This window comes from Paenibacillus sp. FSL M8-0334, assembly GCF_038000405.1.
GTDB lineage: Bacteria > Bacillota > Bacilli > Paenibacillales > Paenibacillaceae > Paenibacillus_AQ > Paenibacillus_AQ campinasensis.
In genome coordinates, this window is the sequence record NZ_JBBOCH010000001.1 from 2,247,790 (window position 1) to 2,305,460 (window position 57,671).

At 53.4% G+C, this 57,671-nt stretch carries 49 protein-coding genes and 3 rRNA genes (2 of these 52 only partly in view); all 52 read right to left on the reverse strand.

What is annotated here, in order from left to right:
* A protein-coding gene (serS, locus tag MKX64_RS09810) for a serine--tRNA ligase (RefSeq protein ID WP_095399353.1) crosses the window boundary here: on the reverse strand, positions 1-891 show its 5' portion. It extends 396 nt beyond the left edge of the window; only the first 891 of its 1,287 coding nucleotides appear in the window; it begins with the start codon at positions 889-891; its stop codon lies off the left edge, out of view.
* Between the two features lie 93 nt (positions 892-984).
* Entirely contained in the window at positions 985-1,569 is a 585-nt protein-coding gene (gene pdxT, locus MKX64_RS09815) for a pyridoxal 5'-phosphate synthase glutaminase subunit PdxT (protein ID WP_095268168.1), read from the reverse strand.
* 17 nt (positions 1,570-1,586) lie between these two features.
* On the reverse strand, positions 1,587-2,468 hold the full coding sequence (gene pdxS / locus MKX64_RS09820) for a pyridoxal 5'-phosphate synthase lyase subunit PdxS (protein ID WP_095268167.1): 882 nt from the start codon (positions 2,466-2,468) through the stop codon (positions 1,587-1,589).
* A gap of 167 nt (positions 2,469-2,635) precedes the next feature.
* Positions 2,636-4,039 carry a D-alanyl-D-alanine carboxypeptidase family protein gene (locus MKX64_RS09825; protein ID WP_341035713.1) on the reverse strand — a complete coding sequence of 468 codons (1,404 nt, stop codon included), beginning with the start codon at positions 4,037-4,039 and terminating at the stop codon, positions 2,636-2,638.
* A gap of 185 nt (positions 4,040-4,224) precedes the next feature.
* A complete protein-coding gene (guaB, locus tag MKX64_RS09830; protein WP_095399356.1) occupies positions 4,225-5,682 on the reverse strand; it encodes an IMP dehydrogenase in 1,458 nt (485 codons plus the stop codon).
* A 476-nt stretch (positions 5,683-6,158) separates the two neighbouring features.
* Positions 6,159-6,275, reverse strand: a 5S ribosomal RNA gene (gene rrf, locus MKX64_RS09835).
* A gap of 203 nt (positions 6,276-6,478) precedes the next feature.
* Positions 6,479-9,528, reverse strand: a 23S ribosomal RNA gene (locus MKX64_RS09840).
* A gap of 308 nt (positions 9,529-9,836) precedes the next feature.
* Positions 9,837-11,389 (reverse strand): 16S ribosomal RNA (locus MKX64_RS09845).
* The 16S, 23S and 5S rRNA genes sit together here, the layout of an rRNA operon.
* Positions 11,390-12,007: 618 nt before the next feature.
* Positions 12,008-13,522, reverse strand: coding sequence for a lysine--tRNA ligase (gene lysS, locus MKX64_RS09850; protein ID WP_341035714.1), 1,515 nt, complete (start codon positions 13,520-13,522; stop codon positions 12,008-12,010).
* A 201-nt stretch (positions 13,523-13,723) separates the two neighbouring features.
* Positions 13,724-14,200: a transcription elongation factor GreA gene (gene greA, locus MKX64_RS09855; protein WP_095267713.1), complete on the reverse strand. Its 477-nt coding sequence runs from the start codon at positions 14,198-14,200 to the stop codon at positions 13,724-13,726.
* Between the two features lie 207 nt (positions 14,201-14,407).
* Entirely contained in the window at positions 14,408-15,433 is a 1,026-nt protein-coding gene (gene dusB, locus MKX64_RS09860; protein WP_155619083.1) for a tRNA dihydrouridine synthase DusB, read from the reverse strand.
* 109 nt (positions 15,434-15,542) lie between these two features.
* Complete coding sequence (locus MKX64_RS09865) at positions 15,543-15,746, reverse strand: helix-turn-helix domain-containing protein (RefSeq protein WP_095267711.1); 204 nt, start codon at positions 15,744-15,746, stop codon at positions 15,543-15,545.
* Positions 15,698-16,246 carry a 2-amino-4-hydroxy-6-hydroxymethyldihydropteridine diphosphokinase gene (folK, locus tag MKX64_RS09870; protein WP_095267710.1) on the reverse strand — a complete coding sequence of 183 codons (549 nt, stop codon included), beginning with the start codon at positions 16,244-16,246 and terminating at the stop codon, positions 15,698-15,700. The genes MKX64_RS09865 and folK overlap by 49 nt, the downstream gene beginning before the upstream one ends.
* Positions 16,247-16,253: 7 nt before the next feature.
* On the reverse strand, positions 16,254-16,616 hold the full coding sequence (gene folB / locus MKX64_RS09875) for a dihydroneopterin aldolase (protein ID WP_095267709.1): 363 nt from the start codon (positions 16,614-16,616) through the stop codon (positions 16,254-16,256).
* A gap of 35 nt (positions 16,617-16,651) precedes the next feature.
* Complete coding sequence (folP, locus tag MKX64_RS09880) at positions 16,652-17,512, reverse strand: dihydropteroate synthase (RefSeq protein ID WP_341035715.1); 861 nt, start codon at positions 17,510-17,512, stop codon at positions 16,652-16,654.
* Complete coding sequence (locus MKX64_RS09885) at positions 17,493-18,398, reverse strand: aminotransferase class IV (RefSeq protein ID WP_341035716.1); 906 nt, start codon at positions 18,396-18,398, stop codon at positions 17,493-17,495. Before MKX64_RS09885 ends, folP begins: the two co-directional genes overlap by 20 nt.
* Positions 18,395-18,976, reverse strand: coding sequence for an aminodeoxychorismate/anthranilate synthase component II (pabA, locus tag MKX64_RS09890; protein WP_095267706.1), 582 nt, complete (start codon positions 18,974-18,976; stop codon positions 18,395-18,397). Before pabA ends, MKX64_RS09885 begins: the two co-directional genes overlap by 4 nt.
* Before the next feature lies 1 nt (position 18,977).
* Positions 18,978-20,609, reverse strand: coding sequence for an anthranilate synthase component I family protein (locus MKX64_RS09895; RefSeq protein ID WP_341035717.1), 1,632 nt, complete (start codon positions 20,607-20,609; stop codon positions 18,978-18,980).
* A gap of 347 nt (positions 20,610-20,956) precedes the next feature.
* Positions 20,957-21,895, reverse strand: a complete 939-nt coding sequence (gene cysK / locus MKX64_RS09900) for a cysteine synthase A (RefSeq protein WP_095267704.1) — start codon at positions 21,893-21,895, stop codon at positions 20,957-20,959.
* 362 nt (positions 21,896-22,257) lie between these two features.
* A complete protein-coding gene (locus tag MKX64_RS09905; RefSeq protein WP_095399177.1) occupies positions 22,258-23,190 on the reverse strand; it encodes a peptidyl-prolyl cis-trans isomerase in 933 nt (310 codons plus the stop codon).
* Between the two features lie 21 nt (positions 23,191-23,211).
* A complete protein-coding gene (hslO, locus tag MKX64_RS09910; RefSeq protein WP_095267702.1) occupies positions 23,212-24,096 on the reverse strand; it encodes an Hsp33 family molecular chaperone HslO in 885 nt (294 codons plus the stop codon).
* Between the two features lie 67 nt (positions 24,097-24,163).
* Entirely contained in the window at positions 24,164-24,931 is a 768-nt protein-coding gene (locus MKX64_RS09915) for a type III pantothenate kinase (protein WP_095267701.1), read from the reverse strand.
* Positions 24,928-25,803 carry a carboxylating nicotinate-nucleotide diphosphorylase gene (gene nadC, locus MKX64_RS09920; RefSeq protein WP_095267700.1) on the reverse strand — a complete coding sequence of 292 codons (876 nt, stop codon included), beginning with the start codon at positions 25,801-25,803 and terminating at the stop codon, positions 24,928-24,930. The genes MKX64_RS09915 and nadC overlap by 4 nt, the downstream gene beginning before the upstream one ends.
* Positions 25,793-27,409 carry an L-aspartate oxidase gene (gene nadB / locus MKX64_RS09925; RefSeq protein ID WP_095267699.1) on the reverse strand — a complete coding sequence of 539 codons (1,617 nt, stop codon included), beginning with the start codon at positions 27,407-27,409 and terminating at the stop codon, positions 25,793-25,795. The genes nadC and nadB overlap by 11 nt, the downstream gene beginning before the upstream one ends.
* Positions 27,410-27,447: 38 nt before the next feature.
* Positions 27,448-28,386 carry a quinolinate synthase NadA gene (nadA, locus tag MKX64_RS09930; RefSeq protein WP_095267698.1) on the reverse strand — a complete coding sequence of 313 codons (939 nt, stop codon included), beginning with the start codon at positions 28,384-28,386 and terminating at the stop codon, positions 27,448-27,450.
* Between the two features lie 230 nt (positions 28,387-28,616).
* Complete coding sequence (ftsH, locus tag MKX64_RS09935; protein WP_095267697.1) at positions 28,617-30,683, reverse strand: ATP-dependent zinc metalloprotease FtsH; 2,067 nt, start codon at positions 30,681-30,683, stop codon at positions 28,617-28,619.
* Between the two features lie 97 nt (positions 30,684-30,780).
* Positions 30,781-31,320: a hypoxanthine phosphoribosyltransferase gene (gene hpt / locus MKX64_RS09940; protein ID WP_095267696.1), complete on the reverse strand. Its 540-nt coding sequence runs from the start codon at positions 31,318-31,320 to the stop codon at positions 30,781-30,783.
* A 57-nt stretch (positions 31,321-31,377) separates the two neighbouring features.
* Positions 31,378-32,802, reverse strand: a complete 1,425-nt coding sequence (tilS, locus tag MKX64_RS09945) for a tRNA lysidine(34) synthetase TilS (RefSeq protein ID WP_095399175.1) — start codon at positions 32,800-32,802, stop codon at positions 31,378-31,380.
* 88 nt (positions 32,803-32,890) lie between these two features.
* Positions 32,891-33,808: a protein kinase domain-containing protein gene (locus MKX64_RS09950; RefSeq protein WP_095267720.1), complete on the reverse strand. Its 918-nt coding sequence runs from the start codon at positions 33,806-33,808 to the stop codon at positions 32,891-32,893.
* Complete coding sequence (locus tag MKX64_RS09955; protein WP_095399174.1) at positions 33,792-34,532, reverse strand: vWA domain-containing protein; 741 nt, start codon at positions 34,530-34,532, stop codon at positions 33,792-33,794. Before MKX64_RS09955 ends, MKX64_RS09950 begins: the two co-directional genes overlap by 17 nt.
* 168 nt (positions 34,533-34,700) lie before the next feature.
* Positions 34,701-37,214 carry a stage II sporulation protein E gene (gene spoIIE, locus MKX64_RS09960; RefSeq protein WP_196426472.1) on the reverse strand — a complete coding sequence of 838 codons (2,514 nt, stop codon included), beginning with the start codon at positions 37,212-37,214 and terminating at the stop codon, positions 34,701-34,703.
* Positions 37,215-37,558: 344 nt separating this feature from the next.
* The gene (locus tag MKX64_RS09965) at positions 37,559-38,038 is read right to left on the reverse strand and encodes a S1 domain-containing RNA-binding protein (protein WP_095267693.1); all 480 of its coding nucleotides are present in this window, start codon (positions 38,036-38,038) and stop codon (positions 37,559-37,561) included.
* A gap of 115 nt (positions 38,039-38,153) precedes the next feature.
* The gene (locus tag MKX64_RS09970; protein ID WP_095267692.1) at positions 38,154-38,501 is read right to left on the reverse strand and encodes an FtsB family cell division protein; all 348 of its coding nucleotides are present in this window, start codon (positions 38,499-38,501) and stop codon (positions 38,154-38,156) included.
* 14 nt (positions 38,502-38,515) lie between these two features.
* Positions 38,516-39,085 carry a spore cortex biosynthesis protein YabQ gene (gene yabQ / locus MKX64_RS09975; RefSeq protein WP_095267691.1) on the reverse strand — a complete coding sequence of 190 codons (570 nt, stop codon included), beginning with the start codon at positions 39,083-39,085 and terminating at the stop codon, positions 38,516-38,518.
* Positions 39,082-39,363 (reverse strand): sporulation protein YabP, encoded by a 282-nt coding sequence (yabP, locus tag MKX64_RS09980; RefSeq protein ID WP_095267690.1) that lies wholly within the window; start codon positions 39,361-39,363, stop codon positions 39,082-39,084. The genes yabQ and yabP overlap by 4 nt, the downstream gene beginning before the upstream one ends.
* 247 nt (positions 39,364-39,610) lie before the next feature.
* Positions 39,611-39,889, reverse strand: coding sequence for an RNA-binding S4 domain-containing protein (locus tag MKX64_RS09985; protein WP_095267689.1), 279 nt, complete (start codon positions 39,887-39,889; stop codon positions 39,611-39,613).
* Entirely contained in the window at positions 39,889-40,161 is a 273-nt protein-coding gene (locus MKX64_RS09990) for an HU family DNA-binding protein (RefSeq protein WP_095267688.1), read from the reverse strand. The genes MKX64_RS09985 and MKX64_RS09990 overlap by 1 nt, the downstream gene beginning before the upstream one ends.
* 157 nt (positions 40,162-40,318) lie before the next feature.
* The gene (gene mazG, locus MKX64_RS09995) at positions 40,319-41,842 is read right to left on the reverse strand and encodes a nucleoside triphosphate pyrophosphohydrolase (protein ID WP_095267687.1); all 1,524 of its coding nucleotides are present in this window, start codon (positions 41,840-41,842) and stop codon (positions 40,319-40,321) included.
* 383 nt (positions 41,843-42,225) lie between these two features.
* Positions 42,226-43,908: a putative polysaccharide biosynthesis protein gene (locus tag MKX64_RS10000; RefSeq protein WP_341036284.1), complete on the reverse strand. Its 1,683-nt coding sequence runs from the start codon at positions 43,906-43,908 to the stop codon at positions 42,226-42,228.
* 221 nt (positions 43,909-44,129) lie between these two features.
* On the reverse strand, positions 44,130-44,672 hold the full coding sequence (spoVT, locus tag MKX64_RS10005; protein WP_095267686.1) for a stage V sporulation protein T: 543 nt from the start codon (positions 44,670-44,672) through the stop codon (positions 44,130-44,132).
* A gap of 246 nt (positions 44,673-44,918) precedes the next feature.
* Positions 44,919-46,010, reverse strand: coding sequence for a peptidylprolyl isomerase (locus MKX64_RS10010; protein WP_095267685.1), 1,092 nt, complete (start codon positions 46,008-46,010; stop codon positions 44,919-44,921).
* Positions 45,994-49,521, reverse strand: coding sequence for a transcription-repair coupling factor (mfd, locus tag MKX64_RS10015; protein ID WP_095267684.1), 3,528 nt, complete (start codon positions 49,519-49,521; stop codon positions 45,994-45,996). The genes MKX64_RS10010 and mfd overlap by 17 nt, the downstream gene beginning before the upstream one ends.
* A 182-nt stretch (positions 49,522-49,703) precedes the next feature.
* The gene (locus tag MKX64_RS10020) at positions 49,704-49,934 is read right to left on the reverse strand and encodes an anti-sigma-F factor Fin family protein (protein WP_095267683.1); all 231 of its coding nucleotides are present in this window, start codon (positions 49,932-49,934) and stop codon (positions 49,704-49,706) included.
* Between the two features lie 108 nt (positions 49,935-50,042).
* Positions 50,043-50,606, reverse strand: a complete 564-nt coding sequence (gene pth, locus MKX64_RS10025) for an aminoacyl-tRNA hydrolase (RefSeq protein WP_095399185.1) — start codon at positions 50,604-50,606, stop codon at positions 50,043-50,045.
* Positions 50,607-51,093: 487 nt separating this feature from the next.
* Positions 51,094-52,047: a ribose-phosphate diphosphokinase gene (locus MKX64_RS10030; protein ID WP_095267681.1), complete on the reverse strand. Its 954-nt coding sequence runs from the start codon at positions 52,045-52,047 to the stop codon at positions 51,094-51,096.
* A 77-nt stretch (positions 52,048-52,124) separates the two neighbouring features.
* The gene (glmU, locus tag MKX64_RS10035; protein ID WP_095267680.1) at positions 52,125-53,522 is read right to left on the reverse strand and encodes a bifunctional UDP-N-acetylglucosamine diphosphorylase/glucosamine-1-phosphate N-acetyltransferase GlmU; all 1,398 of its coding nucleotides are present in this window, start codon (positions 53,520-53,522) and stop codon (positions 52,125-52,127) included.
* 110 nt (positions 53,523-53,632) lie between these two features.
* Positions 53,633-53,917, reverse strand: coding sequence for a septation regulator SpoVG (spoVG, locus tag MKX64_RS10040; protein WP_006207419.1), 285 nt, complete (start codon positions 53,915-53,917; stop codon positions 53,633-53,635).
* Between the two features lie 185 nt (positions 53,918-54,102).
* On the reverse strand, positions 54,103-54,930 hold the full coding sequence (gene purR, locus MKX64_RS10045; protein ID WP_095267679.1) for a pur operon repressor: 828 nt from the start codon (positions 54,928-54,930) through the stop codon (positions 54,103-54,105).
* A 124-nt stretch (positions 54,931-55,054) separates the two neighbouring features.
* On the reverse strand, positions 55,055-55,909 hold the full coding sequence (gene ispE / locus MKX64_RS10050) for a 4-(cytidine 5'-diphospho)-2-C-methyl-D-erythritol kinase (protein WP_095267716.1): 855 nt from the start codon (positions 55,907-55,909) through the stop codon (positions 55,055-55,057).
* Between the two features lie 233 nt (positions 55,910-56,142).
* Positions 56,143-56,319: a small, acid-soluble spore protein, alpha/beta type gene (locus tag MKX64_RS10055; RefSeq protein WP_095267677.1), complete on the reverse strand. Its 177-nt coding sequence runs from the start codon at positions 56,317-56,319 to the stop codon at positions 56,143-56,145.
* A 221-nt stretch (positions 56,320-56,540) separates the two neighbouring features.
* Positions 56,541-56,816 (reverse strand): biofilm formation stimulator Veg, encoded by a 276-nt coding sequence (veg, locus tag MKX64_RS10060; protein ID WP_095267676.1) that lies wholly within the window; start codon positions 56,814-56,816, stop codon positions 56,541-56,543.
* 297 nt (positions 56,817-57,113) lie between these two features.
* Positions 57,114-57,671, reverse strand: the 3' portion of a protein-coding gene (gene yabG / locus MKX64_RS10065) for a sporulation peptidase YabG (RefSeq protein ID WP_095267675.1). 339 nt of this gene lie beyond the right edge of the window; only the last 558 of its 897 coding nucleotides appear in the window; its start codon lies off the right edge, out of view; its stop codon occupies positions 57,114-57,116.

A 57,671-nucleotide genomic window follows, 5' to 3' on the forward strand; every position in this document is an offset into this window, starting at 1 on the left:
TTCAAAAGATTGATCCGGATGTACTATCTTCACCATTTCAACCTTGTTAAATTGATGCTGGCGAATCAGGCCTCGCGTATCACGTCCGGCTGCACCCGCCTCGGAACGGAAGCAGGAGCTGTAAGCCACATAATACTTTGGCAATTCTTGAGCGCTCAAAATTTCCTCGCGGTGATAGTTCGTAACAGGCACTTCCGCCGTCGGGATAAGATAGTAATCCGTGTCGCTCAGCTTGAACAGATCCTCTTCAAATTTAGGAAGTTGGCCTGTTCCGTACAGGCTGTCCCGGTTGACGATATAGGGAGGAAGCATTTCTTCATAACCGTGTTTATCGCTGTGCAGGTCCATCATGAAGTTAATCAGCGCGCGTTCAAGTCGAGCTCCGAGTCCTTTATAGAACGTGAATCGAGAGCCTGTGACCTTGCCTGCTGCTTCAAAATCAAGGATGTCCGTACTTTGGGCAATTTCCCAGTGAGCCTTCGGCTGAAAATCGAACGTCCGCGGCTCGGACCAGCGGCGAACCTCTACATTCTCCTCTTCGGAAGCCCCGACCGGCACACTTTCATGAGGAATATTCGGAATGGCCAGCGTCAGCTCGGAAATCTGGTTCTCAAGCTCACGAACCTCTTCATCCAAACTTTTGATACGGTCGGACACCTCACGCATTTCTACAATGAGATCGTCTGCATTTTCACGGTTCTTCTTCAATCTCGCCACTTCAGCTGATACCGTATTCCGCCGGTTCTTCAAGTTCTCGCTTTCCTGGAGAAGCTCACGCCGCCGTGCATCCAGCTCGGGGAAATCCGAGATCAAATCAAGCGATTTGCCGCGGTTCTTCAATGCTTCCTCTACGCGGTGATAGTCGTTGCGCAATATTTTTACGTCTAACACGGGAAACCCTCCTAAATAACATCCAAATTCCACTTGTTTAAGAAAAACAAACTTGACTCTTGCAACAAGAGTCAAGATGTTTTCTCTATTCTTTTATTGTACACCAGTTCGACTTGCTTCCACCATCTCAATAAAATACTGATGCAATCGGAAATCATCCGTCAGCTCCGGATGGAAGGATGCAGCCAGAAGATGCCCCTGACGCGCGGTCACAATCTCATCCTTATAGGTCGACAGCACCTCGACGTCCGATCCTACCTCCATAATCAGGGGAGCACGGATAAATACCGCGCGTATAGGCTCGTCAATGCCCTTCACAACCAAATCGGTCTCAAAGCTTTCACGCTGCCGGCCAAAAGCGTTGCGGGCCACGGTCATATTCATCAGCTTCAGATGAGCTTCCTCATGGCCGTCAATCCGTTCAGCCAGCACGATCAGTCCTGCGCATGTTCCGAAAATTGGCTTGCCCTGCTCTGAAAACTGCCGGATGGCTTCCATAAATCCGTATTTGCGCATCAGCTTGCCGATGGTAGTGCTTTCTCCTCCGGGAATGATCAGCCCGTCCAAATCCTCCAGCTGCTCCACCCGTTTGACTGGAACGCCATCGGCACCAGCAAGCGATATGCTGCGAATATGCTCTGTGACGGCACCCTGCAGTGCCAGTACGCCGATCTTCATGTTACCCCTTCTCTCTCTTACCAACCGCGATCCTGCATCCGCTCAGCAGGCGACAGCTTGGAAATCTCGATGCCTTTCATCGGGGTGCCCAGGTTTTTAGATACCTCGGCAATCAATTTATAATCTTCATAATGTGTGGTAGCTTCAACGATAGCACGAGCGAACTTCTCCGGATTGTCGGACTTGAAAATACCGGAGCCTACGAATACGCCGTCTGCCCCGAGATGCATCATCAAAGCCGCATCCGCAGGCGTTGCAATTCCACCAGCAGCGAAGTTCACGACAGGCAGCTTGCCCGATTCATGTACACTTTTCAGCAGATCATAGGATACACCCAAATTCTTCGCTTCGGCATATAGCTCGTCCTTCGACATGTTCTGCACTTTACGAATTTGGCTGTTGATCAGACGCATATGACGAACAGCTTCCACGATGTTCCCTGTTCCCGGCTCACCCTTCGTACGGATCATGGATGCACCTTCACCGATCCGTCTGAGCGCTTCACCGATGTCCTTGGCGCCGCATACGAAAGGAACGGTAAAATCCCATTTATCGATATGGAAAACTTCATCAGCCGGCGTCAGGACCTCGCTCTCGTCCAAGTAATCGACACCGAGAGACTCAAGAACCTTCGCCTCGACATAGTGACCGATACGAGCTTTAGCCATTACCGGAATGGATACGACCTTCATGACTTCCTCCACAATGGTAGGGTCCGCCATGCGAGCCACGCCGCCTGCCGCACGAATGTCAGAAGGGACTCTTTCCAGTGCCATAACGGCAGTTGCGCCAGCAGCCTCGGCAATCTTCGCTTGCTCTGCGTTCATGACGTCCATGATGACGCCGCCTTTTTGCATTTCTGCCATGCCTCTTTTTACAGTAGCTGTTCCTGTTTCCATATGCCCTAGCCTCCCGAATAATACGATATATCTGAATCGCCACAAGCGATGCCAGTGGTATGTTAATTCATCACGCTGTCCGTAACTTTGTCCATGAATCTAACTTGATATTTTACCCCAATCAACTCAAATATACAACCCATTTACTCGGGATTTATACGTTTCGGTTAAAAAAGATTTTTGATCGATTCGAACAGATCTGCGAAGAACTGTGAGATTGCACGCATCAACAGCTTGAACCATCCCGCCTTCTCAACCTCGTCAGCTGTAATCAAATTAACCGTTACCGTCTGCTCACTGTCCATACCTTCTACTGTATAAGAGTATGTCACGGTGCCTACTTTTGTATCCTTCGCAACTGGCGCCGTCAGATTGTTGCTGTCGATGGTCGCTTCAAAGTTGATGTTAGCACCACTCGATCCTTTAGGAAGCATGAAGCTTACCGGCTTGTCCGTTACAATGGCAGCTTCTGTAGCCTTGCCCTTGCTGACCTGGATATTCTCAAAACCTTCTACCGTCGATTGTGCCGGTACAACCTCTTTGATTTCAAAATTGTCGAAGCCGTAATCCAGCACCTTGCGTGTTTCCTGGAAACGAGCGCCTTCCGATTTAGTCCCCATCACCACACTGATCAGACGCATGCCATCCCGTTCAGCCGTCCCTGCAAAGCAGTATCCTGCTGCCGACGTATGTCCGGTCTTCATGCCATCAAGGCCTTCATAGGCATAAGCTTTAAAGTTGGTAATATCCTTGTTGGACTCCAGCATCCAGTTGTAGTTAATGATTGGATCCTTATCCCGTTCACGGAACTTATAGGACGGAATCGCCGTAAACTCGGCAAAATCCGGATGGTCCATGACGATGTGTTTAACAAGAAGCGCGGCGTCCATGGCGGACATCACCGTTTCGCGATCTTCTTGTGGACGGAATTTCTCTGGCATATCGGCCCGGCTCAAACCTGTTGAGTTAATAAAAAAGGCCGTTTCCATTCCCATTTGCTTCGCGGTTTCGTTCATCATGGTGACAAACTCTGCCTCGGAGCCTGCCACATACTCCGCCAGGGCAACCGTCGCATCGTTCGCCGAGCCTACCGCCATCGCGATGTACAGCTCTCTTACCGTATGCTGATCGCCCTCAGCAAGGAAGATGCGGGAGCCTACACTCTTGGCTGCATTCTCCCGCACCGTGACGACATCATCCCAAGAGATGATGCCTTGCTTCACCTGCTCAGCCACAATATACTCTGTCATCATCTTCGTCATACTGGCGGGTGGCAACGCCACGTCAGCGTCGATGTTCAACAGTATCTGACCTGTGGTTGGCTCCAGCAGCACAGCGGATTTCACTTCGAGCCCGAGCTGATCTATGGATGGTACCTTGTCTGGCTTCGAATTGGTCGTAGTCGTCGCTTCCGTTTCATCGGTGCTTGTCGTCTCCGCCGTCGCTACCAGGTGGGACGCGGCGAAAGATACGGCCGGGACGGTGGAAAAGCCCAATATATTAACGAGCATCAAGGATGCTATAGTTCGTTGTACGATTTTACGTTTCTTTCTTGCAGACTTCTCTATCAATGGAATTACTCCCCTCTAATTCTCAATAAGTCAATTGCTTGTTCTATTCTATCATAGGGGGGGTATCAAAAAAAGACAAGCCAACCGAAATCCGGCAGGCTTGTCCGAGGAAATAAATTACATATATTCGCAGTTGATGTATAATCTGCTGTTAACCCGAGAGTAAAACATCAAAAGGCTCCTTCTTACAAGGAATAGTTAGGCGCTTCCTTCGTAATTTGAATGTTATGCGGATGGCTCTCGCGAAGACCCGCACCCGTGATGCGAACGAATTGGGTATCGTTACGAAGCTCTTCCAGATCCTTCGTTCCGCAATAACCCATACCAGAGCGCAGACCGCCGATCAGCTGATGGATTGTATCCGCAAGCGGCCCCTTATAAGCTACGCGACCTTCGATCCCCTCAGGAACCAGCTTCTTGTCATCCTCCTGGAAGTAGCGGTCCTTGCTGCCTTGCTTCATAGCAGCCATGGAGCCCATACCACGATAAGCTTTGAAGCGACGGCCTTGGTAAATTTCGAATTCACCAGGGCTTTCCTCCGTGCCGGCAAACATGCTGCCCAGCATGACGGCGTGTGCGCCTGCGGCGATTGCTTTCGTAATCTCACCGGAATATTTGATACCGCCGTCAGCAATAATCGGAATACCGTATTCCTTCGCTACGGTAGCACAGTCATAGATGGCTGTAATTTGCGGCACACCGATACCAGCAATAACCCGGGTTGTACAGATGGAGCCTGGTCCAATGCCGACTTTTACTACAGATGCTCCGGCTTCGATCAGCTCGCGAGTTCCTTCACCTGTCGCCACGTTACCAGCAATGATCGTAAGATCCGGATAACGCTCACGCAGCTTGCGCACAGCCTCGATAATGTTAATATGATGGCCGTGAGCCGAATCCACCGTGATCACGTCTACGCCTGCCTGAACAAGCGCCTCTGCACGGTCAAAGGTGTCTTTGGAGATACCGATGGCAGCGCCCACCAACAGACGACCTTGCGCATCCTTGGCGGCGTTCGGGAACTGGATTGCTTTCTCGATGTCCTTGATCGTAATAAGGCCTTTCAGGACGTTGCTCTCATCCACGAGAGGAAGCTTCTCGATTTTATGCTTTTGCAGAATCGACTCCGCATCCTGCAGCGTTGTGCCAACCGGAGCAGTGACCAGATTCTCGCTGGTCATTACATCGCGGATCACGGTGTTGTAGTCGTGGACGAAACGGAGGTCACGATTCGTCAAAATCCCGATCAGCTTATTATGCTCATCAACAATTGGCACACCGGAAATCCGGAATTTGCCCATCAGTTTCTCAGCATCAGCTACCAGGTTGTCAGCCCGAAGGGAAAATGGATTCGTAATGACGCCGCTCTCTGAGCGCTTCACCCGATCGACTTCCTCCGCTTGCTGTTCGATTGTCATATTTTTATGAATGATACCGATTCCACCTTCTCTAGCAATGGCAATCGCCAGAGGCGCCTCTGTAACGGTGTCCATTCCGGCACTGATCAATGGAATGTTCAACTTCACATGTTCACTTAATCTTGTGGTCACATCCACTTCCTTAGGGAGTACCTCGGATTTTCTAGGAACCAATAATACATCGTCAAAAGTAAAGCCTTCCTTGCTAAACTTATCTTCCCACACCTGGGTTATTCCTCCTTTGTTTGTCGTCTTCCGGCGGACTTTAAATATAGTTTCAAGGCTGGATGGGACGGCGTTTTCTGTATTTTCAGAAATATATTATTGCAATCTTAGCAAAGGCCCTATAGGCTGTCAAGGCATTGGAACAGACCTTTTTCTGCATAGCTGCACCATCCATTCAGGACAATATCCGTGTCTACCGTGAACGGACAAAGTCCGTCCATATCCTTACATAACAACTAATTAAATGCTGTACATATACAAAACACCATCCGGTGAGGAATGTTGGGACCACTCGGTAAAGCTGCTTTAGTATGCCCAGCGTGCAATGCATTAAAACGGTCCGGATGACCTGCAGAAGCAGGCAAGATAGACTTCATCACAGCAAACATGAGATTCACGAATAGCTTTATGCCAAAAGAAAAGACAAAAAACAAGCTCGCTATCGACGAATCGATAACGAGCTTGTTCGGTTGTTCGCCTGGCAACGTCCTACTCTCCCGGGACCCTTCGGTCCAAGTACCATCGGCGCTGGAGGGCTTAACGGTCGTGTTCGGTATGGGTACGCGTGGAACCCCTCCGCTATCGCCACCAGACATGATTTTTCGAAGCTTCCGCTTCTCAAAATCGCTGCGAGAAAATATCAATCCTTATAAAGGACATGCAGCTTGATTTCAGATGTTTTGATCACCTGAAAACTAGATACGAAACGATTTGCGTTATATTATCCGTAGCATACCCCAATGTTGTATCGGGGTTAGCATATGCTTCCGTAGCGAGCTTTACTTCGTAAAGCTTTTAGGATAAGCCCTCGACCGATTAGTATTGGTCAGCTCCATGCATTGCTGCACTTCCACCTCCAACCTATCTACCTCGTCGTCTTCAAGGGGTCTTACGAATTGGGAAATCTCATCTTGAGGGGGGCTTCACGCTTAGATGCTTTCAGCGCTTATCCCTTCCGTACGTAGCTACCCAGCCGTGCTCCTGGCGGAACAACTGGTGCACCAGCGGTACGTCCATCCCGGTCCTCTCGTACTAAGGACAGCTCCTCTCAAATTTCCTACGCCCACGACAGATAGGGACCGAACTGTCTCACGACGTTCTGAACCCAGCTCGCGTACCGCTTTAATGGGCGAACAGCCCAACCCTTGGGACCTACTTCAGCCCCAGGATGCGATGAGCCGACATCGAGGTGCCAAACCTCCCCGTCGATGTGGACTCTTGGGGGAGATAAGCCTGTTATCCCCAGGGTAGCTTTTATCCGTTGAGCGATGGCCCTTCCATGCGGTACCACCGGATCACTAAGCCCGACTTTCGTCCCTGCTCGACTTGTGGGTCTCGCAGTCAAGCTCCCTTATGCCTTTGCACTCTTCGAATGATTTCCAACCATTCTGAGGGAACCTTGGGGCGCCTCCGTTACTCTTTAGGAGGCGACCGCCCCAGTCAAACTGCCCACCTGACACGGTCCCTGTACCCGATAAGGGCACCAGGTTAGAACCTAGATACGATCAGGGTGGTATCCCAACGGCGCCTCCACCCAAGCTGGCGCTCAGGTTTCCTAGGCTCCCACCTATCCTGTACAGATCGTACCCAAATTCAATATCAAGCTGCAGTAAAGCTCCATGGGGTCTTTCCGTCTTGTCGCGGGTAACCTGCATCTTCACAGGTATTAAAATTTCACCGGATCTCTCGTTGAGACAGCGCCCAAGTCGTTACGCCATTCGTGCGGGTCAGAATTTACCTGACAAGGAATTTCGCTACCTTAGGACCGTTATAGTTACGGCCGCCGTTTACTGGGGCTTCGGTTCACAGCTTCGGGTTACCCCTAACCGCTCCCCTTAACCTTCCAGCACCGGGCAGGCGTCAGCCCGTATACTTCGCCTTACGGCTTCGCACAGACCTGTGTTTTTGCTAAACAGTCGCTTGGGCCTTTTCACTGCGGCCCCCTCGGGCTATTCACCCTACCGAGGCACCCCTTCTCCCGAAGTTACGGGGTCATTTTGCCGAGTTCCTTAACGAGAGTTCTTCCGCGCGCCTTAGAATTCTCTTCTCGCCTACCTGTGTCGGTTTGCGGTACGGGCACCTTCACCTGACTAGAGGCTTTTCTTGGCAGTGTGAGATCATGACCTTCGCTACTGTAATTTTCACTCCCCATCACAGCCCAGCCTTAACGATGTGCGGATTTGCCTACACATCAGCCTCACTGCTTGGACGGACATCCATCAGTCCGCGTCACTACCCTCCTGCGTCCCCCCATCGTTCATAACGGTTTATGGTGGTACAGGAATTTCAACCTGTTGTCCTTCGACTACGCCTTTCGGCCTCGCCTTAGGTCCCGACTTACCCTGAGCGGACGAGCCTTCCTCAGGAAACCTTGGGCTTTCGGCGGATCAGATTCTCACTGATCTTTTCGTTACTCATACCGGCATTCTCACTTGTATACGCTCCAGCGCTCCTTACGGTACACCTTCGACGCCTATACAACGCTCCCCTACCCCTGAATCGACTTCACTCCGCCTTCGAAGTGATGTGTTTATCCCCGAGAAGCATTTGGTCATCCTTGATTTCATCGCAAGTCTGACAAAAATGTTCATCCTGGGTCTTCACAGCCTCAAAGAAGCAGTGAAGTCGATTCAAGCCATAGCTTCGGTGGTGTGTTTAGCCCCGTTACATTTTCGGCGCAGAGTCACTCGACCAGTGAGCTATTACGCACTCTTTAAATGGTGGCTGCTTCTAAGCCAACATCCTGGTTGTCTGTGCAACTCCACATCCTTTCCCACTTAACACACACTTGGGGACCTTAGCTGATGGTCTGGGCTGTTTCCCTTTTGACAATGGATCTTAGCACTCACTGTCTGACTCCCGGACATAAGTCGATGGCATTCGGAGTTTGACTGAGCTTGGTAACCCTTGCGGGCCCCGCACCCAATCAGTGCTCTACCTCCATGACTCTTCATTCCGAGGCTAGCCCTAAAGCTATTTCGGGGAGAACCAGCTATCTCCGAGTTCGATTGGAATTTCTCCGCTACCCCCACCTCATCCCCGCACTTTTCAACGTACGTGGGTTCGGGCCTCCAGTGCGTGTTACCGCACCTTCACCCTGGACAGGGGTAGATCACACGGTTTCGGGTCTACGCCCACATACTCATTCGCCCTATTCAGACTCGCTTTCGCTGCGGCTACGGCTTCTCGCCTTAACCTTGCATGGGAACGTAACTCGCCGGTTCATTCTACAAAAGGCACGCCATCACCCATTTAACGGGCTCTGACTTCTTGTAAGCACACGGTTTCAGGTTCTATTTCACTCCCCTCCCGGGGTGCTTTTCACCTTTCCCTCACGGTACTGCTTCACTATCGGTCGCTAGGGAGTATTTAGCCTTACCAGATGGTCCTGGCAGATTCATACGGGGTTTCACGTGCCCCGCACTACTCGGGATCCGTCTCGGAGGGTTCACATTTTCGACTACAGGGCTTTTACCTTCTATGGCCGGCCTTTCCAGACCTGTTCAACTAATCTAAACCTTTGTAACTCCATGTGAGACGTCCCACAACCCCGAAGAGCAAGCTCTTCGGTTTAGGCTGTTCCGCGTTCGCTCGCCGCTACTGACGGAATCACTCTTGTTTTCTCTTCCTCCAGGTACTTAGATGTTTCAGTTCCCTGGGTATGCCTCTTCACAGCCTATGTATTCAGCTGTGAGTGACTGGTTATTACACCAGCCGGGTTTCCCCATTCGGACATCCCCGGATCAAAGCTTGCTTACAGCTCCCCGAGGCCATTTCGTCGTTCGCCACGTCCTTCATCGGCTCCTAGCGCCTAGGCATCCTCCGTGTGCTCTTAGTAGCTTAACCTTCACTTCATGTTTGCCTGATTCTCTTCCCTTGTTGCCAAAAGTCGTTCATCATGCAAACATTCCGTTCTACTACTTTAGTAACTTGTTGTGACACAAGTTCAGCTAAAAGGATATTTCTAAAACGCAAATTCGTTTCGTTATCTAGTTTTCAAGGATCAACGCAGTTACAATGCAACTGCTGTTTGAGAGTTGAACTCTCAAAACTGATCAACGAGTGGGTGGTGACTTTACGATGTAAAGTCGATCCGGCAGCTTGCGCTGACCGTGTGTTTGAATGCTCTCGTTGCAGAGAGCGATTCTCCATAGAAAGGAGGTGATCCAGCCGCACCTTCCGATACGGCTACCTTGTTACGACTTCACCCCAATCATCTACCCCACCTTCGGCGGCTGGCTCCTTGCGGTTACCCCACCGACTTCGGGTGTTGTAAACTCTCGTGGTGTGACGGGCGGTGTGTACAAGACCCGGGAACGTATTCACCGCGGCATGCTGATCCGCGATTACTAGCAATTCCGACTTCATGCAGGCGAGTTGCAGCCTGCAATCCGAACTGAGACTGGCTTTTTAGGATTGGCTCCACCTCGCGGCTTCGCTTCCCGTTGTACCAGCCATTGTAGTACGTGTGTAGCCCAGGTCATAAGGGGCATGATGATTTGACGTCATCCCCACCTTCCTCCGGTTTGTCACCGGCAGTCACCTTAGAGTGCCCACCATTACGTGCTGGCAACTAAGATCAAGGGTTGCGCTCGTTGCGGGACTTAACCCAACATCTCACGACACGAGCTGACGACAACCATGCACCACCTGTCTCCTCTGTCCCGAAGGAAACCTCTATCTCTAGAGGGGTCAAAGGGATGTCAAGACCTGGTAAGGTTCTTCGCGTTGCTTCGAATTAAACCACATACTCCACTGCTTGTGCGGGTCCCCGTCAATTCCTTTGAGTTTCAGTCTTGCGACCGTACTCCCCAGGCGGAATGCTTAATGTGTTAACTTCGGCACCAAGGGTATCGAAACCCCTAACACCTAGCATTCATCGTTTACGGCGTGGACTACCAGGGTATCTAATCCTGTTTGCTCCCCACGCTTTCGCGCCTCAGCGTCAGTTACAGCCCAGAGAGTCGCCTTCGCCACTGGTGTTCCTCCACATATCTACGCATTTCACCGCTACACGTGGAATTCCACTCTCCTCTTCTGCACTCAAGTTCCCCAGTTTCCAGTGCGTCCCGAAGTTAAGCTCCGGGTTTAAACACCAGACTTAAAGAACCGCCTGCGCGCGCTTTACGCCCAATAATTCCGGACAACGCTTGCCCCCTACGTATTACCGCGGCTGCTGGCACGTAGTTAGCCGGGGCTTTCTTCTCAGGTACCGTCACCCAAAGAGCAGTTACTCTCTCTGGCGTTCTTCCCTGGCAACAGAGCTTTACGATCCGAAAACCTTCATCACTCACGCGGCGTTGCTCCGTCAGACTTTCGTCCATTGCGGAAGATTCCCTACTGCTGCCTCCCGTAGGAGTCTGGGCCGTGTCTCAGTCCCAGTGTGGCCGTTCACCCTCTCAGGTCGGCTACGCATCGTCGCCTTGGTAGGCCATTACCCCACCAACTAGCTAATGCGCCGCAGGCCCATCCTCAAGTGACAGATTGCTCCGCCTTTCCATATTCAGCCATGCAGCCAAATATCCTATCTGGTATTAGCTACCGTTTCCGGTAGTTATCCCAGTCTTGAGGGCAGGTTGCCTACGTGTTACTCACCCGTCCGCCGCTAAATCTCAGGAGTGCAAGCACTCCATCGATTCCGCTCGACTTGCATGTATTAGGCACGCCGCCAGCGTTCGTCCTGAGCCAGGATCAAACTCTCCAATAAAGATCGAACATCTCTGGATTGCTCCAAGAAATCATCCAACCGATGAGTTTGTAGCTCATTTCAAAACTGACGAGAATTTGTTCAATTCTCTATTCATAACTCCCCGCCGAAGCGGTTCGTTTTACCCACTCGTTGTTCAGTTTTCAAAGATCAACTGCTTCGTTACCGGCGAATCTCGTTCGCATCAGCAACTTTTATATTGTAGCACATCCGAGATAAGTTTGCAAGCCTTTTTTTGAATGTTTATTTGATTCAAAATTCAGCTGCTCACTTGCTCTGTGCTGTCGGCCATTTCGTGACCGGATTTATAATATATCATGATAACAGCAACAAAGCAACCCTATGTCCGAACTTTTTATACTGGTAAAATATTGTAATCCATTCAGAGCTCTGGTTGCCCAGTCCCATCAGTAGCCGCGCCCATTGTTCAATTGAATTTTACGATAAGCCCCACGGCATCGCATACAACAACACGCATCACGAACCCAACCTCTATATAACAACAAACCAGCCTGCTCAATCGAGCAGGCTGGTTTGTTCTACATCTATACGCGCCGTAACCCTTCCATCATGCGCAAGCAGCGAATGCGATCGGCAAGAAGTCAGGGCTGCACGTCTCTATTCTTGGCGATTCCGCATGTGCGGGAACAGCAGCACATCGCGGATCGACGGGGAGTCCGTCAGCAGCATAATCAACCGGTCAATCCCGATGCCGAGACCGCCAGTCGGCGGCATGCCGTACTCCAGCGCACGAAGGAAATCCTCATCCATTTCATGCGCTTCATCATTGCCCTGCTCGCGCTCCTTAAGCTGCGCTTCAAAGCGCTGACGCTGATCGATCGGATCGTTCAGCTCGGAGAACGCGTTGGCATGCTCACGCGCAACGATGAACAGCTCGAAGCGATCGGTGAAGCGAGGGTCCTCGTCATTCTTCTTAGCCAGCGGTGAAATCTCCACCGGATGGCCGGTAACGAAGGTTGGCTGAATCAGCGTCTCCTCAACAAATTGCTCGAAGAATGCATTCAGAATGTGGCCGAACGTCATGTGCGGCTCTACAGGCACCTTGTGCTCTTTTGCCAGACGGTGTGCTTCTTCATCGGTCATCTGAACACCAAAATCAACGCCCACCACTTCCTTCACCGCATCCACCATCGATACACGGCGCCACTGTGGCGTCAAATCCACCTCGTGGCCTTGGTAGTTAATGATCTGTGTGCCCAGAACTTCCTGGGCGATATGAGAAATCAGATTCTCGGTTAATGCCATAATATCTTTGTAGTCAGCATAGGCTTCATATAGCTCGATCATGGTGAATTCCGGATTGTGACGCGTCGAAATCCCCTCGTTCCGGTACACCCGGCCGATTTCGTATACTTTCTCCAGACCGCCCACGATCAGACGTTTCAAATGAAGCTCGATGGCGATCCGCATGTACAGCTCCATATCAAGCGCATTATGATGCGTAATGAATGGACGGGCCGCCGCACCACCCGGAATCGAATGAAGGGTTGGCGTCTCAACCTCAAGATACCCGTGGGAATCCAGATAGCGTCTCATCGACTGGATGATCCGGGAGCGTGTAATGAATGTCTTTTGTACATCCGGATTGATGATCAGATCGACGTAACGCTGACGGTAGCGAAGCTCAACATCCTTCAGACCATGGAATTTCTCAGGGAGCGGATACAGCGATTTGGACAGCACTTCAAGCTCCTGCACCTTCACCGTAGTCTCGCCGGTTTTGGTCTTGAACAGAACGCCCTTGACGCCGATAATGTCACCCAGATCCAGAATGCTGAACGCCTCGTATTGCGTTTCGGACAGCGTGTCCTGGCGAACATAGATCTGAATGCGGCCTGTCAAATCCTGAATATGAGCAAAAGAAGCCTTACCCATGCCCCGCTTGGCCATAATGCGTCCGGCAAGGTTGACTTCAACCTTCTTCTCGTCCAGCTCTTCCTTAGGCAACGCATCATACTGCTTCAGCAAATCGCCGGCATGGTCGGTTCTTACGTATTTTCCGCCAAAAGGATCGATCCCGAGCTTGCGCAGCTCGTCCAATTTGTTGCGGCGGATCTGCAGCAGCTCACTTAGCTCCTGCTCTTGTTCCTGATGATTGTTTTCTTCCGTCATCGTCGTTCATCTCCTTCATATACGTCGATCGTTTACTCCCGATCCAGCAGGACGGCATGGTCCATATCCCACTCTCCGGCAGTCAACCAGAAATGACGGACCCGTCCTCCATTCAAAGCGCACTCGATCATATTCCCTGCGCTCCATCCATGACAACATTTAAAAAAGCCCCCCGAAGGAAGCTTTCCTCAACGTTCCGACTTACTTCTTAATGTCTACAATTTTATATTGAATAACGCCAGCAGGAACGTTCACATCAACAACGGAACCTTTTTGTTTGCCGATGATCGCTTTGCCGACAGGACTTTCATTGGAAATCTTGTTATTGAGCGGATCGGATTCAGCTGTACCCACGATGGTATACTCCATCTTGTCACCGAATTCGAGATCCTCTACGATCACGGTGTTGCCAACGCTTACCACATCGGTGTTAATATCATCGTTATTGATGATGCGGGCATTGCGGAGCATTTTCTCAAGTGTAATAATGCGCCCTTCAATAAAAGCTTGTTCGTTCTTGGCGTCTTCATATTCGGAGTTCTCACTGATATCGCCATATCCAATGGCCACTTTAATCCGCTCTGCCACTTCGCGGCGCTTCACAGACTTCAGGTTTTCCAGTTCGTCCTCCAGCTTCTTCAGACCATCCTGCGTCAGAATGACTTCTTTATCACTCATTAACCGATTCTCCTGTCATGTAAATAATTTAAAACACGATATGCTTACTATATGCGATTTCTCGGGAAACAGAACTTCCCGCTGATGCTTGTTCATTACTTGAATTTATACTGAAAGATTATATGGGAACCATTAGAAAAAGTCAATGCGCTCCGAAGGGCCTCCCGCCCCGGCCAGAAAGCCTGAAATGAAGCGCACCAGCTCCCATTAACCTATCGCGGTTGCAACCGGCGGATATACACTGTTGGAGGACTCATCTCCCCATTCGAGCTGATCCACGAATTGATTCAGAAGCTTGACCAGTTCATCCCGCTTGGTTTCCTCCATAATGATGTCCTTGATCCGGGCCGATCCTTTCAGACCTTTCAGGTACCAGGCCAGATGCTTGCGCATTTCGCGAACCGCGACCGCTTCACCGCGCAGGGCAATGAGGCGATCCATATGAAGAATCGCAATCCGGATTTTCTCTCTCGGATTCGGGTCCGGCAGCAACTCGCCCGTCTTCAAATACTCAACCGTACGGTACAGCATCCACGGATTGCCAAGCGCCCCTCTTCCAATCATGACGCCATCGCAGCCAGTCGTATCCAGCATGCGGCGCGCATCCTCAGGCGTCACCACATCCCCGTTGCCGATTATAGGAATGTTGACCGCTTCCTTCACCTGTCGGATGATGTCCCAATCGGCGCGCCCGGTGTAGAGCTGCTCGCGCGTACGTCCGTGCACGCTGACCGCTTGACCTCCGGCGCGCTCCACCGCCTGCGCATTCTCGATGGCATAGATGTGGTCGCTATCCCAGCCTGTGCGCATTTTTACCGTGACCGGTTTATCCACCGCATCCACGACTGCCGCCACCATCTCGTAGATTTTGTTCGGGTCCAGCAGCCAGCGCGCCCCCGCATCCATCTTCGTCACCTTCGGTGCAGGGCAGCCCATGTTGATATCAATAATATCCGCGTTCGTATGCTTGTCGACCACCTTGGCCGCCTCCACAAGCGCTTGACGGTCCCCGCCAAAAATCTGCAGGCTCAGCGGCTTCTCGCGCTCATCCACAAACAGCATTTCCTGCGTGCGCTTGTTGCCGTGCACAATCGCCTTGCCGCTGACCATCTCCGCACAGACCAGACCTGTGCCGAACTCCTTGGCAATCAATCGGAACGCCGGATTGCAGACACCCGCCATCGGCGCCAGTACGACCTGGTTCTTCATTTCAATATTGCCGATCTTTAGCATCTTGGCATCACTCCTTCGGGTTCCATTAATGATATATAGTCGGGACTGTCGCCAAATCCCGGTGCATTCCAAATGTCATCCATCCTCGACTATCTTCCCAGTATGCCGACTATCCTTCTCTCAGCTCCTGCAGCGAAATGCCAAGCGTGTCCGCAATTGTGGCCAACTGATGATCCTCAGCTGTACGATTGCCCCGCTCGATCGCTCCCAGCACAGCCAAAGAGATTCCGGTTCGGTCGGAAAGCTCCTGCTGAGTCAGGCCTTTCAGTTTTCGGAAAGCGCGGATACGCTGCGCCAGTTGCTTGTTTTCCAAAGCTGTATCCCTTCCTTTCCTTCCAGTGTCTCCAGCGCTGTCTGTACCACCTTATATAAACCGGAAGGCTCCTCCTCTGAAACAATGTCAGCCAGCGGTCTAAGCACGAAAGCCCGTTCCTGCATACGCGGATGCGGAAGCACAAGCTCCGGCGTATCGAGCCGCTGTCCGTCCATCCAGATCAGATCCAGATCCACCGTCCGTGGTCCCCAGTGAATGTGGCGAACCCGGCCCAGCTCCTTCTCGATGTGCTGCATTTCTGCCAGCAGCCGATGCGGGCTGAGCGAGGTGGAAACGGCGACCGCCATGTTCAGAAACATCGGCTGATCGACATACCCTACCGGCTCGGTCTCATACAGATGGGAGCAGCGCTCCACCGTAATGCCCGGCACTTGATCCAGGCGTTCAATGGCTTGCATCAGGTTCCCTTCCCGGTCACCTAAATTGGCCCCTAAAGCAATATAAGCCTCTGAACGATCAGAGGGGGTGTGTAACATCATGGTCGTCTCACTTTCTGGTCCGGCGAAGTTCGATCGTCACACCTTCAAAATGAATATCAAAAGGCGGGTGCGGCTTCGTCAATCGGACCGTTAAAGCATCGATAATAGTATAAGTGTCCAGTACCTTGGATGCAATATGCTCGGCTAGCGCCTCGATCAGCTGAAAGGACTCTTCCCGCATAATCCCTTGGAGGAGCTCGTGAATCTCGGCATAATTTACCGTTTTGCTCAGATCATCCGTCCGTCCGGCCTCACTTAGATCCATCTCCAGCTCCAGGTCGACATAAAAACGCTGCCCAAGCTTCCGCTCCTCTTCAAACACGCCATGGTAACCGTAATACTCCATCCGGCTCAGTATCATTTTGTCCATCACTTACGTCAGCCCTTTCACTCGGTTGTCCTTCATTATGCCCGGGTCAGCTCCGGCGAAACATACAGCATTGCATCACACATGCGCGTCGTGCGCTTCATATGCTTCACATCATGAACGCGAACGATCTGACATCCCTGCATAATGCCGTACGCCACCGTTGCGGCCGTCCCCTCCAGCACATCGTCCACCGGAAGATCCAGCGCCGTTCTGATGAATCGCTTGCGCGAGGTGGCAAGAAGCATCGGATAACCGAGCCCCACCAGATGATCCAGCGACGACATCACCTGCAGATTGTGCTCGTAATCCTTCGCAAAACCGATTCCCGGATCCAAAATGATGTTCTGCTCCTTAACGCCACCGGCACGTGCAATATCGACACTGTCCAGCAAATCCCGCTTCATATCCTCCACCAGATCGACATAATTCATGTCGCGGCGGTTATGCATCAGGATGACAGGACAATCAAGCGCCGCTGCCACGGCAGCCATGTCGGGGTCTTCTTTAAATCCCCAAACATCATTAATGATATGCGCCCCGGCCTCCACCGCCTGTCTCGCAACCTCCGCCTTATACGTATCCACGGACAGCGGAATATGCGGAGCCTGCTGGCGAAGAGCTTCAATGACCGGCAGAATCCGAGCCAGTTCCTCTTCCTTGCCGACCTTCTGGTGTCCCGGGCGCGTCGACTCTCCCCCGATATCTATAATATCGGCTCCTTCCTCGAATAAGCGAAGAGCATGCTCCACCGCACGCCCGGGATCGTGATAACGGCCGCCATCGGAGAAGGAGTCTGGCGTCACGTTCAAAATCCCCATAATCAGCGTAGATTGGCCAAGCTTCAGCACCTGGCCGTTTCGCAGCCGATATTCACGTTCATAAATGGTTGTTTTCATGGCGATATAACCCTGCTTTCTTTCGGTATGCCTGCAGCAGCTTCCCGGTGAGCGGCCCGGCGAGCCCATCTCCGATCCGGTGAGAAGCGCCTTCCACATCAATCAACCTCGTGACAGGCACGATCTCCTGTACGGAGCCTGTCGTAAATACTTCATCCGCCCCGGCGAGCGCCCCCCAGCGGTAACGCCCTTCCTCGGCTTCGACGCCCAGTTCCTCGGCCAATTCAAGCACGACCGCCCGGGTGATGCCCGGCAGCACCCCGGTGCTGATCTCCGGTGTATACAGCTTGTTTCCCTTTACAAAAAACACATTGCTCACAATGCCCTCGGCGACATGACCATCCGCCGTCAGCATAAGCCCTTCGGCCTGCGTGCCCGTGGCCGCATTGCGCTCGTCTAGCTCCCGCTTGGCCATCACATTATTCATATAATGGAGCGACTTCAGTCGCACCGGCGTCTCCGGCGAATTTCTTGTAACTGACAACAGCTGCAATGCGCGGCCCTCAGTATATAGCGCCGCCTTGAGCGGCGGCAGCGCCTTGGCGAACAGGAGTGTAGCCGGAGCCGTGTACTGACCGCTTGGCAGCCCCAACGGGGCTTCGCCTGCGGTCACGGTATACCGGACGTACGCCTCAGATAGCCCATTCGCCGCCATCAGCTGCTGAAGCCAGCCGGTAATCATCACCGGATCAGGCTGATGATGAATCCCGAGCAGCCGGCAGCTGTCTGACAGACGCTTAAGATGCCGCTCAAGCAAGAAGGGGATGCCGTTATATGTGCGAAAGGTCTCGAACAACCCCATGCCATACAATAGCCCGTGGTCCATTACCGAGACGGCAGCTTGATCCTGCCTCACAACCGAGCCGTTTAATCCAACATAGCTCATGCTTTCGTTCCGGCGCTCCGCTTGAGGAAGTTGCGCAGCATCTGGTGACCGTGGTCGGTAATGATCGATTCCGGATGGAACTGGACGCCCTCAACCGGATATTCCTTGTGACGCAGCCCCATAATCTCGCCTTCCTCAGTCCAGGACGTAATCTCCAGGCAGTCCGGCAGGCTCTCCTTCTCGACAATAAGAGAATGATAACGGGTCGCAGTGAACGGATTCGGGAGTCCCTCAAATACCGATGTGCCTGAATGGTGGATAGCCGACGTTTTACCGTGCATCAGCCGCTCCGCACGAATCACTTTACCGCCAAACGCCTGGCCAATCGCCTGGTGTCCCAAGCATACGCCGAAGATCGGAATGCTGCCTTTGAAATGCGAGATCACATCCAGGCTGATGCCCGCCTCATTCGGCGTGCACGGCCCCGGAGAGATCAGAATATGATCCGGAGACAGCTCTTGAATCCCTTCAATGTCAATCTCATCATTCCGGCACACCTTGATCTCCTCGCCAAGCTCCCCGAGGTACTGTACCAGGTTGTACGTAAATGAATCATAGTTGTCGATCACGAGTATCATGTTAGTTCCCTCCCATATGGACAGCCGGGGCTGCCGCTTCTTCTTCACTGCAGATCAGGGCCGCGACAAGCGCCTTCGCTTTATTGCGGCATTCCCTGTACTCCCGGTAAGGGTCCGAATCAATCACGATGCCCGCACCGGTCTGGATGTACCCGACGCCGTCCTGCACCACAAGCGTCCGAATAATAATGTTCAGTTCCATATCCCCGTTATAATCAATCCACCCCATCGAGCCGGTATACGGCCCCCGGGTGACAGGCTCAAGCTCCTCAATAATCTCCATCGTCCGAATCTTCGGCGCGCCGGTAATCGTGCCGCCCGGGAACGTCGCCGCAATCACATCATAGGCGTTATTCCCATGGCTGAGCTTCCCTTCCACCTGGGATACCAAGTGCATGACGTGCGAGTAACGCTCCACGGTCATCAGTTCCGGTACATGCACCGATCCATATGCGGCAATTCGGCCGATGTCATTGCGTTCGAGATCGACGAGCATAATATGCTCTGCGCGCTCTTTCTCACTGCCGGTCAGCTCAGCCTCCATGGCGGCATCCTCCTCCGGATTCGCCCCGCGGCGGCGGGTTCCCGCAATGGGACGCGCCGATACGACATCGTCCCTTACCTTGACAAGCAGCTCCGGCGAACCGCTCGCCAGCGTGAACCCGGGAGAGGTCAGATAGCCCATGTAGGGCGAAGGATTGAGCGCCCGCATCCATTCGTAGATATCCTGAGGATGCGCATGGAGCTTGAGGTGCCGGCGAACCGACAGATTCACCTGGAACACATCCCCCTGCCGGATATACTCCTGGATCGCCAGCACCGCCTGCTCGAAATCCTCCTGCGGAAAATCACTTTCCAGCCGGTCCCAACCTTCAACCTTCGGCCCAAGCAGCTCCCCGGCTTTCTCCAGCCTTTCGTTTCGCAGCTGCTCAGCGGCAGCGTTCTCCTGATCCGCGCCAAACATGTCCCTCCACTGGGCATGCATCCGCCGCGCCCGCTCCTTCGTATCCCGCAGCAGCGCTTCGAGCCTGAGCCTCTGCGAAGCCGTCAACTCCCTCCGCTCTTGCTCCGGGGTCTTCCGCACTTCCTTCCCTTCATCCAGCCATGAAACCGGCGCATGAACAGAACAGTACAGCGCATGCTCAATGTGGTCGTAAATCCACAGCTCTTCCATTCGCATCCACATATAATCCGGAAACCCGGGCTCATCGCTAGCCAGCTGTGGCAGCTGCTCCAGAGAGCGAGCCACATCATAGCCGAGGAAGCCGACACATCCGCCGCGAAAATCAGGCCAGCCCGGCACTTTCGGGGAGGCAAAGGGCCGCATCCAGCGCTCCAGAAGCTCCAGCGGCTGCCCTTCGGCGGTCGTTCGCTGTCCCGTCGCCAGCTCCAGCATCTCGCCTGACCCGCCTTTGCCTGTCAGGACGGACACCGGGTGAAGCCCCAAATACGTATACCGTCCGCCCTTTCCGCTCTCAAGCACAAATGCGTACGGCGAGCCCGCCTTCCACGCCTGTTTCCACGACGCAGGCAGACGGCCTCCTTCTCCCGACACTTTCACCAGATAAGGCAGCACGGTCCATCCTTCCTCAGCCCATGCTAGCCAGTCTGCCAGCTCTACATTCTTCACCATGCCTGTCCTCCTCGCGCCTTATAACAAAGCCGCACTCTTACTATTGCCTGTCAGTATACTGCATCCCGCCCCGCTTGAAAACCCCATACGCTGCAGTCGCCAAATAATGGGGCACGAAGTCTCCGGGAGCGGTGAAGGTTAAACTGTAGTATTCAGTATTTTGCCGCATTCGATTCTGATTCTCCCTGGTCCGCCTGGGCCGTAAGCATTTGAGTGCGGTTATGTTCGTTCTTCCTTTGATGCGATAGATCTCGCGGCGGATCTGGCCAGGCCTATCCCGTCGAGAATTACAAAAAAAGCCCCCAATGCTCTGAACATTGAGGGCCTGGCATATCGAATATAGGAGATTATGCCTCGAAATTGTACAGCGGAGTGCTCAGGTAACGTTCGCCGTTACTTGGAATGACAGCGACCACGCGCTTCCCTTTGCCCAGCTCCTTGGCTACCTTCAGCGCTGCATATACCGCTGCACCAGAGGAGATACCGCCCAGCACGCCTTCTTCTTTAGCCACCTTGCGAGAGGTTTCAAACGCATCATCATTCTCAACATGAATGATCTGATCATAGATTTCCTGATTCAGAATTTCAGGAATGAAGTTTGCGCCGATTCCTTGGATTTTGTGAGGACCTGGCTTGCCTCCGGCCAAGATTGGAGAAGCCGCCGGCTCAACGGCATAGATTTTAATATCAGGGAACTTATCTTTAAGCACTTCCCCTGCACCCGTAATCGTACCGCCGGTACCGATACCAGCCACAAATGCATCCAACGAGCCCCCGATGGACTCAATCGCCTCTACAATTTCAGGACCTGTCGTTTCGCGGTGAATTTTCACGTTCGCTTTGTTCTTGAACTGTTCAGCCATGAAGTAGTCCGGATTCTCCTTCAGAATCTCCTCCGCCTTCTTAACCGCACCGTTCATTCCTTCCGATCCCGGTGTCAGCACCAGCTCCGCGCCATAAGCGCGAAGCAGGTTGCGGCGCTCCATACTCATGGTCTCAGGCATAACGATGATCGCCTTGTAGCCTTTGGCTGCTGCTACCATAGCAAGACCGATCCCCGTGTTGCCGCTTGTCGCTTCAATGATCGTGCCGCCCGGCTTCAAGCGGCCTTCCTTCTCGGCCTCTTCCACAATGCTGACAGCAATCCGGTCCTTCACGCTCGCTCCCGGGTTCTGGTATTCCAGCTTCAGATAAATCTCCGCACTATCCTCCGGTACGATCCGGTTCAAACGCACCAGCGGTGTACCTCCGATCAGTTCTGTCACATTATTTACGACTTTTGCCATGAGTGAAGCCCTCCTCTGGATCTCAATATAATTTACAAACAGTAATTATGGATAACAAGCTCAGTTAAACCCTCTTCGTTGTGCGGATAGGAAGCATTCGCCCCACATCCTGATATCCGAGTAAATAGGTAGGTTTTCGTACATTCATCTTATCAAACGATATTGATTATTGTCAATATCATAGGGCAAGCGAATTCACAATTTCCGGGTAAATTTTCCTAGTCCATTCGGATGTGCCAACCGGCGCGCAGCGCCGATATTTAAAACAAGCCTCTGCCCGTTGGCATGCACGAAACATTTCCCGCTGGGCAAAGGCTATTATTTTCAATGAGTTCAATGGTGATGCATCGATGCACCAAGTGTTACGGCAGAACGCCGGCGAATATTTTTGCCTCATATTTCTCCCGCAGCTGCTGCTCCAGTTCGGACAACGAAACCGCCTGCTGCAGCGCAAGCTGCTTGCGAACCGCTTCGCGGATGCTCTCCTCGCTAAGTGTAGGCGGCTCGATCACATCATGCACATAGACGATGCCATACGTGTCTTCAAGGCGAATCGGACCGGCAATATCTCCGGCTTCCAGCAATGTAGCCGTCTCAAGCAGCGCTTGGGACTGAAAGGGATCATCCTCTTCCACCAGACCGATTCTTCCCCCATAATCCCGGGTGTATTCATCAATGGATACTTCTTGCGCCAGATCCGCAAAGTTTTCGCCATGCTCCAATCGATCCAGTACCTGTTCAGCTTCATCCAGGGTTGCAACTTCGATTACTGATATGTCTACTTGTTTTTTGGGGCGATATTGATCAGGATGCAATTTCAAATACTCGTCGATCTGATGTTGATCGATTTCAATGTCAGCTGTGGCAATCTTCTCGAGCAACAAGCGATATACCGTCTCATGTCTCAGCTCTTCTTCCGGAATGCCCAGCTGGCTCTCCATCTCCGCGATAAAGCGCTCCTTGGAGCCATAGCTTCTGCTCATCCGCTCAAACTCTGCCTCTAATTCCGCTTCACTTATGTCCAGTCCGCGTCCGCTGGCCTCCAGTGCGACAGCACGCCGGTTCAGCATCGTCATCAGCACATCGCGGCCATAACGCTTCTTCAGCTCGCCAACCCACTCGTCCTCAGTAATTGCCTTGTCCTGTACGGATGCAACCGCCGGAGAAGTTCCCTTGAATTGCTTGATCCCTTCGATGGAGCCTCCTCCTGAAAACAGCATCCAGCTGCCCATAAAGATAACGCCTGCTGTCAAGACAATGACGGTCGCCCACAATCCCTTCTCTTGTCTCGTCATTACGGTCGCTCATCCCAATACTTAAGATTTGGCCCGTGCCAGCACGGATTTTAACTGCTCTTCATCAAAGGTATAAGCTTCATTGCAGAAATGGCATGTAATTTCAGCCTGACCATCCTCTTCGATCATCTGCACAAGCTCTTCCTGGCCCATGCTGATCAGTGCCCGCTCGACCCGCTCATGGGAGCAGTCGCACGCAAAATGCACTTCCATCTCGTCCAGCTTGGTGAAATCCGGAACGACCCGCTTCAGAATGTCCTCCAGATCAAGGCCTTCTTCCAGCATCTCTGTAATCGGAGGCACCTGCTGCAGCGCCTTCTCAAGCTCCGAAACTTCCTCGTCCGTCACGCCCGGCAGCAATTGAATAATAAACCCGCCGCTGCGAGCAACCGTGTAATCAGGCGCTACAAGCACACCGAGACTTACGGCAGAGTTGGTCTGTTCAGATACGGCAAAATAGTACGTAAAATCCTCAGCCAGCTCGCCCGACACAATCGGAACGCTGCCCCGGTATGGCTCCTTGAGCCCCAAATCCTTAATGATATGGATGTGACCCGAGCGGCCGACAGCCGCAGCGACATCCATTTTGCCCGGCCGAATATTCGTCAGCTCGACATGCGGATTGTTAACATATCCGCGAACCTCACCATGAGCATTCGCTTCAGCCGCGATCAGCCCGATCGGTCCGTCACCGCGAACCTGGATGCTGAGGCGCTCCTCGCCCTTCATCATCGCACCCATCATTGCTGCTGCGGACACCGTCCGGCCTAAGGCGGCCGTTACAACGGGGTAGGTGTCATGTCTCCGGCGGAGCTCCTCCACCAAGTCTGTCGTACGGACAGCAAATGCCCGCACTTTTCCGTTTAATGCGGTTCCTCGCAAAATACGGTCATTGTGATTCCCCATCTTCAAGCCCCCTCATCTGCTTATGTCATAAATTAGATTGTACATTGTTAACGTTTCTATATAGGCATTAGTTGCGTTCATATATAATTCTTAACCCTTCAAGCGTCAAGAGCGGCGCAATCTCGTCAATCGAATCCGTCTCGCCAGCGATCAGCTCAGCCAAGCCTCCGGTGGCGATAACTTTAACATTGTCTGCCCCCATCTCGGCTTTTATACGCTTCACAAGCCCGTCAACCTGCCCGGCATAGCCATAGACGATGCCAGCCTGCATCGCGTGAACCGTGTTGCGCCCGATCACCTTCTTCGGTTTCTCCAGCTCGATCCGCGGCAGCTTGGACGCCCGCTGCACCAATGCTTCCGTTGCGATGCCGATCCCAGGCACGATCGCGCCGCCCAGGTAATTGCCCTTCTCATCGATGCAATCAAAGGTCGTTGCTGTGCCGAAATCGACGACGATCAACGGACCGCCTCCGTACAGCTCAACGGCCGCCACCGCGTTCACGATCCGGTCAGCTCCGACCTCTCGCGGATTCTCATAGCGGAGATTAAGCCCGGTTTTAATCCCCGGCCCTACAATGAGCGGGTCCTTATGCATGTACTTCTGGCACATCTCCTCCACCACGCCAACCAGCGGCGGGACCACGGAAGAAACGATAACCCCTTCAATTTCGCTTACCATGATATTGGACATCTGGAACAAGTTATGAATCAGGACGCCGTATTCGTCCACCGTTGCCCGGCGTGCCGTGCTGATCCGGAAATCATGCAAAAGCGTCTTACCTCTGTATACGCCAAGCACGATATTGGTATTGCCTACATCAACGACCAAGATCAAGCCGTGCCGCCTCCCTTCTTCGCGTTCAGATCCAGACTGATATCCAGGCTGCTGAAAGAATAGGTAAGCCGCCCAACCGAAATGACGTCCACCCCGGTTTGAGCGATTCCTTTAATCGTTTCGAGCGATACATTCCCTGACGCCTCGACTCGAACATGCGGAGCTTTGGACTTGATCATTCGAACCGCTTCCGCCATGGGCTCCAGTCCCATGTTATCGAGCATGATGATATCCGCCCCGGCCTGAATCGCTTCCTCTACCTGCTCCAGGCTTTCCGTCTCCACTTCAATCGTCATCGTGTGCGGGATATGGGCCCGGGCGCGGGTCACCGCGGCAGTGATGCCGCCAGCTCCCTTAATGTGATTGTCCTTGATCATGACGGCATCATACAGCCCAAACCGGTGATTGGCGCCGCCGCCGACACGGACCGCATACTTCTCCAGCATCCGGTGGCCCGGCGTGGTCTTGCGTGTATCAACCAGCCGGGTCGGCAGCCCCTCCAGCGCCTCGACATAAGTGCGCGTTCTTGTAGCAATGCCCGACATGCGCTGCAGCAGATTAAGAGCCAGCCGTTCCCCGGTCAAAATATGATGCGTGCTGCCCTCCACTTCCGCCAGAACCGTCCCCTTGCTCACCCGGTCACCATCCTCGACCATGGCCGTGAACTGCAGGGACGGGCTTACTGCGCGAAACACGGCTTCGGCTACCGGCATGCCTGCGATAATCCCGTCTTCCTTCGCATGTATGATCGCCTTGGACTCATGCCCCGGCGCAATTGTCGTCTGGGTCGTAATGTCTCCGGAGCCGACATCCTCTTGCAGCCAAAGCCGAATCCAATCCAGTAGACCCTCGTTATATCCATTAAACATCATCGCTGATTTCCTCCGTCATTCCTTGATCCCGGGTATGAATAATATGCTTCTGCCAGGCAGAATCATTCCGCTCCGGATAATCCTCGCGAAAATGCGCGCCGCGACTCTCTTCCCGGTGCAGCGCACCCTGTACCACCAGCAGCGAAGCGGTGAGCAAATTGGCAAATTCGTACTCCTCCCGCTTCGACAGCAGCGCTTGGAACAGCGGAAGCTGCCGCCCAAGCTCCTCCTGAGCCCGCAGCAAAGTGTCACGGCTGCGGCACAGGCCAGCGTAACGCACCATCACCTTTTGCAGCTTCAGCCGCTTCTCCACCATCGCCTGGAAAGGACCTTCAGTCCGGCCCAGACGGAATGACACTGCCGGGATATCCGAGCTTCGCTTCGGCAGGCTCCGAATCTGATTCACGATCCGGCTGCCATACACAACCGCCTCCGACAGCGAGTTGCTGGCAAGCCGATTGGCTCCATGCACCCCGGTCGAAGACACCTCCCCACAGGCGAACAACCGCTTGATGCTGCTCTCGCCATGCAGATTGGTCTTGATGCCCCCCATCATATAATGCGCAGCAGGGGAGACCGGAATCCAATCCGAGGATAAATCCAGTCCATACTGCATGCAGGTCTCATAAATCGTCGGAAAGCGGTGTTTTACCATCTCCGGCGATTCATGCGTAATATCCAAGTACACGAAGGTTGAGCGCGTCTCCTCCATCTCGCTGACAATCGCCCTGGCAACCACGTCTCTTGGGGCAAGCTCCAGCAGCTCATGGTAACGATGCATGAAACGCTCGCCTTTTATATTCCGAAGCACAGCCCCTTCGCCCCGGACGGCCTCCGAGATTAGAAAGCGCGGAGCGCCAGGATAACTGAGCGCGGTCGGATGAAACTGAATAAATTCCATATCACGAATCTGCGCGCCGGCCCGATAAGCCATCGCCACGCCATCCGCTGTTGCGACCTCCGGATTGGTTGTATAGCGATACAGCTGTCCGGAGCCGCCAGAGCAGAGGATCGTCGCCTGTCCGCGTACGAATACACGCTTCCCGTCCGGCATTTGCACCAGAACGCCAAGACATTCCCCCTGCTCCGTTACCAGGTCGATCACAAAATGATCATCCCATACCTCTACATTGTGAAGCATTTCAACCTGAATGGAAAGGGCTCTGACAATTTCGTAACCGGTAGCATCCCCATTGGCATGCAGAATCCGCCTGTGGCTGTGCGCCCCCTCCTTGGTCAAGGCCAGCTGGCCGTTCACCTCATCAAATATCGTGCCCAGGCGAATCAACTCCTGCACACCGGCCGGGCCTTCATTGACGAGCACATCCACCGCCGCTGAAGAGCAGAGGCCAGCTCCGGCCAGCAGCGTATCCTGCCGATGATAAGCCGGAGAATCATCCTCCGCCGTGACGGCGGCAATCCCGCCTTGCGCATAGCGCGTGTTGCTTTCTAGCAGCGATTTTTTGGTGATCAGCAACACACGATGCGTCGCACTCGCCAGAATAGATGTATATAAGCCGGCAATTCCGGACCCGATTACGATGACATCGGTTTCGACAACCGGCAGCTCCTGCAGATCAAAGTCAATCAGATATTGCGGTATCATGATCATTCACCTGTCTTTTCACGAAAGAGTAGCGCATGCTACTTCACTTGTAACATGCGCTCTAACGAAGTTCTGGCTTTCTCGGCAACGACAGGCGGCACATAAATTTGCGGCTTCATCGTCTCCAGAGCTTTTACCAGTTTTTTAAGGTTATTGACTTTCATGTTCGGACACACCAGGAATTTGGTTGCGAAATGGAATTGTTTATCCGGGCTGTCCAGACGAAGCTGATACCCCGTTCCATCTTCCGTTCCCACGATAAATTCCTTGGCCGGTGAATTTTTGCAATATTCAAGAATGGCGGTTGTGCTGCCTACAAAATCACCCATGGCGACCACTTCCGGACGGCATTCCGGATGCACCACGAACTCAGCATTCGGATACTTGGCCTTCATCTCCACGACATCCTTCACTGTCAGCATGTCATGGGTGTTGCAGTACCCTTCCCATATGATCAGCTTCTTATCCGTATGCTGCTGCACATAGTGGCCCAGGTTTTTGTCCGGTACCCATATTATCTCATCGGAATCCACCGATTGAATCACCTTCACCGCATTGGAAGATGTACAGCAAATGTCGGTCTCCGCTTTGATCTCGGCCGAGGAATTAATATAGGTGACCACTTTGGCATTCGGATGCTGGGCTTTCAGCTTCCGCAATCCATCTACGTTCACCATGTCTGCCATTGGACATCCGGCACGTTCGTCAGGAATGAGCACAGTTTTGTTCGGTGCCAAAATTTTGGCGCTCTCCCCCATAAAATGAACGCCGCAGAACACAATCACTTCTGCGTCCGTTTGCGCTGCCTTCTGGGCCAGCAAAAAGGAATCCCCTCGAAAGTCGGCTACTTCTTGAATTTCATCCCGTTGATAATAATGAGCCAAAATGATAGCATTTCGTTCCTTTTTCAATTGCAACAACCGTTCACGCAGCTCGCGATTCTGCTCCGCCTTACGCTCCAGCGCCAAAGCCTCCATGATCGACCCTCTCCCCTTATGTTGTGCGGCAGCTTGCCGCCGAATAACCAGATAGATAATCGGATGGCCACCAAGTTTGTGAAAGGAAGCGCATCCTTATGTAACATTAAATTTACACAATTCGCGTATTTCCTGTCAATGTGATAGAAAGCACAAAAAAACCGGAAAACGAATCTTCGTTCTCCGGTTCTTCAATATAATTCGGTATTTGGTGCTTTATCGGCCTGTTTTTACGCTAATGGTCCGCCGCTGCCTTTGTCCGAGCCGCTTGGAGGGTCCTTACGTTCCTCATCCTCACTGCTCCGGCTCTCGTCATCCATCGGATTGTTCGGAATTTCTTCCGTAGGAAGCGGTTGTTGTCCCTCTTCCTTTCCTTGGATACGCACCTTCACGTCGCCGATATTATCGACCGTCGGTTCGCCGCCTTCGGAGGAGCCTTCATCGTCGCTATTGCCTCCGCCGCTGTTGATCGAACCTGTCTCAATGAGGCTCTTGATCTGATCAAGCTCCAGCGTTTCCACTTCAAGGAGGGTGTTCGCAATCAAATGCACCTCTTTGGCATGGTCGGTCAGAAGCTGCTTACACTTCTCATAGCACTCACGGATAAACCGCTGCATTTCCTGATCGATCTCGTAAGCAATCTGGTCACTGTAGTTCTGTTCGTGTCCAATATCCCGGCCAAGGAATACCTGACCTTGGGAAGTGCCAAACTGCATCGGTCCGAGCTTCTCACTCATCCCGTATTCCACGATCATGCTGCGGATAATACCTGTCGCTTGCTGGAAGTCACTGTAAGCCCCGGTTCCGATTTCACCGATGAACAGCTCTTCGGCTACGCGACCCCCCAGAAGTCCGGTAACGCGATCAAGCAGCTCCTGCTTGGTAACCAGCATCCGGTCTTCCTTCGGAAGCATGATGACATATCCGCCAGCACGTCCGCGCGGAATAATAGTCACCTTGTGCACCATGTCGGCATGCTCGAGGAAGTAACCCACAATCGTGTGTCCTGCCTCGTGGTAAGCGACAATCCGCTTCTCGCGGTCACTGATCACGCGGCTGCGCTTCTCGGTACCGACGATCACGCGGTCAATCGCTTCATCCACTTCCGTCATGGAAATATCTTTACGATTGCGGCGTGCTGCAAGCAAGGCCGCCTCGTTCAGGAGATTCTCCAGGTCTGCGCCGGTGAAGCCCGTCGTACGCTTCGCGATAATGTCGAGCTTGACGTCCTTCGTCAACGGCTTGTTCCGTGCGTGAACCTTCAGTACAGCTTCCCGGCCTTTTACATCTGGGCGATCAACCGTAATCTGACGGTCGAAACGGCCCGGACGGAGAAGGGCTGGGTCCAAAATATCCGGGCGGTTCGTCGCGGCTACGATAATGATCCCTTCGTTCGCACCGAAACCGTCCATTTCAACAAGCAATTGGTTCAGCGTCTGCTCGCGCTCGTCATGACCGCCGCCAAGACCGGCGCCGCGCTGACGTCCTACCGCATCAATCTCATCAATGAAGATAATACATGGCGCGTTCTTCTTCGCGTTATCGAACAAATCCCGCACACGGGATGCACCGACACCGACAAACATCTCTACGAAGTCAGAACCCGAGATGCTGAAGAACGGAACACCCGCTTCGCCCGCTACCGCTCTGGCCAGGAGTGTTTTACCTGTTCCCGGAGGACCTACAAGCAGAACCCCCTTCGGTATGCGTGCGCCAACGGTATTGAATTTGCGAGGATCCTTTAGGAAGTCAACCACTTCGACAAGTTCCTGCTTCTCTTCGTCTGCCCCGGCCACATCTTCAAAAGTAATCCGTTTCTTCTCTTCATTATATAATCGGGCTTTGCTCTTGCCAAAGTTCATCACTTTGCCGCCGCCGCCCTGGGCCTGATTGAACAGGAAGAAGAACAGAGCGAACATGATGACAAGCGGGATAAAGGATGATAGCAATGTCAGCCAAATGCTCTGGCCCTCCATCGGCACAACCTTCAGTTGAACGCCGTTGCTCTCGCTGGCCAAAGTCAACTCTTCCATTGCTGCATCCGTAGCAGGAATATACGTTGTGAAATTCTGCGACTTATCTTCCGGGACGTCTCTATATTTACCGGTCACGAGGTATGCGTAACCGTCAAATTGAACCGTCATTTCCTCTATGTTGTTGGCTTTCATTTCTTGCCGCAGCTGATCATACCTAGGGGCGTCTACCGATTCGCCACCGTTAGTAACGAATTGTACTATGCCCACTACGACCAAAAATAGAATCAAATAAAAACCAGAATTCCGGATGAACCGACTCATCCCCTACCTCCTCTCAAGACACATAGATATTTTACCACGCATGTCTGGCCATCTCAACAAACGGGGATGGGCAGCGTTCCATGACCACTCGTGCGAATTATTTGCTGTAGATTTCCGGTTTCAAAATCCCGATGTAGGGGAGGTTCCGGTAATGCTCGGCATAATCAAGCCCATACCCGACCACGAACGCATCAGGCAACACGAATCCGGTGTAATCGGCTTGAAGATCAACCGTGCGCCGCGCCGGTTTGTCGAAGAGTGTGCACACGGCAACCGACTTCGCCTTCCGGTTCTGGAGCATTTCAATCAAATGACTGAGCGTAAGACCGCTGTCAATAATATCCTCAACGATCAACACATCTCTTCCCTCTACAGACACATCCAGATCCTTGATAATCTTGACGACACCAGAGGACTTGGTCGATGCGCCATAGCTGGATACCGCCATGAAGTCCAGCTCAAGCGGTACTGTTATCGTTTTAACCAAATCTGCCATAAAAATAAACGCACCTTTAAGAACGCAAATAACTAGCGGATTGCGTCCCTCGTATTCGGCGCTGAGCTTGGACCCCAATTCCCTGATCTTGGCTTGAATCTCTTCCTCGCTGATAAGTACTTCCTGAATGTCGTTATGCAACGTTAGCCGAACCTCCTACGTTATACTATGAAAGCGTGAAACTTCGTTCATCACTTGCTACATTTCCACAAGCTCCATACGGAGCACACGCGATGTATGCTGCCCTACGGCAGCATGTATCGATCGCCTTACACCCGGAATCCACACGATATTCCCGGAAGGATCACAGACGATCGGAATACGGGACCTTTCGGAAGGAGGGATTTTCTCGTCAATGAGAATATCTTTCACCTTTTTGGTGCCGTTTAATCCCATGATCTTCATCTTATCTCCGGGCCTTCTGCTTCGGACCGTCAATGGAAACGCAAGCCGATCCGCGTCAAATTCCGCCTCGGCGGCTTCGCTGCTGGGCCTGCCCCTGCCTCGGTCCTTGTGATGGCTGATGATCAGCGTCTTGCCGATCTCCGGAAGCCTGATCTCCGATATGGCCGGTGAATCAATCGTGTATATGTACTGTTCCTGCTCTGATGGCGGCTGTGGCCAAAAGACGATGGTATCGTACTCTCTGACACAGGTGATCCCTTCTCCAAGATCCAACCGCCAGTTGGATCGGTCCTTGCGGAGAATGCCTTGGCGCACCGATTCAATTTTACTGAAATCGGCATTTTCCTGCTCTGACGGCAGGTAATTTAATATTAGTTTAATCAAACGCCGTTGTAAAGCAACATGTAAGCCCAAAAAGGAAGGCGCCTCAAAGGCGAGCCTTCCGTTGTTCTCCCGGACCAAAGTTTGGTACACACGCCGCGCCTCAAGCTCCACAAAATCATCTTCCTGCTGAATCACTTCGGCCAGCTGATTGAGCGAAGAGGAAATATGCGGGTGGTAGGTCTCCAGAAAAGGCAGCACTTCCAGCCGGATCGCGTTTCGCCGGTACTTGGTCTGCAGATTGCTGTTGTCCACAGCATAGGCAAAGCCGCACCTGTCGCACAGCTCCACAATCTCCGCCTTCGATCGCTCCAGAAACGGGCGAATGATGCCGATATGCTGCTCCCTGCGCTTCATCCTCATGCCCGCCAGCCCCGATGGACCGCTGCCCCGAAGCAGTCTCATCAGCACCGTCTCTGCCTGATCATCCGCGTGGTGGGCAAGCGCAATCGAGCTTGCCTTATATTTATGGGCGGTTCGGAACAAAAATTCATATCTTTTATCCCGCGCCGCTTCCTGAGCCCCTTTCCCGCTTTCTTCCATATAAGAAGGAATATCGAAATAGGCCATCTCCAGCGGGATGTCCAGGCCGGCGGCCAGCTGCTTCACCAGCTCCGCCTCCTGATCCGACTCCTTACGGAAACCGTGATGGACGTGGGCACATACCAGATCAAGCCCCTGCCTTGTGGAGATGGCATGCAGCACATGCAGCAAAGCCACCGAGTCAGGCCCGCCAGAAACGGCTACAACGATGCGATCACCGCTAGTCCACAGCTTGTGGTCCGCCGCTGTCTTTTCGATGTGTTGTACGAATGATCTTAACCTGTCTTCCACCATGAACAATCCCCTTTGCTAACCCGAAGGCGCGCCCGGCGCACAAGACGGCTGGCTTTCTGTCATGTTTCGCCTACCGAAAGATGCGCGGCTAACGAAACAGAAAAAATATCGTGCACGCCAAAATAAATAACGATAGCGCGAACGCATTTCGGAGCCAGCGCGGGGTATCCTGCTGCCTGCTGCGGGCTCTGCCTGCGGACGGCCCCCGGATGCTGCCTCTCCATTGGTTCAACGCTTCCCGTGAATCCGCGAACTCCCCGGCCAGCGCCTTGTTCAGCCATGCGGCATATGGCTTGAACGCCGGGTTTCTTCGCACGAGCATCACAAGATCAGTCATGCTGCGCGTCTGGGGGAGCTGGCGAGACGCTTCTCTGAGCGCTTTCTCATCCAGCACTTGTATGCACATCACGGCAAACGAGAACAGATCATAGGAGATATCCCCGGTCCGGCTTCCGGCATTCCAGTACCCTCTGTCATACCATTCCGTAAATTGCTTGACGCTTCGTCCAATCGAGCTGACCCCGCCGTAATCGATCAGCTCCACCTTGCCATAGGGAGAGACCATGACATTATCCGGCTTCAAATCGCCGAAGACGTAGCCGGATGCATGCAGGAGCGACAGCTTCTCGAGCAGGTTAAGCCCCACGAGGCCGAGCCATTCCTTGCCCCGCCGTCCGATGAATCGATGCAGCGGGTCTCCTTCGATGTATCGCATCACATAGAAAGGAACATCTCCGCTGCTGTCCTGATGGTCATCCGCCTCCACTAGATAAGCGTTGTGCATCTGCTCCTTCAGCGCGCTCAGCACATTAATCTCCGACTGCAGATCCAGCGCATCATAGCCGACCTTCAATGCATATCGCTGCCGGACTCCGGCCCGATGGACCAGGTATACTCGTCCGTTTGCCCCTTTGCCGAGCGTACGCTCCACGATGTACCTGCTCTTCCGCCACTTCCCTGTAATAACGGTGCCGGGCGGATATCCCGCATTAGACAACGTAGTCACCAAGCATCCCTTCCTCTTGGCCGGTGTGACCCTTCCATGATTGATTATTTCCTAGTGTACCATATTGGAAAAATTCAATCACCTTTAACAATGCCGGACCCGTCGGCGTAGCTCCCTTCATCTGGAGGCGGCCGAACATGCTCCGCACCCCGTCCAGATCCGAGGTCCAGTTCACATCCAGCACAACCTCCTCCCCGCTTCCTCTTCCCGGGAAGTGGAAGACCGCAAGACGGCTGGCTCCGGCCCGCGCTTTCAGGCTGAGCATCAGGTCACGGATCGCCTCCTCCACGGCAGCGAGCTTCGGCTTCATGCTTGCACTGGCGTCAATGAGCAGCGCTACCTCCAGCGATGAGGTCTCGGCCAGCTCATCGACCACTTCCACAACCTGCGACCGCTTGTCCGGCGGAAGCTCCTCGAGCGAACCTCCTCCCAAAATATGCTGTATCTCCTTATTTACCGCCTGCTGGATCGTTTGAACCACCGTTTTTCTTGTCATCATCTGCATCGTCTGGGCCAGCTGCGGTGTGCCTACGATCCGGTGCAGTCCGCCTCCCGCTTTGGCAATCTCCTGAATTTCAAACGCGCCAAGCTCCCCGATGGTGCCATAGTCCAGAACGCCGACCACATTCACAACAATGCCCTCTGCCAGCGCATGCGCCGCCGCCATAACCGGGCTTTCCCCTACATTGGAGCAACCGTCCGTAATGAGCAAAATTTGTTTCATCCTTCGTCGCCTCCCGACTCTTCTTAGACATCAACCCTGTCTTATAGTCTCTATCATTTCCATATTTGAGAGACTTCAAACGAAGAATTGAAAGAATAGACGGGCAGACGCCGTGCTTCTGATCTGCGGGAAACAGCATTTCCCGGGCAATGGGCACCCCGGCCCTCGCTAACTTACCGTTCGCGGTCTTTCCATGCGGGCCATGCCCGGCACGCGCACATTGGACCATTCCGGATGATAATGATCCACCCTGCCCACGACCACCGTCATATCATCATGAATTTGATTCTGCTGATAGCGGATCACCTTCTCCACCAGGCAATCCGCAATCTCCTGCGGATCACTGCTGTCAATCTCCTGAATCATGCGCTTCATCCACAGCTCCTTGTTCACGGCATACCCCGGCGCATCATAGATGCCGTCGGTCATCATGATCAACACATCGCCTACCTGAAGCGGAAGCGAGATCAGATCGACCTCGATTTCCTGAATAATCCCGATCGGCAAATTGCTCGCCGTAACCATGATGACCTCGTTGCCCCGTTTAATAAAGCTCGGCGTTGAGCCAATTTTCATAAAGGTCGTCCGGGCCGAATATTGATCAATTAACGCCATATCCACCGTCGCATATATTTCATCCGGCGACCTTAACATCAGTATCGAGTTCACCGATTTGATCGCCAGCTTCTCATCCATGCCGGATTGCAGCAGCTGCTCCAGAATGCTCAGCGCCGAGCTGCTCTCCAGCCTCGCCCTCTCCCCATTGCCCATGCCGTCACTCAGGGCGACGGCGAACGTGCCATTCCCAAGCTCCACCGTGCTGAAGCTGTCCCCGGACAGGACATCCCCGCCTTTGGCGGCGCCTGCTACGCCGGTGACGACCTCATAGGTTTTGGCCGAGCCGAACCGGACTGTCGCCAGACCGTCCCGAGGGTGGGTCATCGTCTCCTCCACCACGGCGATATGCTCACCGAGAATGTCCGACAGGAGCGGGGCTATAATCTTCCGGCATTCGTCATAGCCGCGGGTGTAGGCATGGATAATTTCGATCTCGACCCGGCCAGGGTCCAGGCTGACAATATCGATCCCTTGGATGGACAGACCCAAATGCTGAAGCGCCTCCCGAATCTGTTCCTCCTGCAGATGCATCGCCTGACTCTCGCGCTTGATTTCCCGTGCCAGATCCTCCATCACCTGGGACACGCCGGACAACTGCTCAGCCACAAGGTGACGGCTGTCGTATATTTGCCGTTTCCACTGCATATCATGTTGATATAAATGATACTGCTGCTTCAGAGTCTCCAGTACATCTTCCTTTTTGACACATAACCGGTTCCACTCCGGCGGCAAATCCTTCGGCTCCATGTCCGGATTCTCTTCAATCGCTGTCATCATATCCGTCATATATTTGTAGGTTTGATAAAATTTCATATCCCAGCAGCTGCTCCACTTATAGCAGGTCGCGCAGCTTCCCTCTGCCACGGCATTCATAAAGTGGTTCATCTCCTCCGTCCGTTTGCCGTGCGGATGCAGCGCACCCGAGGTCTGTCCGAAGCTCTGCGAGAGCTGGCGGAACACCTGCGAGAACTGGGACACCCGATCGGCTGTCAGATCGCGGACCCGCTTGGCATATTCATGCTGTGACCGGGTGTGATCCTGGGTGCCGGGTACATATTTTCCAATCGCCTGAATGACGCTTTTCGGTGTCAGTAAAAATAGCACAATCGCAGCGCAAGTCTCCCATGTGGATGTCATCACCTCTCCCGGACTGTTGAAGTAGATGGACAGGATCGTCGCTCCGAGCAGCATCCCGAGCGATACGCCTCCCTTCTTGCCGTCCTTGAGCATGCCTGCCAGCATGCCGGAGAAAGCCAGGAGGCTCATCTGGGCAAACGCCGAAATGTTCGCCAGACTAAGAATCAATCCGGTAATGACGCCGACCGATGCACCAAGCGGTGCTCCGCCCACCAGGGCAAACAGCAGGATGAGGTAGCGTGACAGCACATGCTCAACAGACATGGCTTGTACGGTCCACCCAACCGCACCGGTCATCACCGACGCCAGCAGAATGATGAGGCACAGAATCTCTTCATTGCGGAGCGCATAGGATTTCTTGCGCATCGTCAGCACCGGAATCGCCTGAATGAACACCAGGGTCAGAACAAAACTGAGCACGGCATTCAAGGTCAGCATCATCATCGCATACCAGGTCATCGACGGGCCGATCAGCACCGAGAACAGGTTCACCAGGAAAGTCGAGACAAACACCATTAACGGCGCGTAGGATATTTCTGCCCGTTCATACGTTTCAAGGCCCCGCAGCAGAAAATAAAAGATCAACAGCTCCGCCGGAATCATCCAGAATGCGGGGGATGGCGCGAACATGCTCCCTGCAATGATGGCCGCGCCTACAGGCATCATATAGTCTCTGCGCATGAACACGATGACGGCGAAATAAGCTGCGGCAAACGGCGAAAGCTCGTTTAATATCATGGCTCGTCCCAGTAAAAAGCCCATAAAGGTTAAGAGGAGCATCCACTTCTTGGCTGCAAACAGCTGGAGGGGGCCCTGCAGAAAAGACAGCTGCCCGATCCACTCAACGAGACGGGAACGCCAAGCTCCAGACTTCCCTTTTACCGTCTCCGTACCCGGAAACATCACCAAATTTCTTCTATCCATCATTACGGCACCCCATTCTTCAGGAATTTGTGGTAGGTCCCATTATAAAACCCCATCCTGAGAAAGTTTGTCAGAACACCGTAGGTCGTCCAAAGAAATTTCCGACAAAAAAGCCCGGTTCTGCGAACGGTTGCGAAAATGCCGCTCATCCCCGTGCCCGCTGGTGTCGGGGTCGTTCTCATTCGTTTATGCTGTCGGTTCTTCCGTCCGAAATGACGATCCCTCTGCCCCTTCCAGGGCTGCCGATGGCCGTAGATTGCGTAGGAACCTGTCGTACGCTTGGATGCGGCGACAAAAAAACCGCAGAAAGCGTATCGCCTCTGCGGTGGTTATATATTTTATCGAAATTACATGCGTTTGGCTCCGCGTCCGCCGCGTTTGCCTTCCGTATTCTTCTTCAGCGAAGAAATCCGTTCTTCACTATCTTTCAGGAAGCGTGACATTTTATCCTCAAAAGAAGTCTTGCTGGCTGCGGGCTTAAACGGGCGTCCGCCGCGTTCACGGTTGAATCCACCCCCGCCACCTCCGAATCGTTCTCCGCCGCTGCGTTCCGGTCTTGGTCCCCGGGGTGGGCGGCTCTCTTCAGCCGGTTTGTCGACGGCCTGCTTGATCGAAAGACCGATCTTGCCGTCCTTATCGACATTAATCACCTTAACGGTAACGACATCATTAATCTTGAGATGGTCGTTGACGTCCTTCACGTAATTGTCGGCGATTTCCGAGATGTGAACGAGACCCGTGACACCTCCTGACAGATCCACAAAAGCTCCAAAATGCGTTATGCCTGTCACCTTGCCCTCTAACTTGGTGCCCACTTCAATTGCCATAGAATAAAATGATCCTCCCTTAAAAATATACAGTTCGATTATTGAAAATCTCGCTGCGGTGATTTGATTATACGATAGTGCCTGAACAAGGTCAACAGACGTATGTCATGCCTTTTTACGGTTCTTTAACCGAATCTTGGGGCTGTATGATCGGTGTCTCATTCGGCAGGTACAAACCGAACTTTCTCCGCGCAATCTGGCCGATATATTCCGGATCCTCCAGGCGCTCAACCTCATGCTGGAGCTCCGCCAGCGACTGGTTCACAGCCGTATACTCCTTTTGCCTCTCCGCCAGCTTCTCGTTCTGATTATAGATGCGGTCATTGAGAGAGAACAGCGTCGAGCCAGCCCAGACCAAAAACAGTGCCATCATCGTCAAGTAAATTCGTTTCCGTCTGCGGGCACCTTTGTTTATCGTTTTCTGCTGGGGAGCCTGCTTGTGACTGTCAGCAAATCTTCCCATGACCATTTCCCTCCCTAAAACCAGCGCTTCCACGCCTTGATAACCTTGTCCGTTAATCGCCTGCTCCATGCCGGAAGCCGGAGCCGGGACGTAATCGGGCGCAGCATCCATGTGAAGAGGCGCCAAAAAGGCATCAGACACCTCAGAATCAGACGCAGCAGCGATAGGACGAACCTCCAAATCAGCTTAAGCAGCCCTACCAGTAATTTAAGAATGCCGATGACGGGATTCCATATCAGCACCCGTAGCAGTCTTGACAAAAAAGACAGCAAGCTTTTTGTCACCTGAATTAACATTACCACAAAACGCCGGGTTATAACACTCCATAATAAAAAATAGATCCAAACCCCTATAAACAGACCGATAAACACATAAAACCGCAGCTGGCCGTCATTGGTCGCGTAGAGCATCCGGAACACAAACAGGGCGGCTGCAATCCAATAGATGAGGTCCAGCGCATGCTGTGACCATCTCGGGAAGCGGAGCTGGCCGGCCAGCTCCCGGTAGCTGTCGAAGGCCAGTCCCATCGCCGCTCCGGAGAAGAGCATCCAGAGCAGCGTGATCCATTGTACACTCGGGTTCATTTAAACAGCTTGCCCAGGAGGCTTTTGTTTTTCGTTTGGGAACCGGGATTCAAATAGATCAGCGAATGCACCAAACCCTCAATCGTCAATAGCCCCTCTTCCAGGCTCAGGTTTTTAATATGTAAATTTTGCCCCCGAATGGTGAGATGCCCAAGCTCGGTCTGAAGCAGAAATTCTTCGCTGTCAAAGCTCTCCACGTTTTGAACCCCGGTGATGTCCAGCAGCTTCCGGTTCTGCATCCTCAGGTCATGGCGCTTGCTCTTCCCTTGGTCGATCATGGCATGTACCCCTCCTTTTTATCAATAGCTTATGGGGAGGGGTCTTTCTTTAGAACCTGAACCTATAACACATGTCCGGCCGGATCGCTGGCGGGTTTCGCTTCAGGTCATCTGCAGCACGCGCGGGATTTACGCTGCATGACGGCCGGAGACCGCCTGAGCTACATGCCGGGCAAGGTGTACAAATACCAAAAAACGCCCCTCCGACGAGCGAAGGGACGCTTTATGAAGCCATAGACATGGACCGTTACCAGTCCAATCCGTTGTCTTTGGCAATCGGTTCTTCCTTGACCAAGGTGTACAGGCTGGCCGCTTCGTCCTTGCGTGTGCTGTCTGCTAGACGCTCCACCCGGACGGTGACCAGCTTCTGGCCAAACTGGACCGTAATCTCGTCGCCCACCTTGACCGCGGTGCTTGGCTTGGCCTCTCGGCCATTGATCAGCACCCGACCCTGATCAGACACATCCTTGGCTACGGTACGCCGCTTGATTAACCTTGATACTTTCAGGAATTTATCAACGCGCATTATTTTACGGCTTCTTTAAGCTTGTTGCCCGCTTTGAACGCAGGAACGTTCGATTCAGGGATTTCAATCGTTTTGCCTGTTTGCGGGTTGCGGCCCGTGCGGCCAGCGCGCTTGCGAGTTTCGAAAGTTCCGAAACCGATCAGTTGAACTTTATCGCCATTAGCCAATGCATCGGTGATTTCGCCAAGGAAACCGTTCAGGACGTTTTCAACGTCTTTTTTAGTCAATCCGCTTTTGCTGGAAATGTTGTTGATCAGATCTGTTTTGTTCATGAATAAAATCCTCCCAATTATCAGAAAAGTAAAAATTGCGGTCATTTACCGTGAATGATGGCTGCTGCGTCGCAGTATGCCATCTAAAAGGATATTCTGGGTTGCTTGCAGAATTCCTGCCGCAATTCCTTGATTTTTTTAAAATAGATGTGAAAAGTTATAGGTGTTCACCCGGGATATCGCCATCTTCGCCCGCTTTCGACTTCGCTTCCTGCCACAGTGCCTCCATCTCTTCCAAGGTGCTGTCCTTCACAGACCGGTTCCGGGCAGCCAGCTGCTCCTCTATGTAATGGAAGCGCTGAATGAACTTCCGGTTCGTGCGAGAGAGCGCCTCCTCCGGATCTGCCCCGATAAACCGCGCCGCGTTGCATACGGCAAACAGCAGGTCCCCAAGCTCCAGTGCCTGGGCTTCGGCTGCCTCGCCTTCCGCCACTGCGGCCCTCAGCTCGGCAAGCTCCTCCTCGATCTTGAGAAAGACGCCGTGGATGTCCTCCCAATCGAATCCGACCTTCGCCGCTTTCTTCTGCAGCTTGTAGGCCTTCATCAAGGCCGGCAGATCGCGCGGTATGCCGGCCAGCGCCGAGGCTTCCTGCGGATTCTGTCCCTTGCGACGCTTCTCCTCCTGCTTCATCTGCTCCCAGTTCTGAAGCGCGCTCTCGGCATCATTGGCGCTGCGGTCGCCAAAGACATGCGGATGGCGGAAGATCAGCTTGTCATTCAGGCTCTGGATGACATCGTACACCGTGAAGGTGCCGAGCTCTTCCTCCATCTGGGCATGGAGCATGATTTGAAGCAGCAGATCGCCAAGCTCTTCCTCCATATGCTCGGGATCGTCCTCGTCAATCGTCTCCAGCACCTCGTACGTTTCCTCGATCAGATTCTTGCGGATCGACTCATGGGTCTGCTCGCGGTCCCACGGGCATCCTTCCGGACTGCGGAGAATGCCCACGATCTCGTGCAGTCTTGCGAAGGAACGCTGTCTGAGCCCGGCATCGTCGCTGCGAGGCACATAGACAAGCGACAGGTTCCCGTAGCCGTCGATGCGGTCCAGATCATACAGCGGAACCTGCTGGATGCACTCCTCGCCTTCCACGCCGAGGGCATGGCCAACAATGACCGGATAATCATCGGGATAAATCTCCATCAGCGCCAGCTTGACCTCAGAGGCCGTGAACATATCGTACACCTGGCCGATCAAGGTGTGCAGCTGGGGTTGTACCATATGGCTGTTCAGCTCGGCAGCGTCGAGCAGCTGAAAGCCTTCAATCGGATCGAAGCCAAGGCGGACAAAGGCTTCGTCCAGGAAGCTTTCGCCGCCGAGGACGGTCAGCGCCACCTGCTCCTTCGGGCACCGTTCGCGCAGGAGCCGCACCGTCGCTTCCGCTACCATCGGATGGCCGGGAACGGCATAGACGACCTCCGACCCTGCTTCCCCTGCCTTCGCCAGATTGATCAGCTGAGAGGCAATAGACTCATACACTTCCGGAAATGTATCATGCGTCTCATAGACATGATCAAACGACTCCAGCTTCACCTGAAGTTCCTCCAGCGCAGCCATCACCGGGTGGGATAATGTCCGCACATATACCCGGGAAGCGCGCTGCATCGTTTTCAAGATACCTAAGGTTAGACGGTCGGGATTCCCCGAGCCGAGGCCAACCACCGTAATTGCTGCGCTCATATGATACTTCCTTTCGCTATTCGTTCGCGGGATTGACGTTGATATCGTACACTACTATAGCACAGAAGATCAAACATCTCACGTCTGGCCCGCACCGGCTCGCGTCTGTCCATACTTAGCGGACGCCATAGCGGGCCAGAGCGCGTCCGGCTCCGCAGCAGCCGCAGCCGCTGCATGCATTGGTGGGCGCGGCATTGGGCATGCCAGGCGCGGGTGCGCGAGGCGGCATTCATCGCCGCTGCCCTGGCATGCGCGCGGCCAGCATGGCGGCGGGTCAGACGGCCGCACGCGCCGATAAGGGCGGCTGGGCCGTCAAGCCGCCCAGAGGGCCGCCGGGCGCGCGAATGCGCCGGCGGCCTCTGCCTTGCCCAAGCTGCCCAAGGCTACCGCAGCACGCGCATGGCCCGCAGCAGCGCGGCCAGCGGCTTGCCCACCTTGGGCAGCATCCGAAGCTCCTCCGCTGTGAGGAGCTTCGTCCAGGCGGCGCCGAGCACAAAGGCGCCGCCCCCGGCCGCCACGCCGCACAGGCTGGCGGCGGCCGCAGCCGCGCGGCCCGGGGCGAAGCCGGCCGCGCCAAGCAAGCCGCCTGCCGCGCTGCTCGCGGCCCAGGCGGCCAGCGCCACGGCCGCGAATACGAGCGCGGGCCGGGCGAGCAGTTGGCCGGCGCCTGGGCGGACGCCGGCGCGGCGCATCAGCAGCGCGATGTTCAGCGCTGCTGCAGTGAGATAGGCGCATACGCCGGCGGCGGCCGCGCCTGTAATGCCAAGCTGCGGCACGAGCAGCAGGTTCAGCGCAAGCTTGATCCCCGCCGCAGCGAGCAGATGCACGGCTGGGGCGCGCACGATGCCGACCCCTTGCAGCAGCGCCGCCGAGATGATGCTCATCGTGCCGCCAACCGCAGTAAAGGCGACCCAGCGCAGCGTCCCGGTCCCGGCGGCATCCTCATACAGCATGATGTTGATCGGTTCGGCCAGCACCGCCAGCCCTACCGATGCGGTCATCCCGAGCAGCCAGAACCAGCGCAGCGCCATGCGGGTCTGCCCTTTCAGGGCGTGAACGTCCCGCTTGTGCTTCGCCTCCGCCAGCGCAGGAATAAACAGCACCGACAATGAAGTCGCGAGCATCGTCACGAGCTGGACCAAGGGCAGGCCCCGGTTGTACAATCCAAATTCCGTCATCGCCCCTCGCCCTGTCAGTCCGGAATCGCTGAGCAGACGAGGCACCGTGAACGTATCGACCAGCCCGATGAGCGGAACGGCAAGGAGGCTCAGACAGACCGGAATCGCATAGGCGATCAGACGGCGAAGAAGAACACCGGTCCCCTCCTTACTATCATCGGCACTTCCTCGAAATTCATTCACCTCCAGCTGTGCTCCGCCGCTATGCGCGCCGGGCCGAACGCCCTCCCTCCTGCGCAATCCGGTCTGCTTGCGCCAGTACCAGCCCATGACGAGCAGACCTGCGGCCCCGCCAGCCGCTGAGCCGAGCAGCGCGCCCGCGGCGATCCTGTCCGGGGATGCTCCCTGCCGGATCAGGATGAGCAACAGCACGATCATGACGGATACGCGAACGCTTTGCTCTACAATTTGCGAGACGGCAGTCGGAACCATGTTATGAAGACCTTGAAAGTATCCCCGCAGCACGGCCATCCAGGGCACAAAAGCGAGCGCAAGCGCCGCGCAGCGAATGGAAGGCACAACCTGACTCGTTCCAATCCAGTGCCCGAGGAGCGGTGCGCCGATATACATCAAGGCACCGAGCACCATACCGAACGACACCAGCAGCAGGGATGAGAGGCGAACGATCCGGAGGCTGTCCTGCCATCTTCCTTCGCTCTCATATTCGGCGACAAACTTCGATATGGCCGCCGGAAATCCGGCCGCTGCTATCGTAATCACCATCGTATATAGCGGGTTTACCGTATTATAAATGCCAAAGGCCTCGTCTCCGCCCAAATTTTGAAGGGGGATTTTCTGCAGCGTGCCAATCAGCTTTGAGCCAATCGCAGCCGCACTAAGCACAAAGGCTCCCTGAAGGAGCCTGGCTCCTGTCTGATTCGGTTTCATCATCTCTCCGCCTTTATATCCCCAGCCTCCATATGAAGGCCTTGCCTAAGGCCGATGGAGGATTGTTTAACAGCTACAACAAATCCATTATACCGGGACGCGCCAGCAGGCACAAAAACCGGATGCTTCGCCAGAACATAAAAAGCTCCCGGCTGCCCAAGAGCGACGCTCTTGTTCAGCGGGAGCTGTAGACCATTTCGTACTAGGGATAACAGGCCAGCTTATTGTTCCATTTGCTTGCCAAGGAATCCGGCCGCGGTTTCCGCCATTTTGATTTCCATTTCACCCATCGTGACAGACTCATCCTTATTCAGCAGCACCACGCTGCCGATCGGATCTCCTCCCGCGATGATTGGCGCCGCGACAAACGAAGACAGCGTCTCTGGATGATCCTTACCAATCTCGTATGTGCCGCTGTTCGCTTCCAGGACCGTTTTGCGATTCTCCATGCAATTCTCCAGCAGATTGCCGATCGGCTTGTCCAAATATTCTTTCTTCGATCCCCCCGCAACCGCAATGAATGAGTCGCGGTCGGAAATGATCGTAATGTGGCCTGTGCCTTCATACAGAGATTCGGCATATTCTTTCGCGAAATCTCCGAGCTCACCGATCGGGGAATATTTCTTCAGGATTACTTCCCCGTCCCGGTCAACAAAAATCTCGAGCGGATCTCCTTCGCGAATCCGTAAAGTACGTCGAATTTCCTTAGGAATGACCACGCGACCGAGGTCATCGATGCGGCGGACGATACCAGTAGCTTTCATGTCACTTGTTGCCCCACTTTCTTAAGAAGATTTTTCAACTACTGTCCAGTCGGGAAGAGGATGTCCCCAGGTATATAAGTTAATGTCTGACCATAGTATTCATCCGTTCCCAATTCCTTATACATCATCTGTGCAGACATTGCCTGAAATGGGCATCGACTGAAGCGATGCGCTGAACGTTACGAAGTCGAAAATCCATCATCCTGTGTGTAAATTCATGCTGTTCGTTGGTTCCAAGCCACAGCTTTACTCGCCGTTGTTGCTGTCAGTTGTATCTTCCGGAGTTCCTTCCGCCGGCTGGCCTTGATCACCCTGGCCTTCCGGTCCTTCCGTTCCTTGGTTTCCGCCCTGTTCGCCACTGTTCTCACTCTTCGGGAGATCCATGCTTTCGATGATGTCATTCAGCTCGTTCTGCATGAATTCATCGATTTTACCTGCGGCGAGTTCATTGCGAATGTCCTCTTTATCTTCATCCGGCATCGTGTCATACGTTATCTCCTGACGGGCTTCCACCTTCATGACATGGTATCCGTAGGAGGTCTCAACCGGATCGCTGATCGTGTTCAGTTCCAGGCTCAGCGCCTTCTCCTTGAATTCTGGGACCCAGTCTCCGGCACGCCGGTTCTCATACAGGCCTCCCGTTTCCTTCGAACCCGGGTCTTCGGAGTATTCCTTGGCAATCGCAGCAAAGTCTTCTCCCGCCTCCAGCTTGGACTTCACTTCGTTCGCCAGCTTGAGGGCATCCTGCGGCGTCCGCTCATTGCCTTCGGCATCCGTGAACTGGATCAACACGTGGCGTACGGTGACCCGGGTGAAATCCGTCGGGTTGTCTTCGAAATATTCCTTGATCTCATCGTCGCTAACCTGGTTCTTCTCATACTCCGACACGGTCATGATCCGATGCATATAATTTCTCAGATCTTCTTCGGTCAGGTTGCTCTGCTCCAGATAGGACTGAAATTGACTTTCGCCGCCCATCCCGGTTTTGTACTGGGCGATCTGGTCATCCACCTGCTTCTGCGCAGCTTCCTTGGCGGCATCATCCGCCTTGGCAAAGAGATATTCGTAGGTCACGCTCTGGCGTGCCAGGTACTCCTTGAACTCATCCATCTCCAGGAACTGAGCATATGCCGGCGACATAAGCGCGATGATCCGCTGCTCCAGCTCGAACTCCTTCTCCGTAATTTCTCCACCTGTATATTTGACAACCACTTTGCTGTTGTCTACTTCGGGCTCCGTATTGTTCTCTTTCCCGCACGCTGTAAATATCGACAAGGTCAGTACGGCTGTCATCGAGACGACAATCGTTCTCCATGCCTTGTTATTTCTTGATGGCATTCTGTAGTTCTCCCTTCAAATGAAATGGCTCCTTGGCGGCTTCTAGGAACTGCTCCAGCAATTCGAGCAGCTGCTGATCGGATAATCCCTTGCCTTTAATTCGGATCACCATGGATGGCCCTTGTTCAAATTGTACACGTCTTTCGAACATATTTCCAATTCGCGCAAGTTCTGTTGCATTTACAGCCCTATCCTGTCCTTCGTAAAACTGCAACACAACATCGTCGCCGCGCTGTACAATCGAATCGATGCCATACCATCTGCCGTACACCTTCAGCCTGGAAACGGCGAGAAGGTTCTTGACCGCCTGCGGAGGTTCTCCGAAGCGGTCCAGCAGTTCATCCTCCAGCTCCGCCGACTCATCGATTGTCGAGACGACAGCCACTTTTTTATAAATTTCGATTTTTTGCATGCTGTCGTAAATATAGTCCGAAGGCAGATACGCATCGATGCCAAGGTCAATAGAGGTGTTCCAATCCTGGGTCGGCGCTGCCGGCTCGCCCAGCATGCTCACTTTGCGCTTCTGGATCTCCTCGGCCAGCATCTGCGAGTACAGATCGAAGCCTACCGAGGCGATAAATCCGTGCTGCTCGGCCCCAAGCAGATTGCCTGCCCCCCGAATGGCCAGGTCGCGCATCGCGATTTTAAAGCCCGAACCCAGCTCGGTAAATTCCTTGATCGACTGCAGACGCTTCTCCGCCACCTCTGTCAGCACCTTGTCCCGCTGGTACGTGAAGTAGGCATAGGCAATCCGGTTGGATCGGCCCACACGCCCGCGCAGCTGGTACAGCTGGGATAAGCCCATCTTGTCAGCATCGTGCACGATCAGGGTGTTCACATTCGGAATGTCGACCCCGGTTTCAATAATGCTGGTGCTGACCAGCACATCATATTCTCCGTCCAAAAAGTCGAGAATCGTCTTCTCCAGCTCGGTTTCCGTCATTTGGCCATGGCCGACGCCGACCTTCGCTTCAGGCACCAGCATGGAGATCTGGGCCGCCATTTCCTGAATGCCCTGAACGCGGTTATACAGGTAGTACACCTGTCCGCCTCGGGCCAGCTCACGCTCAATCGCTTCGCGGACCAGCGTCTGGCTGTGCTCCACAACATACGTCTGCACCGGGAAGCGGTTCTCCGGCGGTGTCTCAATGACCGACAGGTCCCGCACCCCGAGCATGGACATATGCAGCGTACGCGGAATCGGCGTAGCCGTCAGCGTCAATACGTCCACATTCGTTTTCAATTTCTTGAGCTTTTCCTTGTGCGTCACGCCGAACCGCTGCTCTTCGTCGACGATGAGCAGGCCCAGGTCCTTGAACACGATGTCCTGCGACAGCAGGCGATGCGTGCCGATGAGAATGTCCACTCCGCCCAGCTTCACCTGCTTGATCGTTTCATTCTGCTCCTTGCGGCTTCGGAAACGGCTCAACACCTGAATGTTAATCGGGTAGTTAGCAAAGCGCTCACGGAAGGTTTCGTAATGCTGCTGTGCAAGAATCGTTGTCGGCACCAGAACGGCCACCTGTTTGCCTTCAATGGCCGCCTTGAATGCTGCCCGGACGGCCACCTCGGTTTTACCGTAGCCCACATCGCCGCAGAGCAGGCGGTCCATCGGCCGGTTCTGCTCCATATCCTTCTTGATTTCGGAGATCGCCCGAAGCTGATCCGGCGTCTCGTCATAAGGGAACAGATCCTCGAACTCCTGCTGCTCCGGCGTATCTTTCTCAAAGCCATAGCCCGGAGCGGCCTGGCGCTCGGCATACAGCTTGATCAGATCGTCGGCAATATCCTGAACCGAGGAGCGGACCTTGTTCTTCACCCGGTTCCATTCGTTGCCGCCGAGCTTGTAAATCTTCGGCTCCTTGTCCTCGGACCCGACATACTTCTGAATCAGATCAATCTGTTCGATCGGTACGGACAGCTTGTCGCCGCCGGCATACAGGATATGCATGTAGTCCTTGTGAATGCCGTTAATTTCAAGCGTTCCGATTCCCATATATTTCCCGATCCCGTGGTTTTGATGCACCACATAATCGCCGACCTTCAGCTCGGTATAGCTTTTGATCCGCTGGGCGTTGTCCATATTTTGGGTCGTTTTGCGTGTCTTGCGCTGCTTGGAGGTGAACATCTCGCTTTCGGTGATGATGGCGATATGAACCGAAGGCATTTCGTAGCCGTTTTGCAGATGGCCCTCCAGAATCGTCGGCTCCTCAATGCCATAGTCGTCAAGCACCCGCCGAATCCGGTCCATGCGCTCGGCATCGCCGGCGAGCATGAACACCTGTACGCCGGATTTCTTCCAGCGCTCCATCTCGGCTTTCAGCACGTTCATCTGGCCATGGAAATCCTGCATGCCGCGCGTAATGAAGTTGACGATGTTTTTCGGCTGCATCTTGGGAACCTGCCGCAGGAAGATCGAGATGAGCAGCGCCTGATAACGATGCTCATAGATCAGCTCCTCGCTGTCGAGCGACAGCGGCAGGTTCGGCAGCGTTTTGCCGTTTTGCATCAAATGCAAATTCCACTCCGCCTCATCCCGCTCCAGCTGCTTCGACGTTTCAAGCAGACGTGCCGGCTCATCCATAATGAGCAGGGTATCGTCCGGCATGTAATCATACAGATGGGTCTTTTCCGGATACAGCAAAGAAATATATTTATAAATTTCAGGGAAATACATGCGTTCTTTCAGCATCTCCAGCTCACGGTGGATCTCCTCGCGAAGACGCAGCTTCGCCTGACGATCCGTCATCGCCTCCAGCTGGGCTTCCAGCAGCCGCTGCACCTTGTCCGCTGCCTGCCTCATCCGCTCTTCGGTCGCAATAATCTCCTTGCACGGGGTAATGACAACCTCGCGGACCTTGTCAATCGACCGCTGATCGGACGGGTCAAAGGTGCGGATGGAATCAATATCTTCGTCAAAAAGCTCAATCCGGTAAGCAAGCTCCGACGTCATCGGGTAGAAGTCCACAATGCCGCCGCGCACACTCATCTCGCCGCGGCTTTCCACCCGCTCGACACGCTCGTAGCCCATCTCGATCATCTTGTTCAGGAATTGCTCCAGCACAAGGGTCCCTCCGTCCTGAAGGGTGATTCGGGCTTCGGCCATCGCTTCAGGCGTCGGCAGAAGGCGACGAACGCCCGAGAAAGGCGCAACGACAATGCCCCGGAAGCCTCTGGCGCAGCGGGTAAGCACATCGATCCGCTGCGCCAAAGTCTCGGGGCTGGATACCGCCGATTCCGCAGCGACCAGTTCATTGGCCGGATAGAGCAGAACCTGATCCGGTGAAAGCGCATCCTGAAGATCATCTGCAATTTTCTGAGCGGAGAACATGTTGTGGGTCACGACCAGCAGCGGACGCTGCTGCTCCTGATACAGAGCCGCCATTAAGATTTGCCTGGACGAACCGGAAAGACCGGAGATCAATTGCTCCTTCATGCCGGCACGAAGGCCGGCAGAAATCGATTGGAAATCCGAATCTTTCGAGAATACATCAATAAGTGCTTGTAACAAAAGGGGCACCTCTCTTATGCACAAGAAATAAAAAACTTAAAATCTACTGCAATTCCATAATAGATCCAATATATAACCGAAAAGAGCCTTGAGCATAAAACTGCCAAGGCTGAGGCGGCATGACGAACAGCCGCCGGTGTGTCTTCGAGGATAGCAACTCAAGATCCGGGGCTTCCTTCCGGTTACTGAAGCGGATTGGTAAGCAGGCTGAGCTCGGGATTAGCCTCCAGCGCCTCTCTGCAGTGATCACAGGTCACCCGCACCGTAACCTCCCCGTTAAAATCATACGCTATTATATCCCTGCGCTCCTCGGGGGTCAAGGAATCAAAGCCTAATCGGGCTTCTGTCACCTCGTGGGAATCAATTCTGCCCTGAAACGTCCGGCAATGTCTGCAAATATAGTTTATCGCCATCATATGCCTCCTGAAGATCGTATATACCTTCAGTATGCCCGGTTCAGCCGCGTTTCAGACGAACAATTGGTGAACACTACCCGATGTTTCCAGATTCCTCTACGCCGTCTATGACTTGTTGAACTTGGCCATCGTCTGCTCAAACGTATGGTCAAGACTGTATTCCAGTGCATCACAGGTATGCTCAATCATCTGCTTCAGCGGTTCCTGCTCCTTCTTCGGAAACGCACCAAGCACGTAATCCACGATGGCATAGCCCGGCTCTGGCCGCGATATGCCCATCCGGACCCGGTTAAAGGTTTGGGTTCCGGTATGCTGGATGATGGATTTAATGCCGTTGTGGCCGCCTGCACTTCCCTGATAGCGAAGCCGGATTTTCCCGACCTCGGTATCCAGGTCATCATAGACCACGATCAGATCGTCCAGGGAAACCTTATAATAGTCCATATACGCGCGGACCGCTTCCCCTGATAAATTCATAAACGTCATCGGTTTGATTAAAACCGTTTTCGTACCAAGGATCATTCCTTCCGCAATAACCGACTTGCATTTGCTCATCGTGAATTTCATACCATGCCGCTCGGCAAGCGCGTCCAGTGCCATAAAACCGACGTTGTGGCGCGTCTTCTCATAAGCAGGGCCAGGGTTTCCCAGCCCGACAATCCATTTCATCTCGTCCAAGTTCCTTTCATCATTTTTGCTTTCTTCTTTGCCTTTTTCTGAGTACAATATGATCATACTCTAATCACGGATATAACAGGCCATACCGAAGCATAAATTCGAATACGCCCCATGAAGAAGGTGAATCGGCATTGAAAGAGTTTGATCAGCGTTTAACGCACCACAGCCATTTTCAATACCATATGAAGCATGCCATTCCCGTCCAAGTCTACGAGCGGGATTGTCACGTTGATGTGGGCTTGATTACAGCCGTGGACCCCAACTTCGTTGAAATCGAGGGAACGCTGTACAATCGACAAACATTCGTATTTGTATCAAGACCCGGCTACTAGTCCGACGGCCTCTGGGCTGCTTTGTTGTGAAAGCGTTTTCCCATCGGGAGTCCAGCCGAACCAGCGGCTCACCTGGTGTCACTCATAGCCGACAAGGGCTACATTTCCACCGGACGGTGGAGATGTAACCCTGCAGGCACGGTTTATTATTCTATTTCAAACAACTTACTGATTGATAATTCCTCATGTACCCGGATGATCGCTTCGCCCATCAGCGGTGCAACAGACAGCACGGTCAGCTTGCTGCTCGGGTTCGGATTCGTGATCGGAATCGTATCGGTGACAACCACTTCCTTGATCGGCGAGTTCTCCAGCCGCTCATGCGCCGGCCCGGAGAGCACCGGATGCGTACAGCACGCGTACACCTCTTTAACGCCGCCTTCCATCAGCGCATTCGCGCCCAGCACAATGGTACCGGCCGTGTCGATAATATCGTCGATCAGAATCGCCGTCTTGCCTTCGATATGACCGATGATGTTCATCACTTCGCTGACATTTGGTTCTGGACGGCGCTTGTCGATAATCGCAAGCGGCGCATTCAGGAAATCAGCCAGCTTTCTCGCACGGACAACGCCGCCATGGTCTGGCGATACGATAACCGGATTCTCAATCTGCTTGGAACGGAAATACTGGGCAAGAATCGGCACGCCTAGCAGATGATCGACCGGAATGTCGAAGAAGCCCTGGATCTGCATCGCATGCAGGTCCATCGTAATGACGCGATGCGCGCCGGCCTTCTCGATCAGATTCGCAACCAGCTTCGCGGTGATCGGATCTCTGGAGCGGGCTTTCCGGTCCTGACGGGCATAGCCGTAGTACGGGATGACAACGTTGATGCTTTTTGCCGAAGCCCGCTTCAGCGCGTCCACCATAACCAGCAGTTCCATCAGGTTATCGTTAACCGGATAGCAGGTCGACTGCACAATGTAGACATGGCAGCCGCGCACGCTCTCGGAAAGCTTCACTTGAATCTCCCCGTCGCTAAAGCTGGTCGTGTGGGATTCCCCCATCGGAATACCGATGTAATCTGCAATCTGATGGGCAAGTTTAGGATTGGAATTACAGGTGAATATTTTTAATTTAGAATCAAGATAAGTCATAGAATAAATAACCCTCCGTGCTGGTTCGTTGAATTAGGCTGTCCGATCACCGCTTGTTCAATTACCGGGAACCGGCGTTACGATTTTTTCTTGTTCTTTTTGGCGAGTGCTCTTGCCCGGATCTTCTCGGCGTATCCCGGCTTGTTCTCCTGTCGTTGTCTGGCAATTGCCAGATCGTTCTCCCCAACGGATTGGGTGATAGTCGAGCCGGCGACAACAAATGCGCCCTTGCCGACAGTGACCGGAGCGACAAGATTGACGTTGCTGCCGATGAAGGCATCGTCCTCGATCTCGGTAATGGACTTATTATAACCATCATAGTTGACCGTTATCGCGCCGCAGCCGATATTTACATTCTTGCCGACTTTGGCATCGCCCACATAGCTGAGATGAGACACCTTGGAGCCGTTGTCGATCGTAGCATTCTTCACCTCAACAAAATCCCCAACCTTCACATCCTCGCCCAGCTTGGCTCCTGGCCGCAGGTATGCGAATGGGCCGACAGACGTCCGGGAGCCGACTTCAGCCCCGCTCAATACGGAATGCTTGACGGACACGCCGTCTGCAATGACGGAATCCTCGATGTCCGAGTTCGGACCGATGGTGCAGTCCTGACCGATGACCGTATGTCCTTTCAGCACCGTGCCCGGATATAGAACGGTATCCGATCCAATCTGTACATCAGCCCCAATGTAAGTGGAATCCGGGTCGATGATGGTGACGCCACTCAGCATATGCTGCTTGGCAATCCGCTTCCGCATAAAGCCTTCCGCCTCCGATAGGGCAAGGCGGTCGTTAACGCCGATGGATTCTGCATAATCGCTGGTCTGGTAAGCAAGCACCGTTTCACCGGCATTCTTCAATATGCTGATCACATCGGTCAGGTAGTACTCCTGCTGCGCATTCTGATTGGTGACTTGTTCCAGTGCAGCAAACAGTTTTTTATTATCAAAACAATAGGTACCGGTATTAATCTCCTGCACCGCATCTTCTTCCGGACTGCAGTCCTTCTGTTCTACGATGCGCAGCACACTGCCCTCACTGCTACGAATCACGCGTCCGTAACCTTGCGGTTGGTCCAGATGTGCCGTAAGAATGGTAGCCGCTGACTGCTGCTCCTCATGAAGCGCCAACAGCTTATCTAAGGTCTCTGCTGTAACAAGAGGGGTGTCTCCGCAAATGACAATCGTGGAGCCGTCCACCCCGCCAAGAAGATCCTTGGCCTGTTTCACGGCGTGGCCTGTCCCGAGCTGTTCCTCCTGAAGGACATATTCCGCCGCGTCTCCAAGGTATGCGCGAACCGCGTCGGCACCATGTCCTACCACCACAACACTGCGCTCGCAGCGCGCCTGGCGGACCGTATCAAGCACATGTCCTACCATCGGCTTGCCGCAAACCGGGTGCAGCACTTTATACAGTTTCGATTTCATTCGTTTGCCCTGCCCAGCAGCGAGCACAATAGCATATCTTTTCAAGGGCCATGCCTCCTCCTCTTGAACTCAATACTGAATATATATCATTCTACAAAAAAAGAAAAGAGAGCCACGAGTATGGCTCTCTTTTCCTTGAACCCCAATTTTGAATCTTAAGCGCCTTCTTCAATCACTTCTTCTTCCGTGGCAGCGCGTTCATACTCGGCCAATACAGCCGATTGAATCTTCTCGCGAGTGCCGGAAGAAATAGGATGGGCAATGTCGCGAAACTCTCCATCTGGAGTGCGCTTGCTCGGCATGGCAACGAACATTCCGTTGTTACCGTCGATAACGCGAATGTCGTGAACGACAAATTCATTATCGATGGTAATGGATGCGATTGCTTTCATTCTCCCCTCAGAGTTGACGCGGCGGAGTCTGACATCCGTAATTTGCATGTGTGTTCACCACCTTTTTCCATCAGAGACTTGGGTAGTATAATTCCACACAGCAAACCCGAAATCCTTCTTTTTTCTAGTATAAAATGTCCTAAAAACAGGAATTTTTTTTAGAAAGTGATGTTTTCGACAGACTTCGTGCTGATTCGAATGAAAACGCTAACGTGCTCGACATAAATCGCCGCTTATTGTTCGAAGTAATTTCCAGGGGTTACCTTAATCATCTTGGTTTTGGAGTCGACATCCGACAATCTGGCCAGAGAAATATAGTCCTCCAGCAATCGTTCCTCGGACTCCACCGCTCCAGACTCCACCAGAACGCCTACACCTGCTACTTCAGCATTAAATTCGCCGAGCAGGTCGACCATGCCCTGAATCGTGCCGCCGGCCTTCATGAAGTCATCCACGATAAGCACCCGGGACTGTTCCTTCAGGGCTCGCCGGGACAAAGACATCGTATGGATGCTCTTGTGGGATCCGGAGACATAGTTGATGCTCACCGCTGAGCCTTCCGTCACCTGATGGTCCCTGCGAACCAGCACGACCGGCAGGTTAAGCTGTGCCGCAGTGGCATAGGCAAGCGGTATCCCTTTGGTTTCCACTGTCATGACCACATCGATATCTCTGTCGGCAAAAGCCGTGGCAATAATCTTGCCCGCCTCGTTCATAAGCGATGGCTGGCCCAGCAAATCCGACATATACAGGTAACCGCCCGGCAAGATCCGATCGGGCTGCTCCAGCTGATGGCACAGCTTCTCTGCAAACGCATAGGCATGCTCCTTGTGCAGCTTCGGAATATACTGTACTCCGCCTGCCGCTCCAGCCAGCGTCTGAAGCTCGCCGATGCCCTCGTTCTCGAATACATCCTTGATAATGGCCAGGTCCTCGCTGATCGACGACTTGGCAGCTCCGTAGCGCTCGGCGAAGGTCGTCAGGGGAATCAAAGTATGCGGTTTGGTTAATAAATATTGGGTCATATCGACCAATCGTTCACTTCGTTTTAGTTTTTTCACATGGGTTCCTCGCTAAATCCGAATATTATACTGTAAATATAACACTTTTGTACGTATTTTTACAATATGGATTGCAATTCCACCCGTTATCGTCCTTGTCTCTTTAGCTGCATGAGCTCACGGTTCAGGTGAGCAGGCGAACTGCGTACACTTCTTTGCAAAATCCGCGAAGCCCGTTATAGATGCGGGCCACCTTCGATTCCTTCGCCACCAGCCCGAATACGGTCGGACCGCTGCCGGACATTAGCGCCCCGTCGGCGCCCAGCTTCAGCATCCCCTCTTTCAGCTGCTGAACCTCCGGATGCATCTTCAGCGTCACTTCCTCGAGCACATTGCCGAGCGACGCGCACATGTCGCGGAAGCTCCCCTGCTCCAGCGCCGCGATCATCGCCTGCGCCGATGGATGATGCTGCACATTGTCAGCACGCAGTTTGCCGTACACCTCGGCCGTCGATACGTTAATCGGCGGCTTCGCCACAATGACCCAGCACTGCGGCGGGCTCGGGATCGGTGTCAGCTTCTCCCCGCGCCCTGTCGCAAGCGCCGTACCTCCCTGGACGCAGAAAGGCACATCCGAGCCGAGCTCAGCGCCTAGCGTGAGCAGCTCCTCCTCGGGGATATGAAGCCCCCACAGGCGATTCAGGCCGCGCAGCGTGGCTGCAGCGTCGCTGCTTCCTCCGGCGAGACCGGCTGCAACCGGTATTTTTTTGTCCAGGTGGATATGTACTCCCTTACGAACGTCGTAACGCTCCTTAATCAGCCTGGCTGCCTGAAAGGCCAGATTCTTCTCGTCCAGCGGAATATATCCCGCCTGACTCGTAATGATAATCGTATCGCGGGGCTGTTCCGACATCTCCAGGCGGTCGGCAAGGTCGATCATGGTCATGACCATCTCAACCTCATGGAAGCCGTCTGGCCGCTTGTGGAGCACATCCAGCATCAAATTGATTTTTGCCGGCGCTTTTTCGTATATTTTCACGACGTTCACCTATCCTTAGCTTTTCCCTTATGCATGAGCTTCCTATTCGCGAGAATAATCTCTAGTGCTTCTATCTTAACAAACTCGTGTCGCGAAGTCATGAATTCCCTGACAAACGAATGCCGGAATTTGCATGATGTCAAAATGACAGGCATCGCCTTGGCGGACATCCGGATGGATAAAAGAAAGACAGGACCCTCTAAAAGGCCCTGTCTCTCCATGATGGCTGACGATTAATCCGATTTGCGGGCTGCCTGTTCAGCAAGCTGGATGGCCCGTTTCACCATGTTGCCGGCATCCTTGGCCTTGATGCCTCCCCAGCCTTCCTTCTGAACCGTATCGTAAAACCCGAGCTCTTTAGCCAATTCATTCTTCAATTGATCTGACATGATGCGTCTTCGTCTGCCCATCGTGCCGCCTCCTTAAAATGATCATGATGGCCTAAAGTCAGCTTCTGAGTCACGCGTCTTCCGGCTCACTGCCGCTGCAATGGCCCCGTCACCGATCAGATCAGGTGTGAAGATCGCGCTTTTATATTATGCTCGCCGCACTCCGCCCTCATGCGGCAGGCAGCTGTATGGCAACAAAAAGCAGCCCCGCAAAGAGAGCTGCTTCCTTTAAAACATGAAGTTTAGGACTTGATATAGGTGATTCGCATCTGGCTGTCATCGCCAGTCACCATAATTTCTACAGTTTCCGTGAGAATATCAGCGTAGCTGTAGGATACGCGTTTAAAGGTTTGCTGGTCCTGGTCCAGCTTTACAATGAAAACAGAAGGGTACGTTTCTTCCAAAACACCAGTGCGCTCTACGGTCTTACGGCGACCACCATTAGCCCGAAGGGTAATTTTTTGCCCTAAATGGGCATCGAGACTGCGTTTGATTTCCAACAGCGCGTTTTTAGCCATTGTCGACGACCACCTCTTTCCTTGTCCATTATATATGATACCGGGGGCAAATGTCAAATCAAAAATATTTAATTATATCAGCATCAAAAATGTATTGTCAATGAATTTTTTTCGAAAGATGAACCGCGACTTCCATTTTGATTAATATGCACCATTCTTGCTTCAATTATGTATCCTCATCGGCCCATGCCAAAAAAGCGCGGGCTGCAAGGAAATCAAATTCCTCGCAGCCCGCGCTTCAGGATCGCTCCTAGGTTCCAGGGCTGTATTAGAGCCATTCTTGGCCCCCTTGTGCAATTAATTGACCGTTGGCGTCACCTTCAAGGTGGACAGGTCCTGAAGGCGCGGCAGACCGATGCGGTAGCTGCCTCGCGTCTCAATACCTCCGAGCCCCTGGCTGCCGCTAATGGTATGGTGAATAATATCGGTTATGTTCACCGTGTCCCTGACGGACGTGTAAGCGGCCTTTGCAGCCACGTATACCGGGTCCAGCGCATGGATCAGAATGCGGCCTGGAGAGCTTGCAAAGTTGGCGCCCGCCTGAAGTAGCGCCTCAAAATGAGACTGGCATGCCCCTGCCACAATGATCAGGGAGTCCATATTGCGTTCATATTGACGCGCGACCTGAATCGCCGAAGCGAAGTTTTGCGAATTTTTGTAACTGTCGAGACTGTACAGATTGTACGGTTGTCTGCGCTTGAGCACACCGTCATGGCCTGTGATGACGACAATGTCGGGCCTTACCCGCGGCAGCATATGGTACAGCACATCCGCCATGGCCGATTCATTGACGTAATGCCCTTCCGCCGGTACCCGAAGCTGATTGTACAGTGCCAGGCTTTTTTTCAAATATTG

What these genes read in the sequence shown, in the direction of transcription:
- pdxT (WP_095268168.1), bottom strand. Translation starts at nt 1,569, where the DNA reads ATGAAGATCGGCGTACTGGCACTGCAGGGTGCCGTCACAGAGCATATT.
- pdxS (WP_095268167.1), bottom strand. Translation starts at nt 2,468, where the DNA reads ATGGAAACAGGAACAGCTACTGTAAAAAGAGGCATGGCAGAAATGCAA.
- lysS (WP_341035714.1), bottom strand. Translation starts at nt 13,522, where the DNA reads ATGACGGAAGAAAACAATCATCAGGAACAAGAGCAGGAGCTAAGTGAG.
- greA (WP_095267713.1), bottom strand. Translation starts at nt 14,200, where the DNA reads ATGAGTGATAAAGAAGTCATTCTGACGCAGGATGGTCTGAAGAAGCTG.
- dusB (WP_155619083.1), bottom strand. Translation starts at nt 15,433, where the DNA reads ATGCTAAAGATCGGCAATATTGAAATGAAGAACCAGGTCGTACTGGCG.
- folK (WP_095267710.1), bottom strand. Translation starts at nt 16,246, where the DNA reads ATGATGTTACACACCCCCTCTGATCGTTCAGAGGCTTATATTGCTTTA.
- folB (WP_095267709.1), bottom strand. Translation starts at nt 16,616, where the DNA reads ATGGACAAAATGATACTGAGCCGGATGGAGTATTACGGTTACCATGGC.
- folP (WP_341035715.1), bottom strand. Translation starts at nt 17,512, where the DNA reads ATGAAAACAACCATTTATGAACGTGAATATCGGCTGCGAAACGGCCAG.
- MKX64_RS09885 (WP_341035716.1), bottom strand. Translation starts at nt 18,398, where the DNA reads ATGAGCTATGTTGGATTAAACGGCTCGGTTGTGAGGCAGGATCAAGCT.
- pabA (WP_095267706.1), bottom strand. Translation starts at nt 18,976, where the DNA reads ATGATACTCGTGATCGACAACTATGATTCATTTACGTACAACCTGGTA.
- MKX64_RS09895 (WP_341035717.1), bottom strand. Translation starts at nt 20,609, where the DNA reads ATGGTGAAGAATGTAGAGCTGGCAGACTGGCTAGCATGGGCTGAGGAA.
- cysK (WP_095267704.1), bottom strand. Translation starts at nt 21,895, where the DNA reads ATGGCAAAAGTCGTAAATAATGTGACAGAACTGATCGGAGGTACACCG.
- MKX64_RS09905 (WP_095399177.1), bottom strand. Translation starts at nt 23,190, where the DNA reads ATGACGAGACAAGAGAAGGGATTGTGGGCGACCGTCATTGTCTTGACA.
- hslO (WP_095267702.1), bottom strand. Translation starts at nt 24,096, where the DNA reads ATGGGGAATCACAATGACCGTATTTTGCGAGGAACCGCATTAAACGGA.
- nadC (WP_095267700.1), bottom strand. Translation starts at nt 25,803, where the DNA reads ATGATGTTTAATGGATATAACGAGGGTCTACTGGATTGGATTCGGCTT.
- nadB (WP_095267699.1), bottom strand. Translation starts at nt 27,409, where the DNA reads ATGATACCGCAATATCTGATTGACTTTGATCTGCAGGAGCTGCCGGTT.
- nadA (WP_095267698.1), bottom strand. Translation starts at nt 28,386, where the DNA reads ATGGAGGCTTTGGCGCTGGAGCGTAAGGCGGAGCAGAATCGCGAGCTG.
- ftsH (WP_095267697.1), bottom strand. Translation starts at nt 30,683, where the DNA reads ATGAGTCGGTTCATCCGGAATTCTGGTTTTTATTTGATTCTATTTTTG.
- tilS (WP_095399175.1), bottom strand. Translation starts at nt 32,802, where the DNA reads ATGGTGGAAGACAGGTTAAGATCATTCGTACAACACATCGAAAAGACA.
- MKX64_RS09955 (WP_095399174.1), bottom strand. Translation starts at nt 34,532, where the DNA reads ATGAAACAAATTTTGCTCATTACGGACGGTTGCTCCAATGTAGGGGAA.
- spoIIE (WP_196426472.1), bottom strand. Translation starts at nt 37,214, where the DNA reads ATGATGGATAGAAGAAATTTGGTGATGTTTCCGGGTACGGAGACGGTA.
- MKX64_RS09965 (WP_095267693.1), bottom strand. Translation starts at nt 38,038, where the DNA reads ATGGCAATTGAAGTGGGCACCAAGTTAGAGGGCAAGGTGACAGGCATA.
- MKX64_RS09970 (WP_095267692.1), bottom strand. Translation starts at nt 38,501, where the DNA reads ATGGGAAGATTTGCTGACAGTCACAAGCAGGCTCCCCAGCAGAAAACG.
- yabQ (WP_095267691.1), bottom strand. Translation starts at nt 39,085, where the DNA reads ATGAACCCGAGTGTACAATGGATCACGCTGCTCTGGATGCTCTTCTCC.
- yabP (WP_095267690.1), bottom strand. Translation starts at nt 39,363, where the DNA reads ATGATCGACCAAGGGAAGAGCAAGCGCCATGACCTGAGGATGCAGAAC.
- MKX64_RS09985 (WP_095267689.1), bottom strand. Translation starts at nt 39,889, where the DNA reads ATGCGCGTTGATAAATTCCTGAAAGTATCAAGGTTAATCAAGCGGCGT.
- MKX64_RS09990 (WP_095267688.1), bottom strand. Translation starts at nt 40,161, where the DNA reads ATGAACAAAACAGATCTGATCAACAACATTTCCAGCAAAAGCGGATTG.
- mazG (WP_095267687.1), bottom strand. Translation starts at nt 41,842, where the DNA reads ATGAGCGCAGCAATTACGGTGGTTGGCCTCGGCTCGGGGAATCCCGAC.
- MKX64_RS10000 (WP_341036284.1), bottom strand. Translation starts at nt 43,908, where the DNA reads ATGAAACCGAATCAGACAGGAGCCAGGCTCCTTCAGGGAGCCTTTGTG.
- spoVT (WP_095267686.1), bottom strand. Translation starts at nt 44,672, where the DNA reads ATGAAAGCTACTGGTATCGTCCGCCGCATCGATGACCTCGGTCGCGTG.
- MKX64_RS10010 (WP_095267685.1), bottom strand. Translation starts at nt 46,010, where the DNA reads ATGCCATCAAGAAATAACAAGGCATGGAGAACGATTGTCGTCTCGATG.
- MKX64_RS10020 (WP_095267683.1), bottom strand. Translation starts at nt 49,934, where the DNA reads ATGGCGATAAACTATATTTGCAGACATTGCCGGACGTTTCAGGGCAGA.
- pth (WP_095399185.1), bottom strand. Translation starts at nt 50,606, where the DNA reads ATGAAATGGATTGTCGGGCTGGGAAACCCTGGCCCTGCTTATGAGAAG.
- MKX64_RS10030 (WP_095267681.1), bottom strand. Translation starts at nt 52,047, where the DNA reads ATGACTTATCTTGATTCTAAATTAAAAATATTCACCTGTAATTCCAAT.
- spoVG (WP_006207419.1), bottom strand. Translation starts at nt 53,917, where the DNA reads ATGCAAATTACGGATGTCAGACTCCGCCGCGTCAACTCTGAGGGGAGA.
- MKX64_RS10055 (WP_095267677.1), bottom strand. Translation starts at nt 56,319, where the DNA reads ATGGGCAGACGAAGACGCATCATGTCAGATCAATTGAAGAATGAATTG.
- veg (WP_095267676.1), bottom strand. Translation starts at nt 56,816, where the DNA reads ATGGCTAAAAACGCGCTGTTGGAAATCAAACGCAGTCTCGATGCCCAT.